The organism is Rickettsia argasii T170-B, from assembly GCF_000965185.1.
Classification (GTDB): domain Bacteria; phylum Pseudomonadota; class Alphaproteobacteria; order Rickettsiales; family Rickettsiaceae; genus Rickettsia; species Rickettsia rickettsii.
Genome location: NZ_LAOQ01000004.1, coordinates 57,672 through 115,342 on the forward strand (window position 1 = coordinate 57,672; position 57,671 = coordinate 115,342).

The window sequence follows — 57,671 nt, forward strand, 5'->3', positions numbered from 1 at the left end:
CTCAGCGTTTAATTAGAGCTTATGAAGTATTCATGCAAACCGGTAAATCTATCTTTTCTTTTCAAACTTTACCAAAAGAACAAATCTTATCTGATTTTAATTTCAAAATTATTTTCTTAAATCCTGAGCGAAAGTTTTTATATAAAACATGTGATGAGCGTTTAAATAAGATATTTAAAGAAGGGGCAATTGACGAAATAGCTTTAATAAAAAAGCAATTTGCTCCTAAAGATTATACGCATTTGAAAGCTGTAGGGATAAAAGAAATTTTAGCTTATTTAAACGGCCATCTCACTTTAGATGAGGCTTTAAATGCAGCTCAAATACGAACCCGTCAGTATGCTAAAAGACAAGTTACTTGGTTTAAAAATCAGATACAAGATAAAATCACATTGGAATATGCTAACCAAGAAGAATTTACTCAAACTTTAAAAAACCCTTTTAAAACTATATAGCTTATCTACGTATTTCTTCTTTCTTTTTATTATTGGAAATAGGAGTAATGGAAAGTGTATTTGTCTTAGTCCTACAATATTAATCTTACTATTTAAATTTGAGACGATACTTTGTGCTTCTTTTAATACATCAGCCGGAACTTTATTTTCTAATTCTGGTTTCTTATCAGATTTTTGATTACAATAACCAACTCCCGCTTTAACAACATTTAGTATTTGTTTAATAATATTCAGTGCTTGCCCTTCTTTCCAAACTAAACTACCTATACACTAGTAGCAACATTAATATATTTTTTATTTTCAATATTTTCTAAGATTTGAATCAGCTTATCCGGTTGATTGAGCATAGGTGTTAGTATACTATATAATTCTTTCTTATCGAGCTTATTTATACCTGGTACATCTTTTAAAGTTTTATCTAAAATACCTGTAAATATTTCCTTATTATCGTTTAAATATTTTTTGATCTCGGGATTATCTTTAGTTAACATTACCAATTCTTTAGCTATTCCCGTATTTTAACAAATCCATCAAAAACCTTTTTTAATTATTCAGGATTATCAAGTAATATAGGCATTACATTCATCAGTTTTGTAGTATCTTTTGTTTCTAGTCCATAATTTTCAAGCTGCTGTTTTATAGTTTGGCTATTTTTTTCATCTTGCTCTAAAATGCCTTTAATTAAATTATCGAATAACCCCTCTTTACTGTGCTCTACTAATATATTTAAACTTAAATGAAGGTTCGTTAAAAGCAGTAATTACACGGCTTGTTACTGTCATATCATCGCCTTTATTTATATCTGTAATAATAGCATGTGCAATTTCCGGTTTTGACATAACTTCACCTACTATACTAAGCATTTGTTTATCGAAATTATATTCTTGCGTCATGCTTTGTATATTCGGAGTATTTTCAATAATAGCTGAGGCAATATCTGGTAAGACTGTTTTATTATCAGCAAAAAACTTTTCAATTTATCGTCATCCACTACCATTTCTAAAGATTTCTCACGAGCCACCATTACTCCTTGATTTGCATTCAGAGTATCAAAAATTTCTGTTGTTTCAGGCTTTTTATTTAATAAAGTAGGAATAGTATCTACATCAACTTTATAGCTTTCAAAATATTCTTTTAAGAAAGGTTTAGCTTGTTCTTTAGTTGCTATTAAGAAACCTTCTATAATTATTTATTTTTCAGGAGATAATTTATTAAACCTTTTTAGAGCATTAGGATTGTTTATATTTTCAACCAGCTCTTGTTTAAACTCAGGATGTTCATTAAATATTTTTATAACTTTTGCATATGTGTCATTACTTTGAGGTTTTTGTAATATATCATCAAAAGCTTTTATATAGTCGCTTGGAAGTATTGCAGTTATGTAATGCACAATATCATCACCTTTTTCATTAAAAAATTCTAAGCAATTTTTATCCGTGGATAACATTCCTAATGTTTTAGAAGTTACTTTATTATAGTCCGGTACTTCTTGCTTTATCTCAAGTGCAATGTCTTGAAGGCTTTTAAGTACAGCATCATTTTTAAAACATTCTTGTAATGTTGTGAGACCCTTGTGATCTAGAAAACTACCTTCTTGAAATTCTCTAAAACCTGCTTTTGCTAAGATTTGTCCTATTTTTGGTAAATCATCGGCATGTTTTTTTAGAAAATCCTATATTTGGATTTTTCAAGAACAGATTTTTGAAACTTTGAATTACGATATATCTCAGAGGAGCTTGCAGGTTTAACAAGATTATAACTATTTACGGGATTAGTGAAGGCAAACTTCGCGCCTTTTAATAATGCTCCTATACTAACTGGTAATATTTTTTTTCTTTGGAGATGCAAGGTCATAAATAAAGCTTGTCAATGCCTTTCTGCATCAGGAGAAGATAATGTCCTTTTAACAGTTTTATTAAAATTCTTTAATTTAATATCTTTAATGGAATTTGTAACTGCCATAAAAATAATGAAATATATTTAATTACAGAAACATTAAATTATCTTAAAATTGATTAAAAGAAATAAATTAAGCACTACTTAAATATTTTAATTTATATTACATAATATGGTAATTAAATCAATTTGATCTAAGATTTATGGAGTTATCTTTGTATTTGTTTACTTTTTGTAGGTAATGATGCGTAAGTATGTGATTTATCGTGATTATCTTTACTATCTAAATTTGAAACTATATTTTTTGCTTCTTTTAAAACATTTAATTTATTAATATTTTTGAACTCATTTTTAAAGTTATCTTTTAACTGTTCATTGAAGATTTCTTTTGGTAAATAAATTCCACCGGTGATAGTGCCTACTCCAGTATATTTAGATTTAGAATATAAAGTAGAGGCAATATTACTTGCTAACTTTTCTAGATTTTTTGGCTCTAAAAAATTATTTATATTATCAGGATTTTCTTTAGAATATTCAGAAACGATAGGTTTTAGCATCTGATGCATCATGTAAAAATCTTCACCTCTATTATCACCTTTATCAAAAAGCTTTTGTGATATTTTCTCGCTTAAAATATTTGCCAATAAATTACTCTTAATATTTTGTTTATTTGTAATATTTTCATATAAAGGGTTCAATATTTGTAATGGAGAATGTACATGATTTGTAATATGTTTATATTGATTTGTTCTAGGAGTAGCTAGGTTAGTAACCATATTCATAGGTAGTGAATTTAGTTTTTCTATAATATAATCTTTAATCGTTTGATTTTCTTCATATAATCTTTTTACTTGTTGAGCAAATTTTTTTTTACTAAGTACATTTCTTTTTCCTTCAGCTTGTATTTGTAAAAATACTTTATCAATTGCCTTATCAATTAATTTTGCTTGTTGTTCTTTAATTAGTTTAGGTACTAAAGGAGGGATAGCCTTATCAAGATTGTAAGTATCAGTAAGTAGCATTAAATTATCAGGTAATTTAGCTTCTGCTAAATTAATATTTTTAAAATTACAATCTTTTAAAGAAGTGACTTTAGTTAAATCTGCATTTTTTAATGATACGCCTGAGAAGTCGATATTAGATAAATTACCTACTAATATAGCTCCCTCTAAGCTGAATTTTCCATTTTGTATTTTATGTAAATTATTTCTAAGAGTAATTTCATCTATAGTTTTATCTTTAAAATCTTGTGATGGACTAAATACGTCTTTTACTTTTTCAGTAGCATAGCTAAAACCTGCTTTTATAATATTCGGCAATTGCCCTTCCAAATAATTTGTTTTTTGAGCTAGATTATATATAGCACTAGCAGCCCCACTATAATTACTTTTTTCAACCTCTTCTATAATTTTAACTAATTCATTAGGATGGTTTAACACTGATGGAAGTACATTATATAATTCTTTCTTATCAAGGTTATTTATACCTGGTATTTCTACTAAAGTTTTATCTAAAATACTTGCAAATATTTCTCTATTATTGTTTAAATATTTTTTAATTTCAGGATTATCTTTAGTTAAAGCTATTAACTCTTTTGCCATTCCCGTATAATCACCTTTAATAAAATCTCGAAAAACCTTTTTTAATGATTCAGATTTATCAAGTAATATAGGCATGATGCTCGTTAGCTTTGTAACATCACTCGCTTCCAGACCATAATTTATAAGTTGTTGTTTTATAGTTTGGCTATTTTTTGCATCTTGTTCTAAAACTCCTGTAATTAAATTATCAAATAGACCTTCTTTATTTTGCTCTACTAATATATCTTTTAATTTAAATGAAGGATCATTAAGGGCAGAGATTATATTACCGGTTAAACTCATATAATCACCTTTATTTAAGTCTGCAATAATCTCATGAGCAATTTCCGGTTTTGACATAACTTCGCCTACAATACTAAGCATTTGTTTATCAAAATTATATTCTTTTGTTATGCTTTGTACGCTAGGAGTATTTTCAATAATACCTAAAGCAATATTTGGTAAGATTGTTTTATTATTAGCAAAAAAACTTTTTAATTTATCATCACCAGCTACCATTTCTAAGGATTTCTCAAGAGATATCATTACACCTTGATTTGGAGCATTAAGAGTATCAAAAATCTCTTTTGTCTCAGGTATTTTATTTAATAAAGTAGGAATAATATCTAAAATTTTAAGATCAATTTTGTAGGTTTCAAAATGTTCTTTTAAGAAAGGTTTAGCTTGTTCTTTTGCTTCTTCTAAAAAATTTTCAATAATTATTTGTTTTTCAGGAGATAACTTATTAAATCTTTTTAGAGTATTAGGATTGTTTATATTTTTAGCCAGCTCTTGTTTAAACTCAGGATGTTCATTAAATATTTTTATAACTTTTGCATATGTGTCATTACTTTGAGGTTTTTGTAATATATCATCAAAAGTTTTTATATAATCGCTTGGAAGTATTTCAATTGCTCCTGTACGTATGTATTTCGTAATATCTTCACTCTTTTCGTTAAAGAATTTTTGGAAGTTTTTATCGGTAACCAACATATCTAAAGTTCTAGAAGTCACTTTATTCCAGTTCGGTAGCTCTTGCTTTACTTCAACTGCAATTTCTTGAAGTTTTTTAAGTACTTGTTCATTTTTAAAACATTCTTTTAGTATTTCGAGTCCCTTTTCATCTAAAGCACTTTTATCTTGAAATTCTCTAAAGCCTGCATTTGCTAAGATTTGACCTATTTTAGGCAAATCATCCGAATGTTTTTTTAAAAATTCCCATATTGGAGATTGTTTAAGAAGTGATTTTTGAAATTCCGGATCAAGATATATCTTAGAAGAGTTAGCAAGCTTAACAAGATTATAAGTATTTACAGGATTAGTTAAAATAAATCTTGCTCCGAGTAATATCGTTCTTAAGCTTATACTCTTTGAAGATGATAAGTCCTGAATTACACTCTTTAGTACTTTATTAAGTTTAGAAGAAGATAAAACTTTTTCTACAACTTTTTGATAGTTCTTATTATTTATAACAGCCATAAAATTACTCGAAATGTTTTAAGTATTCTAAATCTATTTTAAAAAATTTTTAAAAATAAAGATTAGGTATTTTTTAATTTTTTGTTATTGTTGTTGTTAATATGTATACTTCGACACAACACGTTCAGCATCCTAGGACTTACAAAGACATGGCTGCCAATTTTTCAAGTGCTATCTAAGTATATTATTTAGCCTCCGCTTTTGGCGTCCATCTCAGTGAATACTTCTTCCCATGAACCGGTAGTCGCTGCTTTTGAATATTCAGTTGCTCTATTTTCAAAAAAGTTCGCATGTTCGACTCCGTTTAGCATTTCATCAAGCCAAGGAAGGGGGTTATGATTTACCAAATATACATCTTTGAGTCCTAGCTGCATTAAACGACGGTCAGCAATATAACGAATATATTGTCTTACTTCATATGCCGTTAATCCCTCAATACCGCCAACTTCAAAAGCAAGTTCAATAAAGGCATCTTCAAAATGCACAATAGTCGTACAAGCTTCATAAATACGTTTACGTAAAGTTTCTGTCCAAACTTCAGGGTTTTCTCTTACAAAAGTCTTAAACAGAGTAATAATTGAGTTAGTATGAAGTGTTTCATCACGCACTGACCAAGCAATAATCTGTCCCATACCTTTCATTTTATTAAAACGAGGGAAATTAAGCATGATCGCAAAAGAAGCAAATAGCTGTAATCCTTCAGTAAAAGCTCCAAATACTGCGAGTGTAGTTGCTATATCTTCTTTGGCATCCACTCCGAATTGCTGCATATAATCATACTTGTCTTTCATTTCCTTATATTTAAGAAATGCTGAATATTCTACTTCCGGCATACCTACCGTATCAAGTAAATGTGAATATGCCGCGATATGTACCGTTTCCATATTAGAAAATGCCGATAACATCATTAATATTTCAGTCGGTTTAAATACTCGTGAATAATGCTTCATATAGCAATTATTTACTTCAATATCTGCCTGTGTAAAAAAACGAAATATTTGCGTTAATAGATGTTTTTCCCCTGGAGTTAAGTTATATTTCCAATCTTTAACATCGTCGGCAAGCGGTACTTCTTCCGGTAACCAATGAATTTTTTGTTGAGTGTGCCAAGCTTCATATGCCCATGGATATGAAAACGGTTTATAAATTGGATTTGCATCAAGTAGTGACATAATTTTTTTTCTTTTAATTTTTCTATTTCTTCTTTTGAAAGCTTAGTATACTTAATTATTTGCTCTATCGGCTCATTATCCGCTAACATTTCTTTTGCTATTTCTGTATTTCTTCTAGTGTCGCCAATTTCAATACCCTCAGCTTTCCTCTCATTATATTTACTTTTTTGATTTAACTCTTCCGTTTGAGTATCCAGCATCGCTTTAATATAATTATCATATCCTGCTTTACTCCAGTTAAATTATCCAATAGTTTTATAAACTGATAGTACCATTTTCATCTTTTGTATGTTGCGGGGGTTCTTTTGCTCTATCGAATTTAGCCATCATATATAACCAATCATCTTCTAAACTTTCTAACTCATCTGCTTCTTTGGTAAATTTGTCTAATTCAACAAATACGTAAGACAAGCATTTCAGTTGATGCTTACCGTTGCCGACATTAATAGTTTGATGATAGCTAATACATTCTTTTTCCTCGGGCAATGCCTGAAATCCAGAAGTAATTACTACCATTACTACAGGAGCTAGACCAGCATATTCTTTTCCTCTTTTTAATTGCGAAGAAAATGCTATACAACTGTAAAATTTGTACTCTTGCTAAAAAAGCATCGGCATAGCCGTTTTGCATCTCAACAATATAAATATTGCCGGAGTTATCTCGAACTTTTACGTCTACTATACTCCTTTTATTCTGCCCTAAATCCGGCACTTGTTCGTTTGAAATATATTCAAGGTCGATAATCCTTAACTCTTCAGGTAACCTCATAATATTATTGAGAAAGCCTAGTCACCTTGTTTTATCCGTAAACAATTTTTTAAATGCTACATCATTTGTTGGGTCTAAAAATATCTTTGAATAATTATATTATACTTACTGACAAGTTAAGCATTCTTCGTAGTTACCGGCTTCTGATAACTTATCGTTTTGTTCCTCTAAATCTTTAAAATCGGCCTTTAATACGTCATGCGAGACCTTATCGGCTCGCTGTATTGATGTAGATCTACAGTAATATAAACTTTTTACTCCTTTTGTCCAGGCTTTAAAATGAATATTATTTAAATATTTCTTACTAACATTCCCCGGTAAAAAGATGTTTAAAGATTGTGCTTGCGTAATGTAAGGAGTACGATCGCTTGCCAGTTCAATTAGCCAATTCTGATCAATTTCGTAAGCGGTTTTGAAAACCTGTTTTTCTTCTTCGGATAAAAATGTTAAATGTTGTACTGATCCTTCATGTGTTGCAATCGAAGACCAAACTTGATCATTATTAAATCCTTTCTCCTCTAATAACTTTCCTTTCTCCTCTAATAACTTTTCTAAATGTTTGTTACGCACGTTAAAAGAACCGGTTAAAGTCTTTTGTACAAAGCTATTAGCGGCAAACGGCTCTATTCCTGGTGAGGCATTACCTGCTATTACCGAAATTGAGGCGGTAGGTGCTATTGCGGTTTTATTACTAAATCGTTCATTACTTCCTGCATCTAGAGCATCAGGACATGCTCCTTTTTCTTTACCGATTTCTATTGAGGCTTTATCAGTTTCAGCAGATATATATTCAAATATTTTTTTATTCCAAACTTTTGCCATAACCGATTCTATCGGTACTTTTTTCATTTGCAAAAATGAGTGGAAGCCCATTACGCCAAGTCCAACGCTTCGCTCACGTAAAGCCGAATATTTAGCTCTTGCCATAGTATCCGGTGCTTTATTAATAAAGTCTTCTAAAACATTATCAAGGAACAACATAATAGAATGGATAAATTCTTTATCGTCTTTCCACTCTTCGTAATACTCTAAATTTAAAGAGGAAAGGCAGCAAACAGCAGTTCTTGACTTTCCTAGATGGTCAATTCCCGTCGGCAATGTAATTTCGCTACAAAGATTAGACATTTTAACTTGAAGCCCCAATTTTTTATGATGCTCAGGGATAGATTTATTAACACTATCGATAAATAACAAGTAAGGCTCACCCGTTTCTATTCTAGTAGTTAATAACTTAACCCATAAATCTCTTGCTCTAACTTTATTTACGACTTTTTTGGTAGCAGGACTAACAAGGTCAAAATCCGTATTGTTTTCAACTGCTTTCATAAATTCATCGGTTATAGCTATACCGTGATGAATATTAAGAGCTTTACGGTTAACATCCCCACCTGTCGGACGTCTTATATCGATAAATTCTTCAATTTCAGGATGATTAATAGGCAAATATACAGCCGATGAACCTCGTCTAATAGAACCTTGCGAAATAGCAAGAGTCATAGAATCCATTACTTTAATAAACGGTATAATACCGGATGAATGACCTTTATCACGAATCCCTTCATTAATAGCACGAACATTACCCCAATAACTGCCAATCCCGCCACCGCGTGCAGCAAGCCAAACATTTTCTGTCCATAAATTTACTATATCGTCTAAGCTATCATCGGTCTCATTTAAGAAGCATGAAATAGGAAGTCCCCTATCCGTTCCGCCGTTACTTAAGATTGGTGTTGCTGGCATAAACCACATTTTACTCATATATTCATATAACTTCTGAGCATGCTGTTTATTTTCGGCATAATAACTAGAAACTCTTGCAAATAAATCTTGAAAATCCTCACCTTTCATAAGATATCGATCTCGCAGAATAGCTTTACCGAAAGGAGTAAGTAAATTGTTATGGTTGTTGTTTATAGTGATTTGAAATTTATTTTTTTTAAGCGTGTTCATTAGTACTAATGGGGTTGTAGGCGTTATTTATAATGCTTATTTTGAAAAAATGACACCATATTCAGTGTATAGAATCTTCACTTAAGTAGACACGAGAATAATAATTTATTCAATATAAATATTTATTTTTTTTTTAGATTTTTGACTTGACACAAATCACTATTGATTACTATATAGAATAGTTTGTACAAATATTATGCTTTCTTAAGGCACAAACAGTCTTATCCTGCAGAAGTAAGGCAACGTTGCGTGGTTCTCAGTTGCATTTTCGCGTAGACATAAGTTTAAAGATCGATTCCATCTCTGTCATCTCACGATCAAGTCACAGCGTAACAGAAAGAAACCTGATCCATGTAACAAGACCTTATCTATACGGGAATAACGTTAAAGACATTCTCCATCATTCGTATTAAGAGACCTATCGGTGTAACCTCATCCTTATATTCAACAATAAACGATGCAACAAACGTGGTGTGTCGGCTACTATCCAATCAACTTCTGCAACATAATATCCTGGCTCTCTATCTGGAAAAGTTACTTCAATCATTTTAGAAGGAACTAATGTATGATCCCAGTAAAGAAATTTATCAGAAAGTTTACTATAAATTGCTTCTAAATCATAGTGTTTTTAGTCTATTTTCAAAGGTAAACTCTGCTTTTGTCATTTGCACTATATAACCGCAAGTTTTATGTGACGCAGTATAATCCCATTCTATTGTAAGTTTTTTCTCGCCTTCTAATGATATAGTTTATCCAGTTAAACGTTGGATCTTTTAATTCCGCTCTTATTTCTTGATTAGTAGCATTGACCCAATCTGTAATCTGTACGCCCACCATTAAGAATATGCCCATCTAGTGGTAGCGGTTCCCCTGCAACATCATTTCCAAAACGCTCATCACTCCCTGTCCCTGTTTCAAATTCGTTAAGTTTCCACTCTTCATCTATTAGCTTCTTATCTACACAAACTTTTCCCATTGTGTAAAACGGGAATATTATTCGACCATGTTTTGGAGTTTGTTGATTGTGTTGTGCTTCATTTTTCATCAATTCGACCTTTATTTAAGTTAAAAATATTAAGTAACTACAAAATACTAAATGTAGTTATAGTAATATAAAACTTAAATTGTTTTTGATATTATAATAAAAATACAGCTTCATAATACCGGACAGCAATGTCTAGCACCCTAGGAGTCAATCCATGCAAGCAACAAAGTTAGAACCTAGGCTGAAGAATTTTGATTTTAAAGATTTTTTATTATATAGCCATGGCTGGGTTACGGTAATAGTGTCTTGAAACGTGCCGGCAGCAGCAAGAGGTTGTGACGGCAGGCGTGCATATACGGTATAGTTTTTTGTGACCGGTTCAAGACCTAGTGTATAGCTATCGGTAAATGTTACAGTACTACTAGTACCGTGACCGAGGATTTGAGTAAAACCGGCATCTTTATACAAATTATAATTCAGCTTACGTACCCCATTAATCATATTTCTTGGGTTATAAATATTAGCAGCTCCTGTACTAAAAGTTATGGTATAACTAACAAGTAGTGATAATAAAGTACTACAAGTAACTGAAGCAGTAACGGAATTTGTGCTAACGGCACCGACATTAAAATTACCGAAATTTACGGTTGGAATTGAAGGATTACATGTTGCAAGTAACGCCATAGCATTTCCTGATATAATCATGTTGATTAATAATATTATTATTGATTTCTTGACATTGCTTAAAAAGAATTTGTCATACCGTGGTGGTCAAGCCACGGTATGACAACGGAGCGTTTTTAGTCCACACAGGAGTAACAATAAAGTCTTCATTTGCATATTGCTTCGCCTAAATCAATTACAGGGTCATTTAAATCTCTATTAACCGGTACGCTAAAATGACAGCATTTATTATTCTCCTCATTCTCGTCACAAATAGAACCGTTTAATAATTCAAGATCTTTAATATATATCTTACCGTCATAGCCTACAAATATTTCTTCATCTAAACCTTCAATACTCACGTACTATCAAATGGAATAAAATGTTTATTACTATCAAATACTATCATTTTAATGCTTTTAATTATTTTAATATTAAAGTCTAATAATACCGCTGATTTTGTTCTTGGAGCAACTTTCAAAGCAATTTCTTCAAACTCTGTATTAAGAAGTAGATTTTCATCGTCTAGTCTTATTTCGGAAGGAACATACGGTATTAAGTTAGGTACAAGCATTTTATCTTTATCATCGGTATCACCCGCTGGCTAATAGATTATTATTATAAACCCCGACATTCTTTAAACTATTTACTTTAATCAAAGCAAGACCTCCGTTAATCGGTCTTGTCTCATAATAGCTTTTATCAATAGAGAAAATTCCTCCTTTGATATTAAACTGTTTCATTATTTCGGTATCATTTTTCTGCAGATAAACTCCAATATCATTATTTTTACCGTTACGGTTAACTTGTACATTGTAATTTGTAGCTTTAGCTTTGATCAGGTTAGCATTATATCCCCATCCCATATTTGAAGTAATCGGCGAGGAAATACCAAGTTGCTTGGTATGATATTTATTTTGATATAAATCGGTTACTGAAATGCTTTTATTGGAATCTAAATTTAAGTTAAATGGTATATAGGCAAAATTATTTTTACGTTTACTGTTTAAATTGGTACCTATAGTAAAACTTAAGAAACCTTTTTTAGTAATATTTCTTTGATAAGTTGATGATAATATATTTGAGCGGTTACCTTTTTGCATTGTGTTATTTACGACAAAAGACACAAAATTAACACTTATATTACCAAAATCGGTATTACCGCAGCTAGCTGAAATCTGATAATTTAAACTTGAGAAAATTTTATCGGGATAGTTATAATACGTCCTGATAATTACTATTATTCCAATCTAAATTACTATTAATATCAAAATATTCCGATTCATAAGTATAGCCGCAATTAATTCTTTGAGAGCGACCGAAATTTTTGATATTATTTGCAGATGAAATGCCTATAATGCCAAAATTTTAGTACCCCTACTGCTCCATTATTTTTGAAAAATTCAAAATGTCCGCCGCTTGTTAAATAATCATTCATACCAAGCATATAATCAGTATTTAGAACTAAATATTTATAAGCATTGCTATATAGTAAAATCTTGTCTTTGAAAACCTGCTTCGTAAGAGAAATGTGAAAGCCCGGGACGTAATAAACTCGGTGATGCGTAATAAGGCATAGTAATTGTCTGAACTTTGCCGGTTATATCTTGCGTTTTAACTATTAAATCACCTCTACCGGTGATAACCGGAATATTGGTTATATCAAAATCCCCCATATGAGCTTTAGCATTATATATAGGTATACTATTTGAAAATATCTCTATACTGCTTGGAAGTTCTGATTTCCCTCTAAAATCCAGTAACGGATAGGTAACTAAATTCGGTCTAACTACAAAATTAGTAGCATACTGAATACCAGCAAATCTAGTTGAATTAGACCAAGAAGACACTTTAGTTATGCTATTATCCCCTACCCACCAATTAGTCATCTTATCCACATTCTCATATGTCCAATTTGTGTCTAAACGTGTAAATTTATTTTGGTTTTTTGTGGTATTTGTGATTTTAGAAAAATTTGATTTAACGGCTTCAGTTTGAAATAAGAAACTATGACTATATACACCGTTTTCAGTAAAATAATTGAGTTCCTCTACTCCGGCTAAATAATTAATATCATCATTTGGACTAAGAGTCACATCATAGTTTAAATATACCCCACTAATAAGTTTAGTATCGACGTTCTTCATAGGACCACCTAAAGCATCAAATGATTGAGGTTGCATTTTTTCCGCTGGAAAAGTAATATTTAAATCTAAATTCTCAAAGTTTAAATCATATTTAGTACCCTCAAGCAAATCTAAATTAATATATGCAGTATCATGATAATTCACTAAACCCTGCTTAAGATAATCTTCTTGAACATCAAAATGTTCTATATATTCAAGAGGAATTAAATAATGACCTTGGGCGTTTTGTACTATAGTCGGCAATATATCGGTTTCGGTATAATTAACTTCTAATGAAACCATCAATTCACTCTCACCCGCAATTTCATTAGCGCTATTCTCAAATTCTACTGCTAGAGGTAATTGGGGCAATAACCCTAACTCCTGATCTTCATGTACGTTTGTACCCACTGCGATTCAAGGCGAAGTATCGCCAAGAGATTCAGAGATAACTCCATCTGCACAACTCACCGGTATAAAAAAAATAATACCTATAAAAACCGATATTATTGTATTTAAAAAGCACATTGCTTTAATTTATTTAGTTTTAAAGATTTTAAACCTGATATTGTTATAGGTATACTATGCTGAACAACAAGATCTACGGTGGAAGTAACACTATTCTCTAACTTCACTCTACGAGGTAATTCTTTTATAAAAATTCTATAGTCTTTTGCTTTAGTAGAATAATTCTGTGTGTTTTTTAAAGCTACCCGTATCAATTGTATTATTTTACCATCATGTAAGGTAAATGTTACCGGAGTTGCCACTAAATCTTTAGTTTCTTTATATTCTTCTACACCATCTTTATATGTACACTTTAAACGAATTAATTGAAACTTTTTAGGTGCATAATCATTCTTTTGTATCGTCATAGTTGCTATTCTATTACCTTTGTTTATCTATATATTGACAGGTACGATAGTGGCACTGGCAAAAGAATTAAAAGTCAAGAATATAGAGTATAATTAGTACCTAAAGTACACTTTATTATAATTGTATTTGTTTGCAGAGTATCGACAATTGGAACATACGTACCGAAAGCTAAAGGAGTAGCCGAACTATACAAGACGGTAAAACCATCGCACTAACAAGGAAAAAACATTAGCGGAGGAGGCAAAACTATTGCCCGTACTTATAGTTAAGATAATAAAACCGATAATATTTTGTAGAATCTTAATTTTCATAATGTATAATAAAAATAATTAATTTCTATTATTAATCTTTTACAAAGTTTAACGATTTTACAAGGCTAGTTTAAGAAATGGTTATATTTAAATATGAATTGATGATATTTTCCCCACAGAATTTGTTTTGGTTTTTCTTTAAATTTTATTTTTTACATTAAAATATAATGAATATAGCCCAAATTAGCTATAAATAGAAATATAATTGACCACTTTATTTGACTATTATAGTATAATAATACTTTTATTTTTTGCAGGTTATAAAATGACTATTAAAATAGCAATCAGTCAATTTAAATCTCATTGCTTTGCAATAATAGAAAAATTACAAACAGATAAAAAATCTATTATAATTACCAAAAGAGATAGGGAAATAGCACAAATATTACCTGTAAATACTAAACAAATCTCATTATTCGGTATGCTAAAAAACAAAGCCAAGATAAAAGCGGATATATTAGAACCCGTAGAAGAAAAGTGGAATGCAGCACAACCTTTAAATGCATTTTGTCTAGTATAATATCCGATAGTTTTTAAAAATCCCCCTGCGAAAGTGTTGGATTTCTATAAATATACTCATATAACCATTGATTATTTCCTCAATATCCAATAAAATCCTTTTTAAAATTTAAATATAAAAAGTATGTATAATACTGATGTTGTAATAATAGGTGCCGGTCCGGTTGGATTATTTGCAATTTTTCAAGCAGGAATGCTTGGCATGAAATGTCATGTTATTGATGCACAGGAAGTTATCGGTGGTCAGTGTATTACCCTATATCCTGAAAAGCCTATTTACGATATACCGGCATATCCTAAAATTGCAGCAGAAGAGCTAATAAAACAGTTAGAACTTCAAGCAGCTCCTTTTAACCCTATATATCATTTAAATCAGCAAGCTATAGAGCTAAATAAACAAGATGATTTTTTTGAAATTAAAACCTCAAAAAACACTCTTATTAAAAGCAAAGTTATTATTATTGCAGCAGGAGCAGGTTCATTCGGTCCAAACAAACCGCCCCTTGCGAATATTGAAGACTTTGAAAGCAAGTCGGTTTTTTATTTCATCAATGATAAAAGCAAATTTGCGGGTAAAAATATAGTTATAGCAGGCGGCGGGGATTCGGCTGTTGACTGGGCTATTTCTCTTTCAGATATTGCAAATAAAATATATTTAGTACATAGGCGGGATAAATTTACGGCAGCTCCTGAAAGCGTAAGGCAATTAAGGCATATTGCAGAAACCGATAAAATCGAGTTAGTAACCGGTTATCAATTAAATGCTTTAGATGGTAATAATAGTGGACTTCAATCGGTTATAGTTAAAGATTTACAAAATAATACTCGCAAATTGGATGCCAATATATTACTACCTTTTTTTGGTTTAAAACAAGATTTAGGTAGCTTAGCAAATTGGGGTTTAAATGTTAAGCTTCACCATATTGAAGTAGACTCTTCCTATTATCAAACTAATATAGCAGGTATTTACGCCATTGGCGATATTGTTCATTATGTTGGTAAGCTTAAGCTGATTCTTACAGGTTTTGCTGAAGCGGCAAGCAGTCTTCATCATGCTTATAGTAGAGTATTTGACGGCAAGGCTCTACATTTTGAGTATTCTACTACCAAAAATACGGGGAAAAGAAGTAAGAGCGTTACTAAATAAAGAGATCGTCATTGCGAGCAACCGTAGAGAGCGTGACAATCTCATGAAACAATAACAAACTCCTGAGATTGCTTCGTCAATTACTTACGTAATTTCCTTGCAATGACGTTAAAACTGAACGGAGACAAAAATAAGAGTGAATAATATAATTGACTGTAAAGCATTAGCCAATGAGATACTAGCAGACTTAAAGCTAGAAATTCAAGAACTTACAAGCCAAACCAACGCTTCACCGAAGCTTGCTATAGTCCTAGTAGGCGATAATCCGGCAAGCATTATTTATGTAAGAAACAAAATAAAAAATGCACATAAAATAGGAATTTATACTTTATTAATAAATCTATCTGCTACTATTCATACTAATGATTTAATATCAAAAATCAATGAGTTAAACCTTGATAACGAGATTTCAGGAATTATAGTTCAGCTTCCTTTGCCAAGCTCCATAGATAAAAATAAAATTTTATCGGCAGTATCACCTTCCAAAGATATCGATGGTTTCCACCCTTTAAATGTCGGTTACTTGCATAGCGGAATTAGTCAAGGCTTTATTCCCTGCACTGCTCTTGGTTGTCTTGCAGTTATAAAAAAATACGAACCTAATTTAACCGGTAAAAACGTTGTAATTATTGGACGCTCAAATATAGTAGGAAAACCTTTAAGTGCTTTACTGTTAAAAGAAAATTGCAGTGTTACTATTTGTCATTCTAAGACACACAATTTACGCTCTATTACTTCTAAAGCCGATATTGTCGTTGCTGCAATAGGCTCACCTTTAAAATTAACTGCAGAATATTTTAATCCTGAATCTATAGTAATTGATGTAGGCATTAATAGAATTAGCGGCAATAAAATTATCGGTGATGTTGATTTTGAAAATGTTCAGTCTAAAGTACAATATATCACTCCCGTACCAGGCGGCATCGGACCTATGACTATTGCGTTTTTACTTAAAAATACGGTTAAGGCATTTAAGGATTCCTTATATACTCTTGATACGTGAAAAGTAGATAGACGACGCCAATTTTTCAAATTAAACGAGTATCTTATAAACATTTGCAAGTTCTACATAATTTCTTACATTATCTTGCATATATTCTAAATCTTGATCGGTTAAATATCTAACAAATTTTGCAGGGGATCCCATCCATAATTCTTGAGATTTAATTATCTTCTTTGGCGGGATAAGACTGCCTGCAGCAATAAAAGCATGTTCTTCTATTACTGCATAATCCATTATCGTAGCACTCATACCGATAAAAGCATTATTATGTATTGTACAGGCATGAATAAGAGAGAGATGACCGATAGTTTCGCCTATTTCTACCGGTCTATTAAATCTTGAAGTATAAATTACACTACCGTCTTGTACGTTAGTATTATTTCCTATTTTTATCGATTCAACGTCGCCTCTAAGAACCGTATTAAACCAAATGCTTGAATTACTACCTATTTCAACATCTCCTATTAAAGAGCTGCTTTTCGGCAATATATGCATTTTTAGCGATTCTTGGTGTAACCCCTTTGTAAGGGATAATGAGCATTAATTATAATCTACCCAAGAAATATTACCGTCTTTACGATAATAAACTATATTGATACGATCATTATTTATATTTTTAAATACTACTGCAGGTAAATCTTCTAAATCCATTTTCATTACTGCTTCTTTTACTGATAATTTTAATATTTCTACAGGCTTTTCAGCGATAATTGCCGGATTATCATTATCTTCGGCGTTAGAGGTTTCACTATCAGATTGCGGATTAATAATATATTTGGTACCTTCGTAAGCAATTTCTGATATTTTTACTTTACCCGCATGATGATTTTTGAATTTTGATTTATATTTTCTAAGCTGTTTTTCTAGTTTTGACATCGCTTTATCAAAAGCTACATATATATCGCTACAACTATCATTACTTTTGACTATATTATGTTTACCTGAGCCATATTTTACTATAATATCACATTTAAAGTTAATTCCCTCTTTTGAGAAATGTATATCTATATTTATTATATCGGTAAAATATTTTTTAACGACTTGCGTAGCCCTCTCTTTTGAATATTCTTGTAAATTATTACCGATAGAAATATGTTGACCTGAAACTGCAATAATCATAAATAACCTTTATAATCTGAAATAATTAATATATAGGCGTTACTAAGTAACACCTATACAATTAATTTATATTTAGAGTAATTTCAAGTTTTATTACAAATTAATTTATTTAAACTTTAGCCGTAGAGTTTAGGACGCTTATCCTTATTTTGTTGCGATTTAATTAGTTTTTTAGCAGTCTTTCTTACATAATTAGGCTCAATGCCGATTTCTAAGCAGGTAGCATTAAAATTTTCATTATTTTCAAAAAACCATTTTTTAGCGTTATATTCTGCTTTTGTTGCCTCTTTCTTGGTAGAAAGTATTGCATCTATTATTACCTGCGTAATAATAGCACTTCTAAGAGCAATATCGGGTATAGGATTATAAAGTTTAATACGCTCAAAAGGAGTAGTTCATTTAATGACATATGGTTTAGTCATATAAAACCTCTAATAATTTTTAATAAAGTAAGATCTTGTTAATATAAATGTAACCAATAGGTTTTTCTTTTTTAACAAAGTCCTTAAAAAGGATAATAATTTTCAAGGCTTCAACTAGTAGTGACTAATTTGGATTAATAGAGATATCTAGTAATTATAATATTAGGAATAAGCTATAAAATCTAAACGTTAGGTTCTGTATATTTTTTGATAAAATACGATATTTTACTCTTGCAGAAATAGAAGAATTGTTATATACATTGTTATCTTTTATGTATACCCAAATGATTTCAAGGATTGAATTTTATTTTGAGTGAGCACCCGCAGTCTATACTTAATAGATGAGGATGCAATCCTTGATAAAATGAAAGAGCAATTCTTAAAAGCAGAAGAGTATACAAGGGGGTGTAGCTCAGTTGGTTAGAGCATCTGCCTGTCACGCAGAAGGTCGCGGGTTCGAGTCCCGTCACTCTCGCCAAGCCCTTTCAGGGTTTCGGGATTTCCTGTCGTTTTCTAAAAAATTCATATGCTCCTTTTATTCGCCTTTTGTTTTAATTGTGATATTAAACTCTTTTAAATTCCAAATTTTAAATATTATAAAAAACTAACTTTGTATATTCCTTAAAGCAACCTCAACTCATTTGTTCGTACTTTTAGTTAAATTTCTATTGTATCCTTAAAACTTTTTATTGTGATTCTATCTATAAGCTCATTTTTAACAAAATATTAAAATTTATAGAATTTAATAAGAAAATAATTATGTTTAGATGGTTTCAACCCTCAAATCAAGAATTAATAAGAACTATATAGAAAGAAAATACCGCAGAAACACAAAAATTAATTGCCGCAATGGATATTACTGAATTAAGTAAAGTTAGGGATATTTATATTAGCAGGGCTATTTGCAGCATCCGTACCTATATTTTGAGTTACATTACCGTCACCTATAAAATTCAATGTACCGCCTACACCGCCGGTGCTAAGTACTGCTCCATTTGCTCCTACGTTACCGGTTAGCGTAACCCCATCTGCTAAAGCTAAGATAGAGCCATTCTTATTTAAAGCTACGGGAACAGATACATTAGCTGAGAACGTAATGGGGGTTTACTCCGATATTTACAAGTTTTAAGCTGCTGCCGTTAGCTCCAATCGTACCGTTAACATTACCGCTTTGTATTGTCAGTGTGCCTTGGTTATTTGCAGAGGTCGTAAACTAAACTGGTCACACCATTTATTATTAACTCACCATCTGCTCTAAATAATATGTTACCACCCGCTCCTAGGTCTAAAGCTTGGTTAAATGTTACCTGCTATTCATACTAAGTCTTCGTAAATACCGTATTATCGACTACGACATCACCTGCTCCGTCTACTATGAAATTCTTAAGGCGATGGGTATTCTATAGTATAAGGTCTACCGTTATTTGCTATAGTTAGGTATTTTGTGATTGCTCCTATTCTCACTATTCCATATTCATCATTGCCAGATTTGTTTAAATTATTATTTTAGCAAATTTACATTCCCATTTGCTGCATCTATTGTATATGTCGTATTATCCGCTATTCTAATATCACCTATATCTCCGGCACTTGGATCATTGATTGTTAAATTAGCATTTATTTGTATTTTTGCTTTTATAGCGTTTAATAATGCAACATTGATTGTATTTTCGGTATTTATTATTAAAGTACCGCCGCTAGCATTACTATTATTAAAAGTAATACCTCCTACATCTAATAGACCATTAACACTTATAGTTCCCGAAGCTAAAACACTATCTGCAAAAACAATATTATTTACCGTAGTATTACCTTGTAAATCAAGAATCTTACCGTTACCTCCATTACACTGAAGTATATTGAAATTATTTATATTTCCATTAAGTATAGCATTCCCTATAAAATTTCTGTTTACTCCGTTAGCACCGTCTATATTACCCGTCACCGTTATGTCGTCATATAAATTAAGTACGGATGTATTAACTTTGTAAATTAATATTAGTAGCTTTTAATATTGTAGAATTAAGTGTTGCCGACCCAAGTAAAACATGTACTGCGGCTAATGAGCCTATATTACCTATATCGCCTGTTATTATGTTACTACTACCAAGATCATGAGCTAGATTTAGTATCCCTTGACCGTCAACGCCGGTAGTATTATTTATATTACCCGTTTCCTACATTTATTCCGGAAAGAGAGTTAGTTAGACCTATGTGATTTGATATACAAATGTTATTGTACCGTTATTGCCAGCTACCGTATTATCTATCTGAGTTGTAATATTTAAACCGTTATTAATTTGTAAAGTAGAATTCTTACCGGCGAAATCTATATTACTAAATGTTTGATTAACGACTCCGGTAACAATTGACGTAACATTATTATTAATAAATTTAAGAGGAGCGAAATTAGAAGTAAGACCTACTGTTGCACTAAGAGCACCTATTGACACATTTTGACTTACCTCACCCCCACCAAAAGCAGGTAGTGCTATTAATGTATTTATCCCGCCAATAACAGCATTGGTTTTATCTGCCGATATTTTAATTCCAAGCCCTTTGAATAAATATTGCCGTTATTAAATAATCCTCCTACAAGACCAGCACCGGTACTCAAGCTTACGCTACCGAGATTAGGAATTGTTGCTCCTGCAGTATTAGAGCTAGTGAATAATGTTCTGCATAATGATGCCGTTGCTAAAAATTTTCTTAATATTTGTGATTCTTTCATTAATATTAACCCCAATACATTTAATTAATAATTTGTAGCAACTTTTTTACAATAATAAAATAGAAGCAGATAGAGCTAGATTCAGAAAGCTTTAGACAAGATGCATTGACGACTGAGCCTGCGGAATGTAAAAAAGTACGTGAGCAAAGGCGCATGTCAGAAAATTCACTTGTATCAAGCTTTCTGAACGACGCTGTACCAAAAAAATATTGTTACTTGGTAGTGTAGAAATTTAATTATGTATTTAGAATTAAGTTAAAGGAATTTCTCAATGAAAGTTGGAAAGCAGAAAGATAAACTAAGCTGTTTTGTCTTTTATTGTAGGCATGGATTTTACTACCTCAGATACGCCACTTTGAGTAGCTGCCGCAGTAGTAGCAGCACTACTGTGTCACCCCCACAGGATCCATAAAAACAATAAAAAATACTAAAATTATTAATATTTTTAACTGGATCCCATGGTCAAGCCACGGGATAACAGAGGTAAAATTGATCCACGCAACAATATAGTCAATTCAGCTCAATTTAGTGACAGGCGTAAGGAAGAGAGTCTATAATAATAGGCGAGTTCAAGATAATCAGGAATTAAGCAAGAAAAATCACAGTTTGATTGAAAAGTCAAAAAGAATTACTTTACTATAGCTTGCATTAATTTAATATATAATATTTTAACTATTAACAAATCTCTATTTATTTATCGGTGTTCCTACCAAAGCATGCTTAAGTACTTGATCAATATTTGATACAGATATAATTTCTAGGCTTTCTTTTATATTCGGCGGTATATCTTTCAAATCTTTGACATTCTCTTCAGGAATCAACACGGTTTTAATACCTCCTCTACTTGCAGCAAGTAACTTCTCTTTAAGACCACCTATAGGTAAAACATTGCCTCTTAAAGTAATCTCACCGGTCATTGCTACAGTACAATGTACGGGTATTTTAGTCATCAACGAAACAATAGTCGTAAACAAAGCACAGCCGGCAGACGGTCCATCTTTTGGAATAGCTCCGGCCGGTACGTGAATGTGAATATCAAAATCTTTATAATTGTCGTACTTTAATCCAAAATTTGTTGCTCTGCTTCTAAAACAACTATAGGCAGCCATTGCCGATTCTTTCATAACATCACCGAGTTTTCCGGTGGTCTTTATTTCACCTTTCCCTGGAAATGCTAAAGCCTCTATAGTTAAAAGCTCTCCGCCTACTTCAGTGTAAGCAAGTCCCGTAGTACTTCCTATTTGATCTTCTTTCTCGGCAAGCCCGAAATTATATTTCTTAGCTCCTAAAAATTCTTCAAGATGATTACTATCTACGGCGATATGCTTAACACTTTTATCTGCTAAAATCTGCTTTAATGCTTTTCTAGTTAATGCCCCTATTTCACGCTCTAAAGCTCTTACACCTGATTCCTTGGTATAATATCTAATTAAATCCAAAATTGCCGTCTTGGATATAGTAATTTCATCTTTTTTGATTTTATGCATTTTAAATTGTTTTGGAACTAAATAATTTCTGGCAATTTGGAGCTTTGTTTCCTCTACATAACCGGAAATATATATTTTTTCCATTCTATCACTTAAAGCTCTAGGTAAATCATTAGAGTTAGCAGTAGCAATAAATATTACATTTGATAGATCATATTCTACTTCTAGATAATGATCAACAAAGTGACTATTCTGCTCAGGGTCTAATACCTCAAGCAAAGCGGATGCCGGATCACCTCTAAAATCAGAACTCATTTTATCGATTTCATCAAGCAGCATTACAGGATTACTAGTCTGAACTTTCTTAAGTTGACCTAAAATTTTACCGGGCATTGATCCAAGGTAAGTTTTTCTATGCCCTCTGATTTCTGCTTCGTCTCTAACACCGCCGAGCGCAAGTTTAGTATATTTTCTGCCCATTCCTTCGGCAATAGATTTTACAAGTGAAGTTTTACCGACCCCTGGTGGACCTATTAAACATAATATAGGTCCTCTAATTTTACTTGAACGCTGTAATACCGCTAAATATTCTATAATTCGTTCTTTAACTTTTTCGAGTCCAAAATGGTCACGATTTAAAATTTTCTCTGCTTGGTTAATATCTATTTTTCTATTATCATACTTACCCCAAGGCAGGCTAAGCAATGTCTCAAGATAGTTACGCGTTACTCCCGACTCCGCTGACATTTGGTTCATGGTACGGAGTTTCTTAAGTTCAGCCTCAGCTTTTTCTTTTGCTTCTTTTGATAATTTTAAACTTTTAATTTTTTTCTCAATATCGGCAAGTTCTGATTTATCTTCATCAAGCTCTTTTTGAATAGCTTTCATTTGTTCGTGCAGATAATAATCACGCTGCGTTTTTTCGATTTGCTTTCTTACTCTTTGCTGCAATGCCTGCTCGGTTTCTGAATTTACTATATTGGAAGTAAGCGTACTAATAACCGTAGTGATACGCTTAAAAGGACTAGTTTCTTCTAATAAATGCTGCTTTGCCTCAAGTGAAGTTATCAAATGTGAGGCTAATATATTTATAATATCTATGAAATTAGTGCTATTACTTATTTCTTTATTGATAGTTTCAATAATTTCTGCATTAACTTTCTTATCATTAATCGCATATTTACTAAATAGTTGTACTGCATTATCAACGAGTGAACGCATGTTATTAACGTCAAATATTTCTTCATCTGGAATAATTTCGTAATTTGCTTCAAAAGCTTCCTCGCCTTTGATATTGCTTAACTTTACTCTTGCTACTGCTTCTATTAAGATTTTTGCCGTATTATTAGGCAGCTTCACTATTTGGATAATCTTGGCAAGTATAGCTGTGTTATAAAGTTCGTGTGTACTAGGGTTTTCTTGATCAAATTTTTTCTGTAAAGTTACTAAAATATATTTACTATTATCTTCCGCGGAAATGATAGTATGAGAGAGTGCTTGCAACGATTTTGGCCTACCCACAAAAATAGGAGCAATTACTCCCGGGAATACTACCATATCTCTCAGTGCCATTAACGGAAGGGATTTTTTATTCATCAATTAAAACCTTTTAAAATTTCTAATTATTAACTATATAATATAGGATCAACCTGATTTCAAGCTACCATTATTAATTATATTTATGAATTTATTACTACAACCTCCTCAAAATGTAGCAGCCGCACATAATAGAATAAAACAATATCTACATTTAACTCCGATCGTTCACTCTGAAAGCTTAAATGAGATGCTCGGTCATGAGATTTTTTTTAAGGTTGAATCATTACAAAAAACCGGTGCATTTAAAGTTAGAGGCGTGTTAAATCATTTATTAGAATTAAAAGAGCAAGGAAAATTACCTGATAAAATAGTCGGTTATAGTACGGGTAACCATGGAATCGGTCTTGCTTATGCGAGTAAATTATTCGGTATTAAAACAAGGATTTATTTACCGTTAAATACTTCAAAAGTAAAACAGCAAGCAGCTCTTTATTACGGCGGTGAAGTTATATATACATATACTCGACAAGAAGCGGAAGAAAAAGCAAAAGAAGATGGAAAGCAAGGATTTTACTATATGCATCCTTCCGATAGTGATTCTACAATAGCAGGAGCAGGCACGTTATGCTATGAAGCATTACAGCAGCTAGGTTTTAGTCCTGATGCTATTTTTGCCTCTTGCGGCGGCGGCGGTTTAATTTCCGGCGCATATCTTGCCAAAGAATTAATATCACCGACAAGCTTGTTAATAGGTTCAGAACCTTTAAATGCCAATGATGCTTATTTATCTGTTAAAGATAATAAAACATATAGATTTAACTATGCTCCGAATACTATTGCGGACGGTCTTAAAACCTTGAGTATATCAGCTCGTACATTTGAATATCTGAAAAAACTTGATGATTTTTATTTAGCAGAAGAATATGAAATATATTACTGGACTGCATGGCTTACTCATTTACTTAAAGTAATATGCGAGCCGTCAAGTAGTATAAACATGATTTCAGTGGTAAATTTTTTAAAAACACAATCCAGACCTCAAAAATTACTAGTACTAATCTCAGGCGGTAATATCGATCCTATTCTTTATAATGAATTATGGAAAGAAGAGTATTTAAGCATCTCACCTAAATCTTTATGTTCTGATGTCATTTCTGCGAAAGCAGCAATCTAGTAACCTTTAATGTCATACCGCGACTTGATCGCGGTATCTTAGGACTCAGATTGTGATACAAGACCCCGTGGTCACGCCACGGGGTGACAATAAAAAATCTAGGTTCCCGCTTTCGCGGGAATGACATAGAAATAATGTAACAAAGCCTCCTCACAATGATGAAGTTATATTAAAATTTAACCCTTTCTTCTTACTGCTTTTTGATTTTTAGTAGAAGTATTAGGAGTGATTTGCGGAGGTTTTATATTAGAACTTCTTAGTTTTATTGAATCTTCAAATATGGTTTTATCAAATGCTATTGGATTGATTTTTCTGAGTTCCGCTAAATTAAAATTATTCATTTGTTGCGGTTGAACTATAATAGGCTCACCCGTAACAGGAATTAAATTTTTAAATTCAGGATTAGTTGCTACTTTATCTTTATTTTCATTTAAAAATTTTGTTAGACCTGCAGTAATTTCAGGATTTGTTAAAGCATTTGAAAAGATTTTATCATTAATTGTCTTCACTACATATCCATCACTCAGAGTAATATATTTATCTACAACTTTTCCTAATCTTTTTTCCAAATAGTTTCTACCTGTAAATATCTGCTTAAATTTTTCCCATAAAGAAATACCTCTATCATTAACATCTTTTAATTCAGTGGCTATTTTAGTACTATTCTCAGTTAGATAAGTAGAATCTAACTTATTTAATTCCCTTATTATTTCAGGATTCTTTATGCCTGATGAGTTAGTAAGTATAATAGTTTGTTCTAATTGCTTACTAATTTTATTATTTTTTTCTAATCTATTACTAATCTGCTACACCGTATAAGTGGCTGCCTTTTGTAATTCCTTAAGTTCCACTTGAGATAATTGATTTACTCTTGGGATAAACTGCTTACTATCTTTATTAAATTTCTGGCTTTTATCCCCTTGCATAATAAATTTTTCATATTTCTCAAGTTTGTCTGGAGTGTTTTTAGGATCTTGTTTTAAGATTTCTATAGCTTGATCTTTTACAGCCTGTGCATATTGCTCTTTAGGTATAGACTTTCCGCTTACGGCTATTAATGCTTCTTTAGTTGCTCTTATAGGATTGGCAAAGATTTCTTCTTCATCTTCTATACCCATCAATAATAATTCATCAAAAGGTCCCCCTTTATTTAGAGGAAGTACAAAACCCTTAAGTGCTGCTTCAGCCCTTGCGACATCAAACTTTAGCTTATCTGCTACACTAGGTATTAGTTTTATATCTTGTCCTAAATTGATATGCAAGTTATCTACTAATTTTTGTATATCTTTATTTTCTACAACTTCACTAATAATTTTACTGGCAAGTACTTCAAGCGTACTAGTGATATATTCTTCAGATTGTAAATATTGTTGAATAGGATCGGTAGTAACAATATTTTTATTCAAAGTATCTAATCTACTATCTACGTTTTTTATATCAACTATTTTATCTTTTACTGCAACCGATATCTCAGTCACTTCATCGTTTTTTTTAATAGTATCATCTATGTTAGTTATAATCTCTGCCATATAATACTCATTATTAAGTTATTTGATATAATGAACTAAATTATCAAACTTTGTAAAAATTCGCAACTATATTATCATATAAATCACTACTTACTATGCCCTGACTGTTGCCCACTCTCTCTACTTTTATTAAGGTTTTCAACATGAGATATAGGGGGTGATATAGAAGACTTATAGCCTTGGGGTATTGTTTTATTTTGCTTTACAATATTTGGTGCTTGTTTTTTTCTTTGTATTTCTTCCGACAAATTTTTCGTTTCTATATGTAGACTATTACTTTTTTCAAAGTTAGCAAATGCTTGATCTATATTTTTTTGAGCATAATCCGTACCGGTAAAACTGCTACTATTCTTTGCCATAGCTTAGGTTTGGTTACTCTTTGTAATTCTAATGCTATACTTTCTCCCCCCATCCGTGTGTTCCTTAAATATCCAGGATTTAACTCTGCTAATACTCTTTTAGTACCGTTAACAAGTGCAGAATTGCTGCTCTCAAGTAATGGGGCAAAATTCTTGATAATTTCTTTACCTTGCTCTATCATTTTTTCAGACGGTCGTTTACTTATCGCTGGTAATAAAGTTTTAATTATATTAGGCTCATTTACTCCTAACTCATTAATAGACAATAAAGCTTTTGCTTCTTTTTCATTTGTTTGAAAAGTAATTTTTAAAAATTCAGCTATCTTTAATGCTGCTTGTGTTAATGCTTCTACTTGTTTTGGATCATTAATTTGCTCTTGTTTATCAAGTTTAGGGGTAGTATTTTTAGTAAGAAATTTTCTATAGTTACCTAATGTTGTTTCTGAAACATTTTCTTTAAGGTTATCTAATGTTTTATCTATTAATTTCTCTCTATATTGTTCTTTATATATTTTTTGGTTAGCTAACGCTAACATAGCTTTTTCTAATGGTTTTTTAATATCCATCACTTCATCTTCGCTTAAACCATTACGTTTTTTGTCGTTCATTTGCTCTACTTGAGACTCACTTAAATCTATGGCAAACCAATTTAAAATTTATGAATGAAAATTAATTAAAACTTATAAAAAGAATTGTATTTTTTCATAGAAGAGGTCCTGATCGTAATTTCATCAGGGATTTCGGTTATGAACCTTGAAGGGTAAGAACGGACTATTTCATAAAATATTTTTCTGCTTTCAGCATGAGTAATGTAGAGGTCTTTTTTGGCTCTCGTAATGCCGACATAAGCAATGCGGCGTTCTTCTTCTAAGCCTTTTTCGCCGTCTTCGTCTAGAGATCTTTGAGACGGAAATACCCCCTCTTCCCAGCCCGGTAAAAATACCACGTCAAACTCAAGCCCTTTAGCTGCGTGCAGGGTCATTATAGTAACAGAGCCACCGTAATTGGTTTCAAGCACTTCATTTTCCATAACTAAGCTTGAATGTGCGATAAAATCATGAACATCGTTAAATTCAGTAATAGCTCTAAGCATTTCGTTAATATTTTCGATTCTACCGAATGCTTCTTCGGTTTTTTCTTCTTGAAGCATTTCAAGATAACCGGAATCATCAAGTATTGCTTTAACTACGTTTATTGGAGCATCTATACTAAATCTTTCGTACCAATTATCGATTTTAGTAATCAAATCTTTTAGAGTTTCATATGATTTTGCTTTAATCTCACCTATTTCTAGCATTTCTTTAAGGGCTGCGAAATTAGAAATATTTCGCTCAAGTGCATAGACTCTAATTTTATTTAAGCTAGCTGCACCTATTGCCCTTTTCGGCACATTTATAATACGCTCAAGTGCTAGATTGTCATTTTGATTCAAAGATATACGGATATAAGCAAGCACGTCTCTTATTTCCATACGTTCATAGAACCGCAAACCGCCTATAATTTTATAAGGCATAGCACTATTTATAAACGCTTCCTCAAAACTTCTTGTTTGAAATCCGGCTCGTACTAATATTGCAATATTACCGGCATTATACCGGTTTTCTCGCACTAACTTATCTATTTCACCGGCTATATATCTTGCTTCTTCTTTATCACTCCAACAAGAGATAATTTTTATCTTTTCACCGTTTTCCCTATCCGTCCATAACGTTTTACCGTGACGGTTTTTATTATTATTGATAACATTGGAAGCAGCAGCAAGTATTGGCAAAGTTGATCTATAATTCTGCTCTAATTTAATAATTGTTGCACCTGCAAAATCTTTTTCAAAACGTAATATATTCCCGACTTCTGCTCCTCGCCAACCATAAATAGATTGATCATCATCCCCTACACAGCAAATATTTTTATATAAACTTGCGAGCATTCTTGCCCATAAATACTGGACAACGTTAGTGTCTTGATATTCATCGATTAAAATATATCGATATTTTTCTTGGTAATATCTTAGTATTTCAGGGTTTTTAATAAAAAGCTCATTATTATAAAGTAGCAAATCTCCAAAATCTAAAACATTAGAAATAAGTAAATTTTTCTGATATTCTTCGTATACAAGTTTTGCAACCCTCTGTAGCGGTAAATTAGTATCTGATACTGATAGTTTAGTTGGTAATAATCCTTGATCTTTCCATCTAGAAATTATTATATGTATTAATTTAGGAGCATATTTTTTAGTATCAATATCTTTTAGCTTTACTATATCCTTCACTAGTTTTAATTGATCATCATGACTAATAATAGTAAATCTATTATTTAAACCAAGATTTAAATGCTCAATCTGGTCACGTAATATCCTAGCTGCCATTGAGTGGAAAGTGCCTATATTAAGACCATGCAATTAATTAGACTATTAACTCTTTCAGCCATTTCTTTAGCAGCTTTATTAGTAAAAGTAACAGCTAGAATATTTTGAGGTGAGGCTAAATTTTGGTGAATAATATTAGCTATTCTTGAGGTAAGTACCTTTGTTTTACCTGTCCCTGCACCTGCAAGCAATAAAAGCGGTCCTTCAGTGTGAAGAACTGCTTGTTGCTGCTCTGGATTTAATGTATGTATGAAATCTTGATTTTGCATTTGTTTTAAGGATGTTGTGCTATGGCTCTACTATGTCATTCCCGCAAAAGCGGGAATGACATTAAAGCATTAAAATATCACCTTATTCTTCTTAGATTTTTAATAATATATGAAATAGTAATTATCGGACTACAAATAATTATTTTCAATAACCTAAAATAAGAGCTTAAATTTCTATCTTCAATAAACCAATTATATAAATCATTTATAGGTTTAATCTCAGCAGGAATAATATATTGATCTTTAAATAATTCTTTTAAAACTCTTTTTGCCTGTTTTACTTCTACTTTACGCTCTATTGTTAAGCTTTGATCATGTACTCGGTAGAAATATAAAGATTCCGGTATATGAGCAAATTTCGTAACAAGCCCAAACCTTAGCCAATATTCATAATCATCCACTAACTGCATATTTTCATTATATCCACCTACTTGCCTTGCTAAATCGGCTCTATATAAGAAACATGCACCGACGCAATCTCTAATCGGTAAAAACTCAGGAGGTTCTTGATAAAGTCTTATTCCTACTTTACCGTGGTCATCGATCAAAGTATAATCAGTATATACAAGCCCTATCTCAGGTGAATTATCAAGTATCTTAACCATTTTTTCTAAAGCATTTTCATGGAAAAGATTATCATCCGAAGTCCAAGTAAAATACTCCCCTTTGGCCTCTTGAAAAGCAATATTAAGACTTGCCGGTAATCTTTTATTGGTCTCATTTACTATTACCTTAATACGTGAATCCTGCTTTGCATATGTCCTAGCTACTATAACGCTATTATCTTTTGAGCAATCATCAATAATAATAAGCTCAAAGTCTTTAAAGCTTTGATTAATGCAACTCTCAATAGCAAAAGGTAGTAGCTTCTTTCTATTATAAACCGGTAAAACTATTGAGATTTTTGGAAGATTACTATGCATGTCCTCCTAACATATCAAGAGTATTTAAACTATTAATTATATTTTCTATTAGTGATGATTCTTCAGTTTTACATCCATCTTCAAGGATTAATAATATATTGCTTAAAGCATTATTAAGCATTTTGGGTATTATAGTATTTTTCTCTTCAAACCTTTTAATTAGTTGCATCAAAGGATCAACATATTCAATTATTAACGATTCTTTATATTGATCTAATAGCTTGGCAAGACAATCAGATACTGCTCATAACAAAAGATCAGCTCTTTCATTATCTATTAAATCAAATACTTCATAAATTTTTTCAATTTGTACTTCAATATTATCTACAAGCACTAGCATAATTTTTACTATTTAGATTATTATATTTTCTATGTCATTCCCGCGAAAGCGGGAATCCAGAAAAAATAATCTTAATACTGCTACAAAGAATTATATTTTTTATAAAATAAGCATATAAAATAATTTTTTATATTCTTTACTAGATTCCTGCTTTCGCAGGAATGACATAAAAGGAACCATGCGGGCATTCTTAATTCTGTAAATTTATATATTTCGTATTTAGATATTCAAATATCCCTTCAAATGAGCCTTCAACTCCAAAACCTGAAGCTTTACGTCCTGCAAAAGGTGCTTTTGCATTTGCAGGTAACGGGTCATTAATCGATACCATACCAAAATCAAACTTAGACGCTATCATTTGTGCCACGGATATATTATTTGAATATACATATCCTTGCAAGCCGTATTCGGTATTATTTGCATGTTCTATTACTTCATCCAAATCTTTAAACTTATAACAAGCAACTACCGGACCGAATATTTCTATTCTAAAGATATCCATATTATCCAAACAGTCAATAATAATAGTAGGCTCAATAAAATTATCAACAGCTTTACCGCCGCAAATTAATTTAGCTCCTTTACTTTGTGCATCAGCGAGTAACTTTTGTATTTTTTCTATGGCAGCAGAATTAATTAACGGACCTACATCCGATTCCTTATCAAATCCGTCACCGGCTTTAAGCTTAGTAAATTTAGCCTTTAGAATTTCTATAAATTTTTCATATATAGATTCTTCTATAAATATTCTGTTAGGTGAAATACAAGACTGTCCACTATTTCTAGTTTTAGCGATTACTAAATCACTTACTACTTTCTCTAAATTATTATCTGCCGTTATAATGAAAGGAGCATTGCCGCCAAGTTCCAAAGATAAACGTTTTAGAGTATTTGCGGCATTTTGATATAGAATTTTACCGACATTTGTAGCGCCGGTAAATGATAATTTCCGAAGCCTAAAATCTTCACAAAAAGCCTTACCTATAATATCTGAACTACCTGTAATTATATTAAATACTCCGGCAGGCAAACCGGCATCGCTTGCAAATTTCGCAAGTACTAAAGCTGATAGAGGCGTAAGACTTGACGGTTTTAATATAACGCTGCAACCCGCAGCTATTGCAGGTACTACCTTGCGAGTAATCATTGCATTTGGAAAATTCCAAGGAGTTATAGCAGCAGACGGTCCTACAGGCTCATATTGCGTAACAATTTTATGAGTTTTACTATTACCGGGTTTGATAGTCGAATGAATATTATGTATAGCATATGTATACCAATCAATAAAAGAGGCTCCATATAAAATTTCTTTTTTTGATTCAGCAAGTATTTTACCCTGCTCTAGGGTTAATATATGACTTAACTCCTCAATATTTTCGATTACTAAATTATACCATCTTCTAAGAATCGCTATTCTCGCTTCAAATGAGCTTTGTGACCATAAAGAAAAACTAGTCACCGTATTATTAATCGCTGAATTAATCTCAGATAATCCTAAATTCGGAACTGTAGCAATTTCTTTTAAGGTCGCAGGATTAATAACGGATATTTGCTTCCCGAACTCTATAAATTCACCGTTTATATAATTCTTTCCCGTAATGTTTTTAAGTAAGCTCATATATTTTTACCTGCGTGGATACTAAAATCGTCATTGCGAGCGAACATTGGCGTTGTTGCATAGCGCGAGAAAAGTGTTACAAACTTATCTTAAAATTATACGGCAATACTAGCAAGAAAAATATTTATAATGAATTATTTATACCAAAATCTTCACCACCCATTTGGCTTTCTAATACATCATAAGAAATATTTTCCAAATTAGCATGTTTTATAATATTAATGATATCTTCAGGAGCTATTGCGTTTAATATAAGATTCAATATTTCTTGAGGAAATTTATATCCAATGTCAGATAATATAGCAAAGTTTTCAGTTATATTATAATAAAGTCTATACACCTGCATTGTTTAAATCTTCTAGAATATTTTCTCACAATAAATTTGATACTTTCCCTACCTTTATAGCCTCAGCTATTTTAACCCATAACTCAGAGGGACTTAATTTCTTCTTTGCCAAAAGCTATTAAATTCTTGAATGGCTCTAAATAATTACCTTTAACTCCTTTAATATTTCCCCATGCATACTCAATAACCTCAGATGAAATATCAGATTAATATTTTTTCTTAGGATTTATTAATTGTGACTATAAAAAGATCGCAGCTGAGAGAAATACTTTTTCTAAGTTATTAAATAACCGCCTTTATTAAGATTTATATTTGCTAACAGCCAACCACTTGAGTCATCTCCATTAAAAATCCAATTCTGATGTAACATTGAGTCAAAAGTCAAATTTTTAAATATATTAGTAGTCGTAGGCTTATCAGTAGCTAACCTAATATCAGGAGCCTTTATTACTTGATCATATCTAACTCCGGTTATTTCTAGCTCTGTAAATTTTTCACTTTGGCTATTTGGATAAAAATGATTTAAGTAAAATTTTATTGCAGAATATATTAAAAATTTTTGTGAAAATGCGGCTCTGCTAGCTCTATTTCTAAATCAGCATTTTTCAATGCTTCTAAATTTTGTATGTTAAAACTACCTCATCCAACTAAAAATTTCATAAGTAATGGATATGTATAAATATTTTGTTTTTGTGGTGGTATATTTATTATGTTCCAAGTCATTATATATCTGTACCTAATTAAATTAATACACAATGAATATAATAAGTGTCTTACTGAATGCAACAATTTTTTATTAACTTATATGTTAATTTACAGCTAAAAAATCTAAATTATTTATTTAGAAATTTTTCAGCCTCAAGAGCCGCCATACAGCCTGTTCCTGCAGCAGTTACTGCTTGTCTATAAATTTTATCCTGAACGTCACCAGCAGCAAAAACACCTTCTACACTAGTTCTAGTAGTGCCTGACTTCGTAATGATATAATTATCGTCATCCATTACAATTTGTCCGGTAAATAGCCCCGTATTCGGTGCATGCCCAATAGCTATAAATACACCACTACAATTCAATAAACTAATCTCTTTGGTGTGAACATTTTGAATTTTAACTCCAGTAACGGATTTTGGTTTATTGCTACCTACAACCTCATCTACTACATGATCCCAAATTACTGATATTTTAGAATTTTTAAATAATCGATCCTGTAATATTTTCTCAGCTCTAAAACTATTTCTTCTATGCACTATAGTGACTTTGTTAGCATGATTGGTTAAGTATAAAGCTTCTTCTACTGCACTATTTCCTCCCCCTACTACAACTATTTCTTGATTCTTAAAAAAGAAACCATCGCAAGTAGCACATGCCGAAACACCAAAACCACGAAATTTCTGCTCTGAAGCTATACCAAGCCATTTTGCTTCCGCACCGGTACAAATTATTATGCTCTCCGCGTCATATTCATTTCCTGCTCCTGTAAATACTTTAAAAGGTCTTTTTGATAAATCCACCTTTTCTACGTAATCACTAACAATTTCCGTACCGACATTTTTAGCCTGCATAGACATCTGCTCCATAAGCCACGGTCCTTGCACCGTTTCCGCAAATCCTGGATAGTTCTCAACATCGGTGGTAATTGTAAGCTGCCCGCCTGGCTGCATACCATTTATTAATATTGGTTTTAAAGCAGCTCTAGCTGTATAAATAGCGGCACTTAAGCCCGCAGGTCCTGAACCTATTATTAGTACTTTAGTAGTAATTTTCATAATTATTATTTATTAATTTAAATAATGCCTACGTCATTCCTGCGAAAGCAGTAATCCAGAAAAACATATAAAAAACAGTTTCTTTATATGTTTATTTTATTAAATATGTAATTTTTATACCAAGATTAAGGTTATTTTTCTGGATTCCCGCTTTCGCGGGAATGACATCCTGAACGTTCGTACAATACAAGGTCACACAATCTAAGACTTCTTTTCTAACCAAGATTTGACATAGTTAATTTCTTCAGGGTTCATTAGAGAAGGAGCATGACCGGCATATTTTATTTCATAAAGATCAAAAATTTTTGTTTCTTTCATCTTTTTAATAGTAGATTTTGTTAAAACTTGAGATTTCATCCCATGAATTACTAATATTCTACATTTTATTTTATTCCATACAGACCATAGTTTAATATCTTCCTGGTTACTAGCATTGTTCATTCCTTTTGTTATAGCAGGATCATAATTCATTTTATATTTTCCGCCGAACGTAGAAATTACACTATATTTTGTTAAATAATCCCAATCTTCTTCATCTTTAATACCGCTTTGTGCATAAATAAGTTTTAAATGTTCTTTTGCACTAGCCAAATCATCTAAGAGTATCGTTTTTTTAGCATAACCTCCAATTTTAATTAAAGGAGCAGCATCAATAAACGCCCCTACATCATTTAATATTAAGGCTTTAAAATATTTTTATATTTACTGGCAAGCACCATACCTATAATACCACCCATTGAAGTACCAAGCCAAATAGGATTTTTGATATTGAGCCTTTTAAAAAAAAATAACGTATCTTTAATATAAGTCGTATAGTTATAATGATTAGCTTTTTTAAAATTTTCGCTATCACTGCGACCGGGATAATTTATTGCAATTACTCTATAATTTTTACTCAACTCTTTAGCTATTTTATCAAAATCATGAGCATTTCTAGTTAAACCGTGAGCACATACTATTATATTTTTATTTTTAGGATCACCGAATTCCAAATAAGAAATTTTATGTTTCGGTATATATTGAAGAGGTAATAAATTAATATAGGGACCAATTTTTATTGAATTAATTTTCATATGAACCTATTAATACCAATTTAGAATAAATTGTAAAAAAATCATTGTCATCATGTTATTAATTTAAGTCACTTAAAAATATACTGACCATGGTCGGCATATATATAACTACAAAAAGTAAAGATAAAAACACAGTAGCTGCAACTTTTTCAGGGTAAAATTTCTGTAAATTCGCTATAACTATAGTATTTGCTGCGAGTGGTGCCGTAGAAAGTAGTTTTAGGGCATTATAGTAATCATTGTTATACCATTTTGTTACAAAATGATCAAACATGATAAATAACCCTACTCCCAAAGGATAGAATAGAAATTTAGCAGCAAAAGTAGCAAGAGTAAATTTGATATCGACTTCAAATTTTTGTAGAGACGAAAGAGCAAGACCCACCATCACCATACCGAGTATCGAAAAAGAGCCTTTCATATTATATATAAAATCATCTAAAAAATCCGGTAAAGTAAAACCGCAAAAACTAAATAAACATCCCAAGAAAAAAGCATTTAAAATCGGTAATTTTACTACTTTTAATATACTATCGGTAGTATTAGCAAAGCTCCTCATACAAATATAAAAGCCGACGGAACATTCATAAATATTCACTCCTATAACAGCCATCATGTAAATACTTAATGTATAATCATCAAAAAGTGCTGCAGCTATAGGCAACATAAAATACCCGCCATTTGCCGTACCTGCAGACAAAGCTATAATATTACGTGTATGATCCTGCCAAAATTTACCAAAAAAATAATAAGAAAAGAGCGATAAGAGTGTTGCAATTACAAATGTTACAACCGTAACGCTTAATGCCGCAAGTGTTAAGGTTGTACTAGCAGGTATCGTAAAAAATACTATAGGTGATATAAAATAGAATAGTAACGAGGATATACTATCTTTTTCAACATTTGAATATTTACCTGCTAAAAATCCTATTACTAAACTTAATAATACCGAAACGGTTTTAAAAAAAACTATACTAAAGATTATCATGTAATGAGCTAAAGATATAATTACTTATAATATATGAGGTTTTATTTTTTTTCACTAAATTTTGTAAAGATTTTTACTTCATCAGACCAAAATAAATTTCTAATTGAAACTTTAAAAATCTTATGTTATTTAAGGTGTCTAATTTAATATGAAATTTTCATATTATTTATGCAAAATCTATTATCCTTATTCATTATATTTTTTTGTTTAAATATCTATTCTAATCCTATGCCACTTGGGCTTGAATTAAATAAAACTACCAATATAGATCTAACAAAAAAAATACAAAATCATCAATAAAGAACCTAATTATTGGCAAGGATATAATTATTATATAGTTATATAGAACCAAATACAAAAACTATATATAAAGCTTTAGTGATATGTAATGATTTTAAAGCCGTTATTTTAACTATAGATCAAAATAAATTTGAAGAGTTTTATAACATTTTAAAAGATAAATATAGTTTAGAAGAAGAAAATGATAAAGTGGTTACTTTCAAGGATGGTGAATGTGTAATCATACTTAAATCTTCTGAATTAAATACCGAAATGGAACTTGTATATATAACAAACGGTTTTTATAAAGAATTTTTAAACAAACTAGATAAAGAAAAAAAATTAGAGCAAGAACAGATGAAGAGATTGCTGTAATACTTGATTGGTATTGCTCGCGTGGAATCATATGTCATTCCTGCAAAAGCAGGAATCTAGCATAAAGCGAGATGAATCGAGCTTTTAATTTCAAAAATTTGCTGTATTTATACTTTTTTCTGGATTACTGCTTTCGCAGGAATGACATAAGGAATAACACACGAAGCTACTTCAGAAATTATAGGCATATGTAAATTATATTTTTTTATCAAATCCAAAACTAATTTTAATGCTTCTCTTCCCTCTACTAGCTCTTTATATTCCTGTAAACATTTCTTTTTATCGCTACTAATTCCAAGTTCATAACCAAATTTTGTATTACGTGAACCTAACGAATAACAAGTAAGCACTAAATCGCCTACTACACCCTCTAGTAAAATATCAGAATTTTTTTGCATACCACCTAAAGCTTTCGACAAAATAGCAATTTCTTTTAAGGCAGCTACTATAAGCGTTGCTCTTGCATTTTCGCCCTGCTTTCTTGCTAAATCAATACCGCTTTTAATAGCAAAAATATTTTTTAAAGCTCCTGCTACCTGTAATGTTACAATATCGCTTGACACATTAGTAGTAAAAATTTTTGAACTTAGGTTATAAGCTATTTTATTTGCTATATCTATCTCTAAACTTGCAATACTTGCCGAAGCAGGTAAATTTTTAGCAAGTTCTTTTGCTAGATTCGGACCTACAAAAAACGCTGTAGGGTTATGCGGTAATAGAGTTTTTAACCTATCTGAAAATAATGCGGTAGGATTACGGGCAAAGCCTTTTGTTGCAATTAGAAGAGTATTGTTTTTAGAAATGCTGTGAGTTTTTAATAATTTTATTGAGTCATCAAAAGCGTAAGACGGCACTGCAATAATAATTAGTTCAAAATCCTTAATTATATCTAAGTTTGTAGTAGCCTGTAAACGAGAAGGTAATTTAATATCCCCTAAATATTTTACATTAGTTTTGTTATGTAAAATTTCCTTTGCTATTGCCTCATCACGTAAAAATAAAGTAACGTTATTACAGTTTTGTGCTGCTAAAGAAGCAAGGCTAGTACCGAAACTCCCTCCCCCATAAACCGCAATATTTTTAAATTTGTTCATGTGCTTATTTTTTCTTTGTCACTTGCAGGTTTGTAGGTATCGTTGCTTGGCTTGTTTATGTCATTCTCACGAAGGCGGGAATGACATCGAGCGAATTTCTCGAGCCATAAAACAATACTACTCACAATAACAATTTCACTACTCCACAGCTTTCTCAAGATTTACTATTATAACGGGTGACTTATTAATTTCTTGTTTTAAGGTTTTACGGATTGTTCCTTTTATTGCCTCGATTACTTGTTCATCCGACAATGCTTTTTTTGCCTGTTTATTTTGAATGGTAACAAGTTCTTTAATGTCGTTTTTAATGAGGTTCACTAATGCCATATCCTCTTTCGGATCAAGCAGCCCGGACATAGACAGCATTGGGTTTGCAGCAAGCAGTCCTTTTTTATTAATGACTACTGATGCTACCACGATACCCGATTCACGCATACGTCTTCTAGCTTTGAAAATCGGAGATTCAACGGGCAACAAATAATTACCGTCAACAGCTAAATAACCGTTTTCAACCTTTGAAATTACTTTTGCATTATTAGGTTCAAGCAGTACTACACTACCGTTTTCAACCTCTACTGACTGTTTTATGCCGTTTTTCTTAGCAAGCTTAACATGTTCATGAATATGTACAGGCTCGCCGTGAACAGGTATACAAATATTCGGTCTAATTAGAGAATACATTTTTTGTAGCTCGTCAATCGATGGATGTCCTGAAACATGTACAAAATGGTCTCGCTCGGTAATAACTTCTACACCGGCTTTAACAAATACATTAAATAGCCTAAATATTTTCTTTTCATTACCCGGAATAATTTTTGAAGAAAAAATCATTGTATCCTTAGGAACAAGCTTTATAGACGGGTGAGAATTACTAGCCAGTTTTGCGGTGGCAGCCATAGGCTCACCTTGACAACCGGTAGCAATTACTAATAATTCTTCTCTTCTAAATCTGCTAACATCACGTTCACTAATTAGAGGAGCAATATCTTTCAAATAGCCGCTTTCCTGCGCAGCAAGCATCATACGGTGCAAACTTCTACCGGTTAAGACTACTTTTCTACCCGCAAGCCCTGCAGCATGAATTATTGTATCAAGCCGTGCTAAATTAGAGGCAAAGGTTGAAACTACTACCATTTGAGGACAACCGGCTATAATATCTACTAAACTTTTTCTAACATCCCCCTCAGAACCTGAGCTTCCTTTATTAAATACGTTAGTTGAATCACAAACAAGTGCAAGAACCCCTTCATCTCCGTAAGATTTTAAAAGCTCCTCATTGGCTTTTTGTCCAAGTATCGGATCGTTATCAAATTTCCAATCCCCCGTATGTAAAATATTACCTGCATCCGTACGGATCATAATTGCTTGCATTTCAGGAGCCGAGTGAGTCAGTGGCACCATCTCTAAGGAAAAAGGATCTAGATTTATTTTACTACCGAGTTTTACTTCATGAATTTTTATACTTTTAGCAAAATCATATTCATTTAAACGAATTTTTAAAAAATTTGCTGTAAAAGTAGTAGTATAAATAGGACACTTAAGGCTATTCCATAAATATTGGACTCCACCTAAATGATCCTCGTGAGCATGAGTTAAAATCAGACCTACTATATCTTTTTTATATTTCTCGATAAAGCTGCTATCAGCAATTATCATATCAACACCGGGTAAATAATCATCGGCAAAACCGCTACCACAATCAACCATTAACCATTTACCTTGATAATGGTAAAGATTAAGATTCATACCTATTTCATTAGATCCCCCTAGCGGTACAAATAGCAGATCATTTTTATGATTTTTGATGTTGAATGATGACATAATTTAACTTAATATTTATTTTATTACTTTATTCTTATAACTTATTATTAGTTAAGCGTCTATATATTAAAAAAGAAATTCATATAATGAATATAAATAAAATAGCATTGATTTATAACCAAAATTCCAAACATTTAGCTATTATAGAGGAAATAAAAAAACTCTATAATTATTGTAAAATAGAGGAAGCGGAGGTCATTATCGTAATAGGCGGGGATGGAGAATTACTACATAATATTCACCGCTATATGCATCTTAATATACCTTTTTACGGAGTTAATTTAGGAAGCCTCGGCTTTTTAATGAATCCTTTAGATACCAAAAATTTATTACAAAATATACACGAAAGTACGGTTTCTATCCTAAATCCTCTTCTTATGCAAATCGAAGATACGAGCGGTCAAATATATACGGCACTTGCTATTAACGAAGTATCGATCTTTCGTAAAACTAATCAAACTGCTAAATTTAGAATAGACGTAAACGGGATAGAGAGAATGAGCGAATTAGTAGCAGACGGAGCTTTAGTTGCAACACCTGCCGGAAGTAGTGCTTATAATTTATCTGCCAGCGGTCCTATTTTACCGCTTGAGTCAAACATGTTATGCCTAACCCCTATCTGCTCGTTTAGACCGCGTAGATGGCACGGTGCTTTACTGCTTTCATCTGCTACGATTAAATTTGAAATACTTAATACAAATAAACGACCGGTAAATGCTACTGCCGACTTTCAGGAGTTTAATAATATCACAAATGTTACCGTTAAATCTACTAAGGATAAGCCTGTCAAACTGCTCTTTAATAAAAACCATACGCTGGAAGATAGAATTATTAAAGAGCAATTCGGTGGTAATTATTAAAAAATATTAATAATTTTTTTACTAAGAATTAAACTAATGTATGATGCCTTGTTAAAAATAACTAGGCATCATATATGAAATCAAAAAAGTCTTCTATTAACTTCTCTAAAAATAACCATATTTTATGGTTACCACTTGAAGCTCCAATATTACCTTAAATACAGCTATAGAATTGTACTCAGCAATAGTTAAGGATTTTGATATAAAAAATAATTATTTAAGAACTATTGAAGAAATAAAAAATTCAAAATTAGCTCCAGAATTTGCTAATTTAGCAATTAAGAAGATAAAAGCTATTGGAATGTGTATTAAAAAATACAGTTACGCAGAACTTAAAAATCATGAGTTATTTAAAGATTATGAGATTAGTGAATATAATGCTTTAATTAATAAAAATTCTAAAGTAGAAATATTTTTTGAATACAAACCTAGCTCCAATTCTTCTAACCCTATCACTAAGATTATCAATAAATTTATCGCTAAGGAAAATATTTTTCGTTTAGCCGTAGTAGAAAAGAATATTGCATTAATTGAAGAAGTAGCTAAAGATATACTTAAATCAGCACCTATAGTTTTAAATTTACTCAAAACTCAATGAGAATGGTATCAAAAATATCTAAATTTTATTGCAGAAATTTTATTATTTGTAAAACCTGAATTTTAACCTGATATTATTAAACAATTAGCAAATATAGAAGATTTTGCTATTCTAGGCTCTTTTTCTGAAATATTGCTTGCTACCAAAAAATATGATGAAATAATAACATTACTTGCACCACGACTAGCGAATCTAGTAACAATGAGCAAAAACAGGAAAGTAAATTCATCTATTTTTGCCGTTATAATCTATTAGTAGCCTATAATAATACAGGAAAATTATCATTAGACGAAGAGCAATTATTACGCATTTTAAAGGATCGACCAAAAGATAGCAATTCAATCTATAGCTTATTTAATATTTATTTACTTAACGAAAGGGCAACAGAAACAAAAAATTTAATCAAAAATGCTCCTACAGATATCAAAACTTTAACAGCAATGAGTTTTAATTTAGCTGAAATTGCTGAAGCTAAATTAAATCTAATTAACCAAGACAATTTATCTAAAGATAGTAAAGAACAGTTTCGATGTTTTCAATATATTGCCAAATACAATCAATATTCTGCTGCTGAGAAAATTGTGAATGAAGAAAACCTAAAGGATGAGTGAATCGAAATTAGCAACTCTATTAGTGGTGTTATATTACTATCTACAACAGCCTTACCAAACAATATGAATTAGCTAAACAATTTATACAAAAAATACCTAAAAATAAAATAACTCCATATCTCAGTAATATCTTCCAGGCAATAGAATTTTTATTAAATCCTGAAGAATATATTAATCAAATTCATATCGAAGCTCTTGTTAGCAACCTTAATTTTGCACAAGCACAAGCTATAGAAAAAATTAATAAGATTATCACTTGTTTAATCGCAATTAAGAAATACAACTTAGCGTTAAAGAACGTTGAGGAAATTTTACCATATGATAATAAAAATCAGGAAGCCATTGAGAATGGCTTCACAGCTGCAAGGCTAACTAATGATCACGAAAAGATACAGGAATATATTGGTTTATTATCACTTAAAGAAGAGCTAGAGCAGTATGAAAATCAAAATCCTAAAGAAATTCATGAATATTATCAATCAATAAAAAATGCACATTTACTTCATACTATCGGACAGGTTATTCCTAGTTACAGCAGTTGGAAAGTTAATCAAGAAGGAGAAACTACAAGTAATAACACTACTGCTTTAGGCAAATATCAAGGACTTGAATGTTACGGAAGAATTAGCGCAAAATTACAAGAAAAATTAGATAAGAATAAATGTGATAAATTTATAAATGCCTTAAAGAAAGATATAATATATAGACAACAGGGGGATAACGGCGTTAAATTTATCGGTAAAAAAGTAGTTGACATTAAAATTGATGGTGACCAGCGTTTATTCACAAATATATTACATTCAAACGAACAAGGTGAATTACTGATACATTTTGATCATCAAGGAAATCATAATGATGTAATAAAATTCGCCGGCGAACATCATCTAGAATTTCATCAAGATTCACTATAACTTTAATAAAATTATTAATTTTTACTCAAAAGGTTGGCGTAGGTTAATAGCGGCAGATATGGTACCCTCGTCTAAATAATCAAGTTCACCTCCGATAGGTATACCGCTAGCAAGGCGAGAAATTTTAGCAGGATGCTCTTTTAAATATTCTGTAATAAAATAAGCAGTAGTCTGACCTTCTAAAGTAGAATTAGTAGCAATAATAACTTCTTTAATATTTTCTGCAAAACATCTTGTGAGTAGTTCAGGTAACCGAAGTATGCTAGGGTTTTGTCTACTAGCTGCCGATAAATTATGACCGAGTACATGATATAAACCTTTAAAATTACCGCTACGTTCCATTGCCAATAATTCAGCCACAGTTTCGACAATAGCAATAATTGATTTATCTCTATATTCAGAAGAACAAATACGGCAAATATTTTCCGTATCCATATTACCGCAAATCTCGCATTTTACTATTTTCTTCTCTATCTCTACAAGATTATTAATTAGGCTTTTTAACCTTACGTCTTTATCTTGCAATAGGTAAAGCGCTATACGCCTTGCCGATCTACTACCAAGACCGGGTAATTTTGAAAAAAGATAAATTAGCTGATCTATATCATTATTATTTGTTTCATTCATAAATATACTCGTTTAATTTGAAAAATGAGCTACGTCGTATTATAAGAACTGCGGTACTCACCTATTAAGTGTATACGCTCCGCTCCTCGCCTTATAACTCCTTGCTCTTTTCCAAATTAAACTTCGTCTATTACTTAGGAGTATATTTAAGACTTAATAACGACGGTTCCAGCTATTTTATCATGTAATGCTTGTTTTTTAGAAGAAAAAAGTATGAAAAAAATACCGATAGGAAAAGTCATATACCCTAAAAATCTTTTAATTAACTGCTTTAAGGTCGGACGATTTAATGTTACGGCATCTACGATTTTCATACGTAAAAACATTTTACTAAGCGTTGCACCTTTATAATACCAAAGCGTTATGAAATATGAGCCTATTACTAATATATTAGTAGCAAAAATTGAAATATTAAACAAAATATATTTATTAAAATTTCCTGCTTTAAGATATTCATAAAATTCCTGACTCATAAACGAGTTAAACATTTCATTGGGATTATGAAGATTAATGTTATTGCTAAGGAAATAATCATTAAAGAACAGCCATAATAAATTAAAAGAACAAAATTGTGATATTGGGATTGCTATAAAGGCAAAGACTGATAAATCAAGTGCCGTAGAAAAAATTCGTGCTATAAAATCAGGATAAATAATTTGCTTTTTCATTGCCAGTTACTTTATTGTGGTGTTAGATAGTAAGGGTTATGGCAATCTCAGGATTTTAGCATGAGATTGCTTCGTCAAAACTTACAGTTTTTCCTCGTAATGACGATTAATACCCCTAATCAAAATTCAATATATTACATTCATGAATCAATTTGAAGCATATAGTTTATTATTTGTTGATAGTTTTGTCTCAAATCTTATTATAGGTTTTCAGAATGAATTAATATTTCATTCTATGAAAATGTTCGGAGGCTATAATAATTTAATAATGCTGTTAGTAGCTATTTGTGCTTCTCTTAGCGGTAATGCAATCAATTATATTGTTGGAAGAATAGTTTTAAATATCTTTTATGCTTCCAAAAATGCACAAAATATTTTAAGACATAAAAATTTAACAAAACTATATTATAAATATGAGATATTTATAATTTTCTTAATGGCATTTTCTTTTTGGGGAAGCTTTATTTCTTTGTTCTCTGGTTTTTTTAAAACAAAATTTCTAAAATTTTTAGGTATTGGTTGTTTGGCAAAAGCATGCTATTATGCTTTAGAATTGTATATATTTTAACGCATGAAAAAATTAACCAAAACTAATTCTCATAGACAACAAAAATTAGCAAGCATTATAAATGAAGCATTAATAGAAATTCTAAGGCGTGGCAAAATGCTGGATAGCAGACTTTTGGATTGTCCTCTCACTATTACGAAAGTTATAGTTACTGCTGATCTCAAAATAGCTAATTGTCATTTCTTGCCTTTTAATACTAAACTAACAATAGATGAAATTATGGATGCATTAAATAATTCTAAAAATGCTATCAGAAATTTTATTACTAATAAAATAAATATGAAATTCTCGCCTGATATAAGATTTCATTACGATCACGGATTTGATAATGCTATAAAAGTGGCACACTTATTAAAAGATCTCTGAATATAAGAATCTAATAATTTATTAAAAAAATTATTATCATGCCATATTTTAATCAGTAATGTTATAACTTAAATATGGCATAACAAAATAGATAACTTAAAAGAAATAAAAGGATTAACAGGTTTACGCGGGTATACTGCATTATGGGTATTCTTCTTACACGCCACATATAATTTGACCAGGTAACTCAATTGGAATGAATATAGCAATATTTGGCAGTCTTGGGGTTGTAATATTTTTTGTGTTATCCGGCTTTATTTTATGTTATGTATATAATACTAGATTTTATACGCATACCGTTAGTTATAAAAGTTTTTTACGTATTGCCAAAGTTTATCCCTTACATTTATTTATGCTTTTATGCGTATTAATGCAGAGTCGATTTTGTCAGAAATTCTTTCACCCTAAGATAATTCTTATACTTTTCTTCTTAATGTGTTCCTTATTCAAGCATGGGGGTTCACGGATTTAGTATCTTGGAATCAACCTTCATGTTCAATAAGTACGGCAATGTTTGCATATTAATTATTTCCTTTTTTAATATCATTGATGCAAAGATTATCAATAATTAAGTTATTGATAATCTTGTTATTTATATCTTATGGGATAATTCCTGCTCCTTATGCTTTTCAATGGTTGCAGACCCATATTAGTATAACAAAAGAGTACAATTTGCTTACGGTAAAAGCTTAATAATGTTTTTAGGTGTATTTATTTTTGGTTGTATAACATTTTTTATTACAAAATATATAAAATCTTTGAAACTTAATTATATTATTTATGATATTATTACATTTGTAGGAATTGCTGTTTTTGCTTATATTTTTATTATAATTAATGCAGAAACACTTTGGTGGCTTGCAGTTGGCTCATCCTTAATAATTATTGGAACATCTAATGATTCAGGATTAAGTAAACTTATTTTCGGTAATCCAATAACATATTTTCTAGGTCAAATTTCATATTCTTTATACCTTTCTGCTTTAACTACAGAATTTTTTGTAGCATATTACTGGATTTATCCAACTCCTTTATGGCTTAAATTTGCTACTTCGGTTACAATAGCTACTATTTTGCATTATATAATTGAATCACCAGCTCGCCAGTTCATTCGTCAATTAAAAGTGAGTAGATAGATAGGTGCTAGGGGATAAACTCAATCATTGAAAACAATAATTATCCATTATACTAAAAACACTTAAAAATTAAGCTGCTTTAGTACAACAGCCCCCTAGCATAAATGGACTAAAGGCTATAAATGTTTTGCAATGATGGAGTTTAAACATCATTTACAAAACGATAATATCATAATAATTAAAATAATCAAGATATTTTAGTTATTTTTTAAATTTTAAGTATAACTCAAATAAAAATAAATCCTTATTTTTATTAAATAACTTTAAAAAATTATTTTTTTATATTAAGATATAAAAATAATCTTTTAATAAAAATAAATAGAAAATGTCTCCTCAAATAATAGAGTTATTAATTTTTGCCGTTATTGCCTTTTACATTATCAACAAATTAATGACTACTCTCGGTTCTACTTCAGAAGAGGAACAGACAAAGCAAAAATCTTATTTTGGCGAACCGGTTATTAAGGACGTAACTTACAGTACAGTTAAATCTAATAAAGAAGAAAAAAATATTCCAACAGCCCAAGATATTAAAGCTTTTAAAGATATAATAGTAGAACATAATATAACTGCGGTCGTAGATGGAATGGAACAAGTCCATAAACGCCTTTACTCCTTTGACCCGGTTAAATTCATAAATAATGCTAAAACTGCTTTTCAAATGATTATAGAAGCTGCTTATAAAAAAGATGCTAAAGAATTATCTGAGCTGATAGATAAAAGATATTTGGAAGAATTTGAAAAAATAACACCGTCCTATGGTGATTTTTTTGACTCATCGGCTTTAAGTGCAAAATATTCAGAAATTTACATGTTCGGTAATAACATATTTATTAAATTACTATTTCAAGGTAAAAATGTAGTTGACAAAATCGAAGATTTAAAAGAAGAATGGACATTTACACGTAATGCTAATACCAAAGAAGTTGATTGGTTTTTAAGCAATATTGAGAGAGTGTAGCAATTATATCTTATGACCTGAATGTCATTTCCGCGGAATCGGGCATGACATAAAAAGACTATAAAACTAAATCACAAACTATTAGTAATGAGTAAAATTTTCTATATTATAGGCACTATATTAATAATAAGTGTCGGTATTTTTATGTTTCAAATGCAAACGATAACGGATAACAATCAAATAATCCCCAGAAAAGTTTTATTCGGTAACCCTGATAAAGCAAGGGTTTCTCTAACCTACGACGGCAAATATATTCTATATGTTGCACCGAAAGACGGTGTATTAAACATTTGGCTAGCACCCTCAGATGATATTAGTAAAGCAGAAGCCATAACCCATGACACAGGACGCGGTATTTGGTCTTATGCTAAAGCTTATAATAATAAAAATATTTTATATACCCAAGATTTTAACGGTGATGAAAATGACCGAATTTATAGCTATAACATAGAGACAAAAGAGACAAAATTACTTACTCCCGAAAAAGGAGTTAAAGCCGAAATAGCTGGAGCAAGTCATAAGAAGCCAAATGAGATATTAATATATTTAAATGAGCGTAATCCTGAATATTTTGATATTTACAAATTAAATCTAGATACTCTAGAAAAAGAACTGATTTATAAAAATGATAGATTTACTGATTATGTAACTGATGAAAATTTAAATTTAAGATTCGGTAGCTTACTAGATAAAGACGGAGCTGTTGAATATTATGAATTCAAAAACGGAGAACCAAAGTTATTTACTAAGATATCAATGGAAGATTCTTTTAACACTTCCATACTTGGTTTTGATGCTAGCGGTGAAACTTTATATATGCTAGAGGGACGTAATCGTAATACCTCCGCACTTAAAGCTATAACACTAGCTACAGGTAGTGAAGAAATATTAGCCGAAGATGCAAAAGCCGATATCGGCTTATTTACAGTTCATCCCACAAAACAAACTCCGCAAGCAGTATCTATAGATTATGATAGAGTCTCATATAAAATATTAGATAAAGATATTGAAGATGATATTAAATATTTGCAATCTATTGATCGCGGTGATTTAATTATTAATAGTAGAACGCTAGACGATAAAACTTGGGTCGTTGCTTATATGGCTGATAATGCACCGGTGAAATATTATAAATATGATAGGGCAAATAAAAAAGCTGAGTTTTTATTTACTAATCGCAAAGAACTTGAGCAATATAATCTTGCTAAGATGCTACCGATAATTATCAAGTCACGTGACGGGCTTGATTTAGTTAGCTATATCACTTTTCCAAATGATGTAAAGCTCGATAAAAATAATATACCCGATAGAAAAGTACCTCTAATTTTAAATGTCCACGGCGGTCCGTGGGTACGTGATAGCTGGGGATACAATCCTGAGCATCAGTGGCTTGCAAATCGTGGTTACGCAGTTTTAAGTATAAATTACCGTGGTTCTACCGGTTTTGGGAAAGATTTCTTAAACGCCGGTAATTTAGAATATGCCGGTAAAATGCACACCGATTTAATTGATGGTGTTAACTGGGCTATTAAGAATAATATAGTTGATTCTGACAAAGTTTGTATTATGGGTGGAAGCTATGGAGGTTATGCAACGCTTGTAGGTCTTACCATGACGCCTGACGTATTTGCTTGCGGTGTTGACGTTGTCGGTATGTCTAATTTATTAACTCATGTGCAATCTAAAGCTCCTTATATGACACCATTGTTAAGTATATATAAAACACGTATAGGACCTTGGGATACTGAAGAAGAAAAAGAGTTTTTAAGACAAAGATCACCAATTAATTTTGTTGATAATATCAAAAAGCCTTTATTTATAGCACAAGGTGTTCACGATGTGAGAGTCGTGCAGGCAGAATCAGAACAGATTGTAAACAGCATGCAAGCAAAGCATATACCGGTAGTTTATGCACTTTACAAAGATGAAGGCCATGGATTTGCAAAACCCGGTAATAGAATCTCATATTACGCTCTTGCCGAGCAGTTTTTAGCTAAGATTTTAAAAGGAAGAGCGGAACATATAGGAGATGACTTAAAGAATGCTAATCTCATTCTAAATGATAAAGAAAAAATTAGCGGTACAGAGGCAGAAAAGATTATAGATACGGCAGTTGGGCATTAAGAAGAAACTGTCATACCATGACTCGGGTTCCCCCCGTGGCTTGTCCATGGGATCTAGTTAAAAATACTAATAATTTTAGTATTTTTTATTGTTTTTTAGATTCCTGCTTTCGCAGGAATGACATAGAAGAGCGACAATGACATTAAGTAAGTTTGAGTACTATCATGCTACTTACAAATACTGAAAATTCTTACGGCTTAACTGCAAAACTTTTTCACTGGATCATGAGCATTATAGTTATATTAATGCTCGTTGTCGGTTTCTTAATGGATAATTTCGTAGAACTTCCTTTAAAATGGCAATTATACGGGATACATGAAGCAACCGGTATAGTTGTTTTATCTTTAGTAATAATAAGGCTTTTATGGAAATTCTATAATGCTAATGTTTTGCTACCGGAAGATATGCCAAATTGGCAAAAAAAGCCGCTAATATTAATATAAATTTGCTATAGCTTTTAATGTTATTAATGCCGATAAGCGGCTTTCTAATAACTATTTTATCAAACCATCATATTGATTTTTATGGTTTGTTTACTATAAATTCTTTTGCTCCAGATTTACAATTTGCCAAAATCTTTAAAAAAAATCCATAAAAAGGCTGCTTATTTACTGCTTTAATTATTTTTCATATACTAGCTGCATTATATCATCACTTTATTAGGAAAAATAACGTATTAAAGAGAATATTGAATGAGTAACCTCATTATAAACTTATTGACATATAATAAATTGTGTTTTATATACAAAGTAAGATCAGATAACTTACTATATTAGTATTATGAGTAAAAGTGCCAGAGTAGTAATCTCATCGAAAGGACAGGTAGTTATCCCTAAATATATAAGAAATAAACTTGGTTTACATTCAGGTTCTGAGTTAATAATTAACTACAAAAAAAATGAAACATTAGAATTGCTTCCTATAAAAAAAGATATCTATAGCTTTTTTGGTAAAGGTAAATATAAAGCTAAAAACGGTCCGGTGGATGTAGATGAAGCTATTAGTATTGCGGTTATCGAAAATGATAGGCATTGACACCAATATCTTAACTCGTACTTTTCTTGCAGATGATGAAATACAAGGTAAAGCAGCTCAAAATTTCTTAAAAAATAACATCACTAATAAGATTTTTATTGCATCATATGCATTACTTGAATTTGTATGGGTGCTAAAAGTAAATAAATTTACTCGCCAGGAAATTTATGAAGCAATAATTAATCTTATTGATAATTCCAGCTTTATCATTGGACATCAAGACATAATAATATCAGCTTTAAAGGTAAAGCAGACTTTGCCGATTATATGATTATTGCAGAAGGAGAAGTCAATAGTGCTAATAAGTTTATCACTTTTGATAAAGACATAGTAAGAGAAGTTAAAAATGCATCTTATCCATAAAAATTAATAGCAAATTAATAAATTATTTAAAATGAATATTCATGAATATCAAGCAAAAGAGATTTTAAGAAAATACAGCGTACCTACTTCCACCGGGCTAGTTGTTACGAAAACCGAAAAGATTAATGAAACCATAGATAAATTAAATACGGAAGTATATGTGATTAAAGCACAAATACATGCTGGCGGTAGAGGTAAAGCAGGCGGTGTTAAGGTTGTTAAGAGTAAAGAAGAAGCCAAAAAAGTTGCTCATGACATGTTTGGTATTAATTTAGTAACGCATCAAACAGGACCTCAAGGACAAAAAGTAAACCGTCTTTATATCGAGTCAGGTTGTGATATTTTAAAAGAATATTATTTTAGTATAGTATTTGATAGATCGGCTAGCTGTATTACTTTTATAGCTTCTACAGAAGGAGGAGTTGATATTGAAGAAGTAGCAGAAAAAACTCCGGAAAAAATTATTAAATTTTCCGTTGATCCTGCAACCGGTTTACAAGATTTTCATATGCGGGGCATAGCTTATGAGTTAGGCTTTAAGGATAACCAAGCCAAACAGATGAAAGAAATAGTAAAATCAGTCTATAATGCTTTTATTGAAACCGATACAGCACAAATTGAAATCAACCCATTAATTGTAAATAGCGACGGGAACTTATTAGCTTTAGATGCAAAAATTACTTTTGACGATAACGGCTTATTTCGGCATCCGAATATTACGGCAATGCGTGATCATGATGAAGAAGATCCTCTAGAAACTAGAGCAGCAAATGCAGGACTTAGCTATGTAAAAATGGACGGTAATATCGGTTGCATGGTTAACGGTGCTGGTCTTGCCATGGCCACTATGGATATTATTAAACTTTACGGTGCTTCGCCTGCTAATTTCTTGGATGTCGGTGGTGGAGCTGATCGTGAACGTGTAAAAGAAGCTTTAAAAATAATTTTATCTGATAAAGAAGTACAAGGGATTCTAGTTAATATTTTTGGCGGTATCATGCGTTGTGATATTATAGCAGAAGGGATTATTGCAGCTGCAAAAGACATAGATATAAAAGTACCGTTAGTAGTTCGTTTAGCCGGTACAAACGTTGAAAAAGGCGAAGAAATTTTATCAAATTCCGGTTTAGAAATAATACCAGCACATGATTTAGCAGATGCGGCAAATAAAATAGTTGAAGCGATACGGTAGATAACCGTCATGAGCTATGCAGGCATTGACCTTGTTGTATGGCTCGAAAAACCAGTTCAGTGTCATACCGTGGTTTGACCACAGTGTCCATCAAAAAATTAAAAAAGGACTGGATCACGCGACCAAGTCGCGGGATGACATCAAAGTAAAATAAAAACAATAAACATTATTTAACATGGCAATATTAATAAATAAAAAAACACAAGTTATCTGTCAGGGTTTTACTGGTTCACAAGGAACTTTTCACTCTGAACAAGCGATAGCGTACGGCACTAACATGGTTGGCGGTGTTACACCCGGCAAAGGCGGTCATACTCACCTTGATTTACCTGTATATAATACCGTACATGAAGCAAAAGCAAAAACCGGTGCAAATGCAAGCGTTATATATGTTCCGCCCGGCTTTGCCGCTGATTCGATATTAGAAGCAATCGATGCCGAAATTGAAGTAGTAGTATGTATAACGGAAGGAATTCCAGTGCTTGATATGGTGAAAGTAAAACGTGCTTTAGTCGGTTCTAAAACTAGATTAATCGGTCCTAACTGCCCTGGAGTTATCACACCGGGTGAATGTAAAATCGGTATTATGCCTGGGCATATTCATAAAAGAGGAACGATAGGTATTGTTTCAAGATCAGGTACTCTAACTTATGAAGCAGTAGCACAGACAACAGCAGTAGGACTTGGACAATCTACGTGTGTCGGTATAGGCGGTGATCCTGTTAACGGCACTAATTTTGTTGATTGTATTGAGATGTTTTTGAAAGATGATGAAACAAAAGCAATTATTATGATCGGTGAAATTGGCGGCAATGCAGAAGAAGATGCAGCTGAGTTTATCAAGCAGTCAAAAATCAAGAAACCTATAGTAAGCTTTATTGCAGGTATTACAGCACCTCCAGGTAAAAGAATGGGACATGCCGGAGCTATTATTGTCGGAGGAACAGGAAGTGCCGAAGATAAGCTTGAAACTCTACAAAGTGCCGGCGTAACTATCACTAGATCCCCTGCCGATATCGGTAAAACTATGTTAGATTTACTAAATAAAGGCTAAAGTTATTCAAGAGCAATTGCTGTCATTCCTACTAGGCCTTGTTGCGTGGAGACTGAAGGTCGTCATTGCGAGGAAATTACGTAAGTAATTGACGAAGCAATTTCAGGATGCTTGACAAGATTGCCACGTCGCTTCGTTCCTCACAATGATGATTTGGTATCCATGCAACAATGCTTTCGCGGGAATAACATAAAAAGCATTTACTGGTCTACACAACAATTCTTAAGAACTCTTATTATACCTAATTTCTTTAACTATATTTAATAATTGTGAGAAATCTATTAACCCAGGTATTAATTCTGAATCGATTATATACGCAGGTACTCCTTGCATTCTAAGACTTCTAGCTATTTTCATATTTTGAGTAATTAAATCTTTAATCTCATTGCTATCGGCAATTTCTTCAATTGCCGTAGCATTTAAGCCATTCTCAGTTAATAATTCTTTTATAGATTCCTTAGAAACATCTCTTATTTTTATTAATTCATCATGAACAGCTTTGAATTTACTTGGATTAACCTTATAAACGGCCAAAACTATTCTTGCAAGATATTCGGAAGCATCTCCCAGGATAGGAAGCGGTCTTAATACAACTTTAACTTTTGGATCGTTTTGCAATAATTCATTTATAGAAACATCGCCTTTTTTACAATAAGAACAATTGTAATCATAAAAAGCAATTATTGTTACATCACCGTCTTTATTTCCTATAACAGGAAAGCTTGTGCTATCTTCAATACTTAACTTATTATCTTTTAGATAGTTATTAACTTTAGTCTCATTTTCCTGTACTTTACGTTTTTGCAACCCTTCTATTGATTCTATTATTATTTCCGGAGTTTTAAGCAAATAATCTTTGATTATTTCTTGTACTCTTTCCTCTTCACATTTTCTTGCATCTTCGCTTTGTTTAACCTCAACAGAAACCGGATTTGTAGAATAAGTTTTCATTGTTTTGAAAACAAATAAAACTCCTATTACAACTATAAATATAACCAATATTTTACCTATAATATACTGCATAAATACCTTTTTTAAAAATTTTATATCTTCCTAAAATCTAAGTAATTCTATATGTCATCCCGCTTTCGCGGGAATGACATAAAACGAGCTATGTAACAAAGCCGGCTTGTCATCCGGTGTAGCAAAGTCCATTACTTCTGTCTTATTAATCTGCTCTGATCTCTTTTCCAGTCTTTTTCTTTAATTGACTCTCTTTTATCATGTAATTTCTTACCTTTAGCAATACCAAGTTCAACTTTCACTTTATTTTTTTTATTAAAATACATAGAAAGAGCTACTAGCGTATAGCCTTTTATTCTAATTCTACCGATAATTTTCTTTATCTCTTTAGTATGCAACAATAATTTACGCGGTCTACGAGTAACATGATTAAATCTATTCGCTTTTTCATATTCTGCAATATGGCAGTTATACAAAAATACCTCATGTTCGGTATCTGCCGCATAACTTTCTTCTATAGAAGCTTTGCCTTGACGCAGAGACTGTACTTCACTACCCTTTAATACAATACCCGCTTCTAATCTTTCTTCAATAAAATAATTAAAAAGGGCTTTCTTATTTTGTGCAATAACTTTCTTATATTCGGTCATATTTTTATAGATAGTGATGTTATGATGTTTTCAATTTGTTTTTTGGCACTATCGCTTGCTTCAGTTAATGGGGGTCTAATTTCATTTTCACATAAACCTAAATAATGTGCAGCATATTTTATCGGAATCGGATTAGATTCTACAAATAATGCTGTATATAAAGGTAGTAATTTCTGATGGATTTCTAATGCTCCTTTAGTATCGTTCTTATTCCATTTTTCTAATAGCTCTTTACATATATTAGGAACAATATTAGAGGCTACAGAAGTCCACCCTACCCCACCTTGAGCGTTAAAAGCTAAGACTACTTCATCATTACCGGTTAAAATATTGAAATCCTTTTTAACTGTTGCTCTGATCCGCAATGGACGTTCTAAATCTACACCACAATCTTTTAATGCTAAAATACGCGGTAGCTTGCTAAGTCTCAATATTGTCTCATCAGAAAAATCTACTCCGCTTCTAGTTGGAGCTGAATATAACATAATAGGTAGATTACACGCTTCATGCAATGCTTCAAAATGCTTATAAATCCCGTGTTGGGTAGGTTTGACATAAGATGGTGGACTAGCCATAAAACCATCTACGCCGATTTTTGTAGATTCCGCTGCAAGTGCTCTTGCATAAGTAGTATTATTTGATGAACACCCACTTATTATAGGAATACACTTATTAACGATTTCTACGCTAGTTTGCAGTAATAATTTATATTCTTCAAAGCTTAAACTACTACTTTCTCCCGTTGAGCCTGCAATTAATACTGCATCGACTTCATGCTTTATTTGATGTTTTACAATTCTCTCTAAAGCATATAAGTCTAACTTATTATCTTTAAAAGGTGTTATAAGTGCGGTAATTAAACCTTTAAATATGTTATGCATGATTTTTTTGATTTTAATTGTTTAGCTTATTAAATCGTCATTGCGAGGAAATTGCATAGCAATTGACGAAGCAATCTCAGGAGTTTGTTATTATTTCATGAGATTGCCACGCAGTCTACGACTGCTCGCAATGACGACTCGGTATCCATACAAAGGCAATACCTCCTCGCAATGATGTTTTTTCTACTCCCTAACAACACGCCTATACTCTTCTTTCAAACGATCTGCAATTTTATGATCATCAAAAATAATCTTTTTATTGCCAAGATCTATAGAATCAATATTTTGTACCTCAATTGCCGTGCCTGTAACAAAACATCCGGTAAAATCCTCTATTTGCTCTAATTTTAAACGCTCTTCTTTTACTTCTAGACCTAAATCTTTTGCAATTTCAATAATAGTCTGTCTTGTTATACCGTTTAAAAACCTATCGGCAATTGGAGTATATAATATTTTATCTTTAACAAAGAAAATATTTGTTGTAGTGCATTCAGCAATATACCCTTCATAATCAAGTAATAATGCATCATCATAGCCAAGAGCCTTAGCTTCTTTTTTACTCGTTATTGCCATATTATATTGAGCTGCGGATTTAGATTGTACCGGGGTGCTATCAGGCATTGCTTTACGCCAGCGGCTTACATGCAAATTTATACCTTTCTCAAAAGACCTCGGCATAGATGGAATACCAGCAATCAAAAGATTAGTAGATAAATACTGATTAGTGATATTTAGCGACTCGTCTCCGCACCAAATAAGCGGTCTTATATATGCATCCTTAATATTATTTTGTTTTATTACAAGTTCATGAGCTTTTATTATCTCGTCTACATTATAAGGTGCTTTCAAACCTAATACTTCTGCTGATTTTATTAATCTTGCCGTATGTTCTTTTAGTTTAAAAACTTTGCCGTTATAAGCTCTCTCACCCTCAAATACCGATCCTGAATAATGCAGGCTATGAGTCAAAACATGAATCCTTGCAAATTGATAAGGAACTAAATCACCGTTAATCCAAACATGCCAAACAATTTGCTCTAGTTTTATCATTGTCATTAACCTATATTTATATTAAAGTATTGTCAATCGTCATGAGCTATATGGCCGTAATTCTTATGTCATTCCTGCGAAAGCGGAAATCCAGTAGTATTTAATCATCCCGCGACTTGATCGCAGGATCTCAGAACACAGCCTGCGACATAAGATCCCGTGGTCAAGCCACGGGATGACAATAGTGAAATACAATTTTTTAAAATTAAACGAGTATACATGCATACATACAAAGCACATATTTTAATCGTTGATGATGATAGCAGAATATTAGCACTTTTAAAGCAATTTTTAAATAAAAATGCGTTTTTAGTATCAACGGCAAGTTCAGTCATAGAAGCTAAAAATCTATTAAAAACTTCTAATTATGATTTAATTATTTTAGATGTTATGTTACCTGAAATCACAGGGCTTGATTTTGCTACTACTATAAGGGATGCCGGTAATAATATTCCTATAGTTATGCTTACTGCTTTATCGGAAGCCGATGACCGTGTTAAAGGACTTGAAGCCGGTGCCTCTGATTATATAACTAAACCTTTTGAACCGAGAGAATTATTACTTC

General features: G+C 31.6%; 50 protein-coding genes, 1 tRNA gene and 12 pseudogenes (2 of these 63 cut by a window edge). 23 read left to right on the plus strand and 40 right to left on the minus strand.

Translation table 11 applies throughout. The features are described from left to right. Positions 1-455: pseudogene (gene miaA, locus RAT170B_RS05285) on the plus strand (tRNA (adenosine(37)-N6)-dimethylallyltransferase MiaA) (it extends 636 nt beyond the left edge of the window). Between the two features lie 171 nt (positions 456-626). On the opposite strand, the pseudogene RAT170B_RS11600 reads toward miaA, so the two are convergent. The 13 genes and pseudogenes from RAT170B_RS11600 to RAT170B_RS05375 all read right to left on the minus strand — a co-directional run. Then, a pseudogene (locus RAT170B_RS11600) lies at positions 627-2,417 on the minus strand (hypothetical protein); the annotation flags it as partial. 143 nt (positions 2,418-2,560) lie between these two features. Further along, entirely contained in the window at positions 2,561-5,410 is a 2,850-nt protein-coding gene (locus RAT170B_RS05310; RefSeq protein ID WP_045805798.1) for a pentapeptide repeat-containing protein, read from the minus strand. A 188-nt stretch (positions 5,411-5,598) separates the two neighbouring features. Continuing rightward, complete coding sequence (locus RAT170B_RS05315; RefSeq protein ID WP_045805799.1) at positions 5,599-6,582, minus strand: ribonucleotide-diphosphate reductase subunit beta; 984 nt, start codon at positions 6,580-6,582, stop codon at positions 5,599-5,601. Positions 6,583-6,837: 255 nt separating this feature from the next. After that, the gene (locus tag RAT170B_RS10550) at positions 6,838-7,158 is read right to left on the minus strand and encodes a PD-(D/E)XK nuclease family transposase (RefSeq protein WP_186786299.1); all 321 of its coding nucleotides are present in this window, start codon (positions 7,156-7,158) and stop codon (positions 6,838-6,840) included. Continuing rightward, positions 7,043-7,351 (minus strand): PD-(D/E)XK nuclease family transposase, encoded by a 309-nt coding sequence (locus tag RAT170B_RS08910; RefSeq protein ID WP_014014334.1) that lies wholly within the window; start codon positions 7,349-7,351, stop codon positions 7,043-7,045. The genes RAT170B_RS10550 and RAT170B_RS08910 overlap by 116 nt, the downstream gene beginning before the upstream one ends. 105 nt (positions 7,352-7,456) lie before the next feature. Next, positions 7,457-9,301, minus strand: coding sequence for a ribonucleoside-diphosphate reductase subunit alpha (locus RAT170B_RS05325; RefSeq protein ID WP_045805800.1), 1,845 nt, complete (start codon positions 9,299-9,301; stop codon positions 7,457-7,459). 687 nt (positions 9,302-9,988) lie between these two features. Next, positions 9,989-10,346 (minus strand): annotated as a pseudogene (locus tag RAT170B_RS12410) (chitin-binding protein). A 147-nt stretch (positions 10,347-10,493) separates the two neighbouring features. Further along, positions 10,494-10,991: a spore coat U domain-containing protein gene (locus RAT170B_RS05335; RefSeq protein WP_186786294.1), complete on the minus strand. Its 498-nt coding sequence runs from the start codon at positions 10,989-10,991 to the stop codon at positions 10,494-10,496. Positions 10,992-11,116: 125 nt separating this feature from the next. Beyond that, positions 11,117-11,311 carry a hypothetical protein gene (locus tag RAT170B_RS11605; RefSeq protein WP_045805801.1) on the minus strand — a complete coding sequence of 65 codons (195 nt, stop codon included), beginning with the start codon at positions 11,309-11,311 and terminating at the stop codon, positions 11,117-11,119. Continuing rightward, positions 11,308-11,523 (minus strand): hypothetical protein, encoded by a 216-nt coding sequence (locus tag RAT170B_RS11610; RefSeq protein WP_045805802.1) that lies wholly within the window; start codon positions 11,521-11,523, stop codon positions 11,308-11,310. The genes RAT170B_RS11605 and RAT170B_RS11610 overlap by 4 nt, the downstream gene beginning before the upstream one ends. A gap of 19 nt (positions 11,524-11,542) precedes the next feature. Next, entirely contained in the window at positions 11,543-12,052 is a 510-nt protein-coding gene (locus tag RAT170B_RS11615) for a hypothetical protein (protein ID WP_261368730.1), read from the minus strand. Positions 12,053-12,433: 381 nt separating this feature from the next. Next, the gene (locus RAT170B_RS11620) at positions 12,434-13,486 is read right to left on the minus strand and encodes a fimbria/pilus outer membrane usher protein (protein WP_261368731.1); all 1,053 of its coding nucleotides are present in this window, start codon (positions 13,484-13,486) and stop codon (positions 12,434-12,436) included. Between the two features lie 104 nt (positions 13,487-13,590). Beyond that, positions 13,591-13,950: a molecular chaperone gene (locus RAT170B_RS05375; protein ID WP_045805803.1), complete on the minus strand. Its 360-nt coding sequence runs from the start codon at positions 13,948-13,950 to the stop codon at positions 13,591-13,593. A gap of 577 nt (positions 13,951-14,527) precedes the next feature. Here RAT170B_RS05375 and RAT170B_RS05380 point away from each other — a divergent pair. The 3 genes and pseudogenes from RAT170B_RS05380 to folD all read left to right on the plus strand — a co-directional run bounded on the left by RAT170B_RS05380 (position 14,528) and on the right by folD (position 16,931). Then, the gene (locus RAT170B_RS05380; protein WP_045805853.1) at positions 14,528-14,782 is read left to right on the plus strand and encodes a type II toxin-antitoxin system Phd/YefM family antitoxin; all 255 of its coding nucleotides are present in this window, start codon (positions 14,528-14,530) and stop codon (positions 14,780-14,782) included. Positions 14,783-14,905: 123 nt separating this feature from the next. Next, positions 14,906-15,912 (plus strand): annotated as a pseudogene (locus RAT170B_RS05385) (NAD(P)/FAD-dependent oxidoreductase). Between the two features lie 152 nt (positions 15,913-16,064). Then, positions 16,065-16,931 (plus strand): bifunctional methylenetetrahydrofolate dehydrogenase/methenyltetrahydrofolate cyclohydrolase FolD, encoded by an 867-nt coding sequence (gene folD / locus RAT170B_RS05390; protein ID WP_045805805.1) that lies wholly within the window; start codon positions 16,065-16,067, stop codon positions 16,929-16,931. Positions 16,932-16,961: 30 nt separating this feature from the next. Here the strand turns inward: folD and RAT170B_RS05395 are convergent. From RAT170B_RS05395 to RAT170B_RS08925, 3 genes and pseudogenes are all read right to left on the minus strand, one after another. Next, a pseudogene (locus RAT170B_RS05395) lies at positions 16,962-17,472 on the minus strand (gamma carbonic anhydrase family protein). Beyond that, positions 17,472-18,050: a ribosome hibernation-promoting factor, HPF/YfiA family gene (gene hpf / locus RAT170B_RS05400; RefSeq protein ID WP_014014324.1), complete on the minus strand. Its 579-nt coding sequence runs from the start codon at positions 18,048-18,050 to the stop codon at positions 17,472-17,474. The pseudogene RAT170B_RS05395 and the gene hpf overlap by 1 nt, the downstream one beginning before the upstream one ends. Positions 18,051-18,166: 116 nt before the next feature. Continuing rightward, complete coding sequence (locus RAT170B_RS08925) at positions 18,167-18,427, minus strand: hypothetical protein (RefSeq protein ID WP_261368739.1); 261 nt, start codon at positions 18,425-18,427, stop codon at positions 18,167-18,169. A gap of 446 nt (positions 18,428-18,873) precedes the next feature. Here RAT170B_RS08925 and RAT170B_RS05405 point away from each other — a divergent pair. After that, a tRNA-Asp gene (locus RAT170B_RS05405) sits at positions 18,874-18,950 on the plus strand. A gap of 498 nt (positions 18,951-19,448) precedes the next feature. Then, complete coding sequence (locus RAT170B_RS10560; protein WP_186786295.1) at positions 19,449-19,601, plus strand: hypothetical protein; 153 nt, start codon at positions 19,449-19,451, stop codon at positions 19,599-19,601. Between the two features lie 372 nt (positions 19,602-19,973). On the opposite strand, the gene RAT170B_RS10565 is transcribed toward RAT170B_RS10560, so the two are convergent. The 4 genes from RAT170B_RS10565 to lon form a co-directional block, all read right to left on the minus strand. After that, positions 19,974-20,417, minus strand: a complete 444-nt coding sequence (locus RAT170B_RS10565) for a hypothetical protein (RefSeq protein ID WP_186786296.1) — start codon at positions 20,415-20,417, stop codon at positions 19,974-19,976. Positions 20,418-20,682: 265 nt separating this feature from the next. Next, the gene (locus tag RAT170B_RS11625) at positions 20,683-20,925 is read right to left on the minus strand and encodes a hypothetical protein (protein ID WP_261368732.1); all 243 of its coding nucleotides are present in this window, start codon (positions 20,923-20,925) and stop codon (positions 20,683-20,685) included. A 50-nt stretch (positions 20,926-20,975) separates the two neighbouring features. Then, positions 20,976-21,203: a hypothetical protein gene (locus RAT170B_RS05420; RefSeq protein ID WP_045805806.1), complete on the minus strand. Its 228-nt coding sequence runs from the start codon at positions 21,201-21,203 to the stop codon at positions 20,976-20,978. A 686-nt stretch (positions 21,204-21,889) separates the two neighbouring features. Further along, the gene (lon, locus tag RAT170B_RS05425; RefSeq protein WP_045805807.1) at positions 21,890-24,226 is read right to left on the minus strand and encodes an endopeptidase La; all 2,337 of its coding nucleotides are present in this window, start codon (positions 24,224-24,226) and stop codon (positions 21,890-21,892) included. An 85-nt stretch (positions 24,227-24,311) separates the two neighbouring features. Between lon and RAT170B_RS05430 the strand changes: the two genes are divergently transcribed. Then, the gene (locus RAT170B_RS05430; RefSeq protein ID WP_045805808.1) at positions 24,312-25,343 is read left to right on the plus strand and encodes a serine/threonine dehydratase; all 1,032 of its coding nucleotides are present in this window, start codon (positions 24,312-24,314) and stop codon (positions 25,341-25,343) included. Positions 25,344-25,519: 176 nt separating this feature from the next. On the opposite strand, the pseudogene RAT170B_RS05435 reads toward RAT170B_RS05430, so the two are convergent. The 12 genes and pseudogenes from RAT170B_RS05435 to RAT170B_RS05490 all read right to left on the minus strand — a co-directional run bounded on the left by RAT170B_RS05435 (position 25,520) and on the right by RAT170B_RS05490 (position 36,919). Continuing rightward, positions 25,520-26,872 (minus strand): annotated as a pseudogene (locus tag RAT170B_RS05435) (hypothetical protein). A gap of 86 nt (positions 26,873-26,958) precedes the next feature. Next, positions 26,959-27,231, minus strand: a complete 273-nt coding sequence (locus RAT170B_RS05440; RefSeq protein ID WP_045805809.1) for a hypothetical protein — start codon at positions 27,229-27,231, stop codon at positions 26,959-26,961. Beyond that, a complete protein-coding gene (locus RAT170B_RS05445; protein ID WP_045805810.1) occupies positions 27,177-27,839 on the minus strand; it encodes a hypothetical protein in 663 nt (220 codons plus the stop codon). The genes RAT170B_RS05440 and RAT170B_RS05445 overlap by 55 nt, the downstream gene beginning before the upstream one ends. A 65-nt stretch (positions 27,840-27,904) precedes the next feature. Then, positions 27,905-29,865 (minus strand): annotated as a pseudogene (gene pcrA / locus RAT170B_RS05450) (DNA helicase PcrA). A 77-nt stretch (positions 29,866-29,942) separates the two neighbouring features. Beyond that, positions 29,943-30,788, minus strand: a complete 846-nt coding sequence (locus tag RAT170B_RS05455) for a glycosyltransferase (RefSeq protein WP_045805811.1) — start codon at positions 30,786-30,788, stop codon at positions 29,943-29,945. Next, positions 30,781-31,128: pseudogene (locus RAT170B_RS12180) on the minus strand (hypothetical protein). Before RAT170B_RS12180 ends, RAT170B_RS05455 begins: the two are co-directional and overlap by 8 nt. Before the next feature lie 190 nt (positions 31,129-31,318). Further along, positions 31,319-32,746, minus strand: a complete 1,428-nt coding sequence (locus RAT170B_RS05465; protein ID WP_045805812.1) for an NAD-dependent succinate-semialdehyde dehydrogenase — start codon at positions 32,744-32,746, stop codon at positions 31,319-31,321. Positions 32,747-32,870: 124 nt separating this feature from the next. Beyond that, positions 32,871-33,092 carry a hypothetical protein gene (locus RAT170B_RS05470; protein WP_045805813.1) on the minus strand — a complete coding sequence of 74 codons (222 nt, stop codon included), beginning with the start codon at positions 33,090-33,092 and terminating at the stop codon, positions 32,871-32,873. Positions 33,093-33,407: 315 nt separating this feature from the next. Then, positions 33,408-33,701 (minus strand): annotated as a pseudogene (locus RAT170B_RS12185) (hypothetical protein). Between the two features lie 224 nt (positions 33,702-33,925). After that, the gene (trxB, locus tag RAT170B_RS05480) at positions 33,926-34,858 is read right to left on the minus strand and encodes a thioredoxin-disulfide reductase (RefSeq protein WP_045805814.1); all 933 of its coding nucleotides are present in this window, start codon (positions 34,856-34,858) and stop codon (positions 33,926-33,928) included. Between the two features lie 201 nt (positions 34,859-35,059). Continuing rightward, positions 35,060-35,931, minus strand: a pseudogene (locus RAT170B_RS05485) (alpha/beta fold hydrolase). Between the two features lie 58 nt (positions 35,932-35,989). Continuing rightward, a complete protein-coding gene (locus RAT170B_RS05490) occupies positions 35,990-36,919 on the minus strand; it encodes an AEC family transporter (RefSeq protein ID WP_014014308.1) in 930 nt (309 codons plus the stop codon). 378 nt (positions 36,920-37,297) lie between these two features. On the opposite strand from RAT170B_RS05490, the gene RAT170B_RS08955 reads away from it, so the two are divergent. Beyond that, positions 37,298-37,573, plus strand: coding sequence for a hypothetical protein (locus RAT170B_RS08955; RefSeq protein WP_082068676.1), 276 nt, complete (start codon positions 37,298-37,300; stop codon positions 37,571-37,573). 107 nt (positions 37,574-37,680) lie between these two features. Here RAT170B_RS08955 and RAT170B_RS05500 read toward each other — a convergent pair whose 3' ends face one another. Then, entirely contained in the window at positions 37,681-38,667 is a 987-nt protein-coding gene (locus tag RAT170B_RS05500) for an NAD(P)H-dependent glycerol-3-phosphate dehydrogenase (protein WP_045805815.1), read from the minus strand. Between the two features lie 138 nt (positions 38,668-38,805). Further along, positions 38,806-40,488 carry a ribonuclease J gene (locus RAT170B_RS05505; protein WP_045805816.1) on the minus strand — a complete coding sequence of 561 codons (1,683 nt, stop codon included), beginning with the start codon at positions 40,486-40,488 and terminating at the stop codon, positions 38,806-38,808. Positions 40,489-40,574: 86 nt separating this feature from the next. On the opposite strand from RAT170B_RS05505, the gene RAT170B_RS05510 reads away from it, so the two are divergent. From RAT170B_RS05510 to RAT170B_RS10570, 3 genes are all read left to right on the plus strand, one after another. Further along, positions 40,575-41,348 carry an NAD kinase gene (locus RAT170B_RS05510; RefSeq protein ID WP_045805817.1) on the plus strand — a complete coding sequence of 258 codons (774 nt, stop codon included), beginning with the start codon at positions 40,575-40,577 and terminating at the stop codon, positions 41,346-41,348. A 172-nt stretch (positions 41,349-41,520) separates the two neighbouring features. Further along, entirely contained in the window at positions 41,521-41,946 is a 426-nt protein-coding gene (locus RAT170B_RS05515) for a hypothetical protein (RefSeq protein WP_261368734.1), read from the plus strand. Between the two features lie 440 nt (positions 41,947-42,386). Then, the gene (locus tag RAT170B_RS10570) at positions 42,387-42,557 is read left to right on the plus strand and encodes a hypothetical protein (protein ID WP_186786297.1); all 171 of its coding nucleotides are present in this window, start codon (positions 42,387-42,389) and stop codon (positions 42,555-42,557) included. Positions 42,558-43,489: 932 nt separating this feature from the next. Here RAT170B_RS10570 and recR read toward each other — a convergent pair. Together recR and RAT170B_RS05525 are read right to left on the minus strand one after the other, a co-directional pair. Then, the gene (gene recR, locus RAT170B_RS05520; protein ID WP_045805818.1) at positions 43,490-44,095 is read right to left on the minus strand and encodes a recombination mediator RecR; all 606 of its coding nucleotides are present in this window, start codon (positions 44,093-44,095) and stop codon (positions 43,490-43,492) included. 146 nt (positions 44,096-44,241) lie between these two features. Further along, the gene (locus RAT170B_RS05525) at positions 44,242-44,763 is read right to left on the minus strand and encodes an RDD family protein (RefSeq protein WP_014120784.1); all 522 of its coding nucleotides are present in this window, start codon (positions 44,761-44,763) and stop codon (positions 44,242-44,244) included. A gap of 142 nt (positions 44,764-44,905) precedes the next feature. Here RAT170B_RS05525 and RAT170B_RS05530 point away from each other — a divergent pair, with 142 nt between their 5' ends. From RAT170B_RS05530 to sucD, 11 genes and pseudogenes are all read left to right on the plus strand, one after another. Next, complete coding sequence (locus tag RAT170B_RS05530; protein ID WP_045805819.1) at positions 44,906-45,331, plus strand: YqaA family protein; 426 nt, start codon at positions 44,906-44,908, stop codon at positions 45,329-45,331. A 3-nt stretch (positions 45,332-45,334) separates the two neighbouring features. Next, positions 45,335-45,697, plus strand: a complete 363-nt coding sequence (gene rbfA / locus RAT170B_RS05535; RefSeq protein WP_014014300.1) for a 30S ribosome-binding factor RbfA — start codon at positions 45,335-45,337, stop codon at positions 45,695-45,697. A 143-nt stretch (positions 45,698-45,840) separates the two neighbouring features. Further along, positions 45,841-46,058 (plus strand): annotated as a pseudogene (locus RAT170B_RS12190) (acyltransferase); the annotation flags it as partial. 334 nt (positions 46,059-46,392) lie between these two features. Continuing rightward, complete coding sequence (locus tag RAT170B_RS05540; protein WP_082068678.1) at positions 46,393-46,833, plus strand: hypothetical protein; 441 nt, start codon at positions 46,393-46,395, stop codon at positions 46,831-46,833. 325 nt (positions 46,834-47,158) lie between these two features. Next, the gene (locus tag RAT170B_RS05545; RefSeq protein ID WP_014014297.1) at positions 47,159-47,794 is read left to right on the plus strand and encodes a Tim44 domain-containing protein; all 636 of its coding nucleotides are present in this window, start codon (positions 47,159-47,161) and stop codon (positions 47,792-47,794) included. Positions 47,795-47,881: 87 nt separating this feature from the next. Then, a complete protein-coding gene (locus tag RAT170B_RS05550; protein WP_045805820.1) occupies positions 47,882-49,918 on the plus strand; it encodes a S9 family peptidase in 2,037 nt (678 codons plus the stop codon). 164 nt (positions 49,919-50,082) lie between these two features. Next, complete coding sequence (locus tag RAT170B_RS05555; protein ID WP_045805821.1) at positions 50,083-50,361, plus strand: cytochrome b; 279 nt, start codon at positions 50,083-50,085, stop codon at positions 50,359-50,361. Positions 50,362-50,698: 337 nt separating this feature from the next. After that, the gene (locus RAT170B_RS05565) at positions 50,699-50,953 is read left to right on the plus strand and encodes an AbrB/MazE/SpoVT family DNA-binding domain-containing protein (RefSeq protein WP_014014293.1); all 255 of its coding nucleotides are present in this window, start codon (positions 50,699-50,701) and stop codon (positions 50,951-50,953) included. Then, a pseudogene (locus tag RAT170B_RS05570) lies at positions 50,940-51,316 on the plus strand (PIN domain-containing protein). Before RAT170B_RS05565 ends, RAT170B_RS05570 begins: the two are co-directional and overlap by 14 nt. Before the next feature lie 31 nt (positions 51,317-51,347). Next, positions 51,348-52,508 carry an ADP-forming succinate--CoA ligase subunit beta gene (gene sucC / locus RAT170B_RS05575; RefSeq protein WP_045805824.1) on the plus strand — a complete coding sequence of 387 codons (1,161 nt, stop codon included), beginning with the start codon at positions 51,348-51,350 and terminating at the stop codon, positions 52,506-52,508. A 175-nt stretch (positions 52,509-52,683) separates the two neighbouring features. Further along, positions 52,684-53,562 (plus strand): succinate--CoA ligase subunit alpha, encoded by an 879-nt coding sequence (sucD, locus tag RAT170B_RS05580; RefSeq protein ID WP_014014291.1) that lies wholly within the window; start codon positions 52,684-52,686, stop codon positions 53,560-53,562. A gap of 222 nt (positions 53,563-53,784) precedes the next feature. On the opposite strand, the gene RAT170B_RS05585 is transcribed toward sucD, so the two are convergent. The 4 genes from RAT170B_RS05585 to RAT170B_RS05600 form a co-directional block, all read right to left on the minus strand. Beyond that, positions 53,785-54,585, minus strand: a complete 801-nt coding sequence (locus RAT170B_RS05585; RefSeq protein WP_045805825.1) for a DsbA family protein — start codon at positions 54,583-54,585, stop codon at positions 53,785-53,787. A gap of 131 nt (positions 54,586-54,716) precedes the next feature. Next, the gene (smpB, locus tag RAT170B_RS05590; RefSeq protein ID WP_014014289.1) at positions 54,717-55,175 is read right to left on the minus strand and encodes an SsrA-binding protein SmpB; all 459 of its coding nucleotides are present in this window, start codon (positions 55,173-55,175) and stop codon (positions 54,717-54,719) included. Further along, positions 55,172-56,056 (minus strand): 4-hydroxy-tetrahydrodipicolinate synthase, encoded by an 885-nt coding sequence (gene dapA / locus RAT170B_RS05595; RefSeq protein WP_004995750.1) that lies wholly within the window; start codon positions 56,054-56,056, stop codon positions 55,172-55,174. The genes smpB and dapA overlap by 4 nt, the downstream gene beginning before the upstream one ends. 183 nt (positions 56,057-56,239) lie before the next feature. After that, positions 56,240-57,112, minus strand: coding sequence for a branched-chain amino acid transaminase (locus tag RAT170B_RS05600; RefSeq protein WP_045805826.1), 873 nt, complete (start codon positions 57,110-57,112; stop codon positions 56,240-56,242). 213 nt (positions 57,113-57,325) lie between these two features. Between RAT170B_RS05600 and RAT170B_RS05605 the strand changes: the two genes are divergently transcribed. After that, positions 57,326-57,671 carry the 5' portion of a response regulator transcription factor gene (locus RAT170B_RS05605; protein WP_014014286.1) on the plus strand. 335 nt of this gene lie beyond the right edge of the window, so the window shows 346 of its 681 coding nt (coding positions 1-346); the start codon lies at positions 57,326-57,328; its stop codon lies beyond the right edge, outside the window.

Coding starts and splice junctions, on each gene's coding strand:
- hpf (WP_014014324.1), bottom strand. CDS start 18,050: ATGATTATTGCAGTTTCAGGTCAACATATTTCTATCGGTAATAATTTA.
- trxB (WP_045805814.1), bottom strand. CDS start 34,858: ATGAAAATTACTACTAAAGTACTAATAATAGGTTCAGGACCTGCGGGC.
- RAT170B_RS05420 (WP_045805806.1), bottom strand. CDS start 21,203: ATGAAAGAATCACAAATATTAAGAAAATTTTTAGCAACGGCATCATTA.
- lon (WP_045805807.1), bottom strand. CDS start 24,226: ATGAATAAAAAATCCCTTCCGTTAATGGCACTGAGAGATATGGTAGTA.
- RAT170B_RS05490 (WP_014014308.1), bottom strand. CDS start 36,919: ATGATAATCTTTAGTATAGTTTTTTTTAAAACCGTTTCGGTATTATTA.
- RAT170B_RS05540 (WP_082068678.1), top strand. CDS start 46,393: ATGTTTTTAGGTGTATTTATTTTTGGTTGTATAACATTTTTTATTACA.
- smpB (WP_014014289.1), bottom strand. CDS start 55,175: ATGACCGAATATAAGAAAGTTATTGCACAAAATAAGAAAGCCCTTTTT.
- RAT170B_RS05500 (WP_045805815.1), bottom strand. CDS start 38,667: ATGAACAAATTTAAAAATATTGCGGTTTATGGGGGAGGGAGTTTCGGT.
- RAT170B_RS05335 (WP_186786294.1), bottom strand. CDS start 10,991: ATGATTATATCAGGAAATGCTATGGCGTTACTTGCAACATGTAATCCT.
- RAT170B_RS11610 (WP_045805802.1), bottom strand. CDS start 11,523: ATGCTTGTACCTAACTTAATACCGTATGTTCCTTCCGAAATAAGACTA.
- RAT170B_RS05325 (WP_045805800.1), bottom strand. CDS start 9,301: ATGAACACGCTTAAAAAAAATAAATTTCAAATCACTATAAACAACAAC.
- RAT170B_RS05455 (WP_045805811.1), bottom strand. CDS start 30,788: ATGCATAGTAATCTTCCAAAAATCTCAATAGTTTTACCGGTTTATAAT.
- sucC (WP_045805824.1), top strand. CDS start 51,348: ATGAATATTCATGAATATCAAGCAAAAGAGATTTTAAGAAAATACAGC.
- RAT170B_RS05510 (WP_045805817.1), top strand. CDS start 40,575: ATGAATATAAATAAAATAGCATTGATTTATAACCAAAATTCCAAACAT.
- RAT170B_RS05465 (WP_045805812.1), bottom strand. CDS start 32,746: ATGAGCTTACTTAAAAACATTACGGGAAAGAATTATATAAACGGTGAA.
- RAT170B_RS10570 (WP_186786297.1), top strand. CDS start 42,387: ATGAGTTTTAATTTAGCTGAAATTGCTGAAGCTAAATTAAATCTAATT.
- RAT170B_RS11615 (WP_261368730.1), bottom strand. CDS start 12,052: ATGCAAAAAGGTAACCGCTCAAATATATTATCATCAACTTATCAAAGA.
- RAT170B_RS05505 (WP_045805816.1), bottom strand. CDS start 40,488: ATGTCATCATTCAACATCAAAAATCATAAAAATGATCTGCTATTTGTA.
- RAT170B_RS05555 (WP_045805821.1), top strand. CDS start 50,083: ATGCTACTTACAAATACTGAAAATTCTTACGGCTTAACTGCAAAACTT.
- RAT170B_RS05470 (WP_045805813.1), bottom strand. CDS start 33,092: ATGCAGGTGTATAGACTTTATTATAATATAACTGAAAACTTTGCTATA.
- RAT170B_RS05550 (WP_045805820.1), top strand. CDS start 47,882: ATGAGTAAAATTTTCTATATTATAGGCACTATATTAATAATAAGTGTC.
- RAT170B_RS05565 (WP_014014293.1), top strand. CDS start 50,699: ATGAGTAAAAGTGCCAGAGTAGTAATCTCATCGAAAGGACAGGTAGTT.
- dapA (WP_004995750.1), bottom strand. CDS start 56,056: ATGCATAACATATTTAAAGGTTTAATTACCGCACTTATAACACCTTTT.
- RAT170B_RS05315 (WP_045805799.1), bottom strand. CDS start 6,582: ATGTCACTACTTGATGCAAATCCAATTTATAAACCGTTTTCATATCCA.
- recR (WP_045805818.1), bottom strand. CDS start 44,095: ATGAATGAAACAAATAATAATGATATAGATCAGCTAATTTATCTTTTT.
- RAT170B_RS05440 (WP_045805809.1), bottom strand. CDS start 27,231: ATGGCAAAGAATAGTAGCAGTTTTACCGGTACGGATTATGCTCAAAAA.
- RAT170B_RS05525 (WP_014120784.1), bottom strand. CDS start 44,763: ATGAAAAAGCAAATTATTTATCCTGATTTTATAGCACGAATTTTTTCT.
- RAT170B_RS05375 (WP_045805803.1), bottom strand. CDS start 13,950: ATGACGATACAAAAGAATGATTATGCACCTAAAAAGTTTCAATTAATT.
- sucD (WP_014014291.1), top strand. CDS start 52,684: ATGGCAATATTAATAAATAAAAAAACACAAGTTATCTGTCAGGGTTTT.
- RAT170B_RS05585 (WP_045805825.1), bottom strand. CDS start 54,585: ATGCAGTATATTATAGGTAAAATATTGGTTATATTTATAGTTGTAATA.
- RAT170B_RS05380 (WP_045805853.1), top strand. CDS start 14,528: ATGACTATTAAAATAGCAATCAGTCAATTTAAATCTCATTGCTTTGCA.
- RAT170B_RS05445 (WP_045805810.1), bottom strand. CDS start 27,839: ATGAACGACAAAAAACGTAATGGTTTAAGCGAAGATGAAGTGATGGAT.
- RAT170B_RS05545 (WP_014014297.1), top strand. CDS start 47,159: ATGTCTCCTCAAATAATAGAGTTATTAATTTTTGCCGTTATTGCCTTT.
- RAT170B_RS05310 (WP_045805798.1), bottom strand. CDS start 5,410: ATGGCTGTTATAAATAATAAGAACTATCAAAAAGTTGTAGAAAAAGTT.
- RAT170B_RS05600 (WP_045805826.1), bottom strand. CDS start 57,112: ATGACAATGATAAAACTAGAGCAAATTGTTTGGCATGTTTGGATTAAC.
- RAT170B_RS05430 (WP_045805808.1), top strand. CDS start 24,312: ATGAATTTATTACTACAACCTCCTCAAAATGTAGCAGCCGCACATAAT.
- RAT170B_RS08910 (WP_014014334.1), bottom strand. CDS start 7,351: ATGAGGTTACCTGAAGAGTTAAGGATTATCGACCTTGAATATATTTCA.
- rbfA (WP_014014300.1), top strand. CDS start 45,335: ATGAAAAAATTAACCAAAACTAATTCTCATAGACAACAAAAATTAGCA.
- RAT170B_RS05530 (WP_045805819.1), top strand. CDS start 44,906: ATGAATCAATTTGAAGCATATAGTTTATTATTTGTTGATAGTTTTGTC.